General features: G+C 60.6%; 45 protein-coding genes and 1 pseudogene (1 of these 46 only partly in view). 22 read left to right on the forward strand and 24 right to left on the reverse strand.

The annotated features are described in order from the left end of the window. A protein-coding gene (locus tag FFS30_RS22730) for a tetratricopeptide repeat protein (RefSeq protein ID WP_137915493.1) crosses the window boundary here: on the reverse strand, positions 1–696 show its start. The gene continues 2,301 nt to the left of window position 1, outside the view; the window shows 696 of its 2,997 coding nt (coding positions 1–696); its start codon is at positions 694–696; its stop codon lies beyond the left edge, outside the window. Between the two features lie 125 nt (positions 697–821). Between FFS30_RS22730 and FFS30_RS24000 the strand changes: the two genes are divergently transcribed. The 5 genes and pseudogenes from FFS30_RS24000 (at position 822) to FFS30_RS22750 (ending at position 4,129) form a co-directional block, all read left to right on the forward strand. After that, positions 822–995 carry a hypothetical protein gene (locus FFS30_RS24000; protein ID WP_171014809.1) on the forward strand — a complete coding sequence of 58 codons (174 nt, stop codon included), beginning with the start codon at positions 822–824 and terminating at the stop codon, positions 993–995. Between the two features lie 25 nt (positions 996–1,020). Next, positions 1,021–1,392 carry a glycine-rich domain-containing protein-like gene (locus FFS30_RS22735; RefSeq protein ID WP_137915494.1) on the forward strand — a complete coding sequence of 124 codons (372 nt, stop codon included), beginning with the start codon at positions 1,021–1,023 and terminating at the stop codon, positions 1,390–1,392. A gap of 377 nt (positions 1,393–1,769) precedes the next feature. After that, positions 1,770–2,789 (forward strand): J domain-containing protein, encoded by a 1,020-nt coding sequence (locus FFS30_RS22740; RefSeq protein WP_137915495.1) that lies wholly within the window; start codon positions 1,770–1,772, stop codon positions 2,787–2,789. A gap of 392 nt (positions 2,790–3,181) precedes the next feature. Then, a pseudogene (locus FFS30_RS22745) lies at positions 3,182–3,325 on the forward strand (integrase core domain-containing protein); the annotation flags it as partial. A gap of 258 nt (positions 3,326–3,583) precedes the next feature. Further along, on the forward strand, positions 3,584–4,129 hold the full coding sequence (locus FFS30_RS22750; RefSeq protein ID WP_137915496.1) for a hypothetical protein: 546 nt from the start codon (positions 3,584–3,586) through the stop codon (positions 4,127–4,129). 135 nt (positions 4,130–4,264) lie between these two features. Here the strand turns inward: FFS30_RS22750 and FFS30_RS22755 are convergent, their stop codons facing one another. The 7 genes from FFS30_RS22755 to FFS30_RS22785 all read right to left on the reverse strand — a co-directional run bounded on the left by FFS30_RS22755 (position 4,265) and on the right by FFS30_RS22785 (position 11,535). Further along, complete coding sequence (locus FFS30_RS22755; RefSeq protein WP_137915497.1) at positions 4,265–6,070, reverse strand: multicopper oxidase domain-containing protein; 1,806 nt, start codon at positions 6,068–6,070, stop codon at positions 4,265–4,267. A 190-nt stretch (positions 6,071–6,260) separates the two neighbouring features. Next, positions 6,261–7,136, reverse strand: a complete 876-nt coding sequence (locus FFS30_RS22760) for a hypothetical protein (RefSeq protein WP_137915498.1) — start codon at positions 7,134–7,136, stop codon at positions 6,261–6,263. 317 nt (positions 7,137–7,453) lie between these two features. Continuing rightward, complete coding sequence (locus tag FFS30_RS22765; RefSeq protein ID WP_171014820.1) at positions 7,454–8,803, reverse strand: alkaline phosphatase family protein; 1,350 nt, start codon at positions 8,801–8,803, stop codon at positions 7,454–7,456. 338 nt (positions 8,804–9,141) lie between these two features. Next, the gene (locus FFS30_RS22770; RefSeq protein WP_137915499.1) at positions 9,142–9,738 is read right to left on the reverse strand and encodes an NAD(P)-binding domain-containing protein; all 597 of its coding nucleotides are present in this window, start codon (positions 9,736–9,738) and stop codon (positions 9,142–9,144) included. 171 nt (positions 9,739–9,909) lie between these two features. Continuing rightward, positions 9,910–10,035, reverse strand: a complete 126-nt coding sequence (locus FFS30_RS24490) for an SDR family oxidoreductase (protein WP_137915500.1) — start codon at positions 10,033–10,035, stop codon at positions 9,910–9,912. A 53-nt stretch (positions 10,036–10,088) separates the two neighbouring features. Next, complete coding sequence (locus tag FFS30_RS24125; RefSeq protein ID WP_137915501.1) at positions 10,089–10,517, reverse strand: SDR family oxidoreductase; 429 nt, start codon at positions 10,515–10,517, stop codon at positions 10,089–10,091. 217 nt (positions 10,518–10,734) lie between these two features. Continuing rightward, on the reverse strand, positions 10,735–11,535 hold the full coding sequence (locus tag FFS30_RS22785; RefSeq protein WP_137915502.1) for a CerR family C-terminal domain-containing protein: 801 nt from the start codon (positions 11,533–11,535) through the stop codon (positions 10,735–10,737). A 77-nt stretch (positions 11,536–11,612) separates the two neighbouring features. Here FFS30_RS22785 and FFS30_RS22790 point away from each other — a divergent pair, with 77 nt between their 5' ends. Genes FFS30_RS22790 through FFS30_RS22800 form a run of 3 tightly spaced genes read left to right on the forward strand, consistent with a single transcriptional unit; the run spans position 11,613 to position 15,862 of the window. After that, positions 11,613–12,800, forward strand: coding sequence for an HlyD family secretion protein (locus FFS30_RS22790; RefSeq protein WP_137915503.1), 1,188 nt, complete (start codon positions 11,613–11,615; stop codon positions 12,798–12,800). Next, positions 12,793–14,385, forward strand: a complete 1,593-nt coding sequence (locus FFS30_RS22795; protein ID WP_137915504.1) for an MDR family MFS transporter — start codon at positions 12,793–12,795, stop codon at positions 14,383–14,385. The genes FFS30_RS22790 and FFS30_RS22795 overlap by 8 nt, the downstream gene beginning before the upstream one ends. 7 nt (positions 14,386–14,392) lie before the next feature. Further along, positions 14,393–15,862 carry an efflux transporter outer membrane subunit gene (locus FFS30_RS22800; protein ID WP_137915505.1) on the forward strand — a complete coding sequence of 490 codons (1,470 nt, stop codon included), beginning with the start codon at positions 14,393–14,395 and terminating at the stop codon, positions 15,860–15,862. A gap of 147 nt (positions 15,863–16,009) precedes the next feature. On the opposite strand, the gene FFS30_RS22805 is transcribed toward FFS30_RS22800, so the two are convergent. From FFS30_RS22805 to msrB, 5 genes are all read right to left on the reverse strand, one after another. Then, positions 16,010–17,083: a serine hydrolase domain-containing protein gene (locus FFS30_RS22805; RefSeq protein ID WP_171014810.1), complete on the reverse strand. Its 1,074-nt coding sequence runs from the start codon at positions 17,081–17,083 to the stop codon at positions 16,010–16,012. Between the two features lie 241 nt (positions 17,084–17,324). After that, positions 17,325–18,692 (reverse strand): alpha/beta fold hydrolase, encoded by a 1,368-nt coding sequence (locus FFS30_RS22810; protein WP_343182337.1) that lies wholly within the window; start codon positions 18,690–18,692, stop codon positions 17,325–17,327. Between the two features lie 87 nt (positions 18,693–18,779). After that, positions 18,780–19,622: an AraC family transcriptional regulator gene (locus tag FFS30_RS22815; RefSeq protein ID WP_212742564.1), complete on the reverse strand. Its 843-nt coding sequence runs from the start codon at positions 19,620–19,622 to the stop codon at positions 18,780–18,782. 343 nt (positions 19,623–19,965) lie between these two features. Next, positions 19,966–20,487 (reverse strand): peptide-methionine (S)-S-oxide reductase MsrA, encoded by a 522-nt coding sequence (msrA, locus tag FFS30_RS22820; RefSeq protein ID WP_137915509.1) that lies wholly within the window; start codon positions 20,485–20,487, stop codon positions 19,966–19,968. Then, the gene (msrB, locus tag FFS30_RS22825) at positions 20,484–20,930 is read right to left on the reverse strand and encodes a peptide-methionine (R)-S-oxide reductase MsrB (protein ID WP_137915546.1); all 447 of its coding nucleotides are present in this window, start codon (positions 20,928–20,930) and stop codon (positions 20,484–20,486) included. The genes msrA and msrB overlap by 4 nt, the downstream gene beginning before the upstream one ends. Positions 20,931–21,118: 188 nt before the next feature. Between msrB and FFS30_RS22830 the strand changes: the two genes are divergently transcribed. Beyond that, complete coding sequence (locus FFS30_RS22830) at positions 21,119–21,412, forward strand: DUF1330 domain-containing protein (RefSeq protein WP_137915510.1); 294 nt, start codon at positions 21,119–21,121, stop codon at positions 21,410–21,412. 435 nt (positions 21,413–21,847) lie between these two features. On the opposite strand, the gene FFS30_RS22835 is transcribed toward FFS30_RS22830, so the two are convergent. Further along, positions 21,848–25,594 carry an Ig-like domain-containing protein gene (locus FFS30_RS22835; RefSeq protein WP_137915511.1) on the reverse strand — a complete coding sequence of 1,249 codons (3,747 nt, stop codon included), beginning with the start codon at positions 25,592–25,594 and terminating at the stop codon, positions 21,848–21,850. Between the two features lie 205 nt (positions 25,595–25,799). Here FFS30_RS22835 and FFS30_RS22840 point away from each other — a divergent pair, with 205 nt between their 5' ends. The 7 genes from FFS30_RS22840 (at position 25,800) to FFS30_RS22870 (ending at position 34,493) form a co-directional block, all read left to right on the forward strand. Next, complete coding sequence (locus FFS30_RS22840; protein WP_137915512.1) at positions 25,800–26,654, forward strand: hypothetical protein; 855 nt, start codon at positions 25,800–25,802, stop codon at positions 26,652–26,654. 59 nt (positions 26,655–26,713) lie between these two features. Then, the gene (locus tag FFS30_RS22845; protein WP_171014813.1) at positions 26,714–27,379 is read left to right on the forward strand and encodes a Fe2+-dependent dioxygenase; all 666 of its coding nucleotides are present in this window, start codon (positions 26,714–26,716) and stop codon (positions 27,377–27,379) included. Beyond that, a complete protein-coding gene (locus FFS30_RS22850; protein WP_137915514.1) occupies positions 27,363–28,673 on the forward strand; it encodes a trigger factor in 1,311 nt (436 codons plus the stop codon). Before FFS30_RS22845 ends, FFS30_RS22850 begins: the two co-directional genes overlap by 17 nt. 12 nt (positions 28,674–28,685) lie before the next feature. Further along, on the forward strand, positions 28,686–29,639 hold the full coding sequence (locus tag FFS30_RS22855) for a cupin domain-containing protein (protein ID WP_137915515.1): 954 nt from the start codon (positions 28,686–28,688) through the stop codon (positions 29,637–29,639). A gap of 1 nt (position 29,640) precedes the next feature. Continuing rightward, positions 29,641–30,645, forward strand: coding sequence for a hypothetical protein (locus FFS30_RS22860; RefSeq protein WP_137915516.1), 1,005 nt, complete (start codon positions 29,641–29,643; stop codon positions 30,643–30,645). A 496-nt stretch (positions 30,646–31,141) separates the two neighbouring features. Continuing rightward, the gene (locus FFS30_RS22865; RefSeq protein ID WP_137915517.1) at positions 31,142–31,837 is read left to right on the forward strand and encodes a DUF4386 family protein; all 696 of its coding nucleotides are present in this window, start codon (positions 31,142–31,144) and stop codon (positions 31,835–31,837) included. 349 nt (positions 31,838–32,186) lie between these two features. Next, complete coding sequence (locus FFS30_RS22870; RefSeq protein ID WP_137915518.1) at positions 32,187–34,493, forward strand: FdhF/YdeP family oxidoreductase; 2,307 nt, start codon at positions 32,187–32,189, stop codon at positions 34,491–34,493. Between the two features lie 2 nt (positions 34,494–34,495). Here the strand turns inward: FFS30_RS22870 and FFS30_RS24010 are convergent, their stop codons facing one another. The 4 genes from FFS30_RS24010 to FFS30_RS22885 form a co-directional block, all read right to left on the reverse strand. After that, positions 34,496–34,660, reverse strand: coding sequence for a hypothetical protein (locus tag FFS30_RS24010; protein ID WP_171014815.1), 165 nt, complete (start codon positions 34,658–34,660; stop codon positions 34,496–34,498). A gap of 74 nt (positions 34,661–34,734) precedes the next feature. Continuing rightward, positions 34,735–35,655 carry an alpha/beta hydrolase gene (locus FFS30_RS22875; protein WP_137915519.1) on the reverse strand — a complete coding sequence of 307 codons (921 nt, stop codon included), beginning with the start codon at positions 35,653–35,655 and terminating at the stop codon, positions 34,735–34,737. Positions 35,656–35,689: 34 nt separating this feature from the next. Next, the gene (locus FFS30_RS22880) at positions 35,690–36,331 is read right to left on the reverse strand and encodes an SDR family oxidoreductase (protein ID WP_137915520.1); all 642 of its coding nucleotides are present in this window, start codon (positions 36,329–36,331) and stop codon (positions 35,690–35,692) included. Between the two features lie 21 nt (positions 36,332–36,352). Then, positions 36,353–37,282 (reverse strand): alpha/beta hydrolase, encoded by a 930-nt coding sequence (locus tag FFS30_RS22885; protein ID WP_137915521.1) that lies wholly within the window; start codon positions 37,280–37,282, stop codon positions 36,353–36,355. A 134-nt stretch (positions 37,283–37,416) separates the two neighbouring features. Between FFS30_RS22885 and FFS30_RS22890 the strand changes: the two genes are divergently transcribed. Next, positions 37,417–38,331 (forward strand): LysR family transcriptional regulator, encoded by a 915-nt coding sequence (locus FFS30_RS22890; protein WP_137915522.1) that lies wholly within the window; start codon positions 37,417–37,419, stop codon positions 38,329–38,331. A 292-nt stretch (positions 38,332–38,623) separates the two neighbouring features. Here FFS30_RS22890 and FFS30_RS22895 read toward each other — a convergent pair whose 3' ends face one another. Then, the gene (locus FFS30_RS22895) at positions 38,624–41,359 is read right to left on the reverse strand and encodes a TonB-dependent receptor (protein WP_171014816.1); all 2,736 of its coding nucleotides are present in this window, start codon (positions 41,357–41,359) and stop codon (positions 38,624–38,626) included. Positions 41,360–41,723: 364 nt separating this feature from the next. Here FFS30_RS22895 and FFS30_RS22900 point away from each other — a divergent pair, with 364 nt between their 5' ends. Then, positions 41,724–44,186, forward strand: a complete 2,463-nt coding sequence (locus tag FFS30_RS22900; protein WP_137915524.1) for a glycoside hydrolase family 31 protein — start codon at positions 41,724–41,726, stop codon at positions 44,184–44,186. Between the two features lie 309 nt (positions 44,187–44,495). Then, positions 44,496–45,944, forward strand: a complete 1,449-nt coding sequence (locus FFS30_RS22905) for an MFS transporter (protein ID WP_137915525.1) — start codon at positions 44,496–44,498, stop codon at positions 45,942–45,944. A 20-nt stretch (positions 45,945–45,964) separates the two neighbouring features. Here FFS30_RS22905 and FFS30_RS22910 read toward each other — a convergent pair whose 3' ends face one another. From FFS30_RS22910 to FFS30_RS22930, 5 genes are all read right to left on the reverse strand, one after another. Further along, positions 45,965–47,041: a LacI family DNA-binding transcriptional regulator gene (locus FFS30_RS22910; protein ID WP_249352595.1), complete on the reverse strand. Its 1,077-nt coding sequence runs from the start codon at positions 47,039–47,041 to the stop codon at positions 45,965–45,967. A 340-nt stretch (positions 47,042–47,381) separates the two neighbouring features. Next, on the reverse strand, positions 47,382–48,326 hold the full coding sequence (locus FFS30_RS22915) for an MBL fold metallo-hydrolase (protein ID WP_137915526.1): 945 nt from the start codon (positions 48,324–48,326) through the stop codon (positions 47,382–47,384). Positions 48,327–48,629: 303 nt separating this feature from the next. Next, positions 48,630–49,097 carry an ester cyclase gene (locus FFS30_RS22920; protein ID WP_137915527.1) on the reverse strand — a complete coding sequence of 156 codons (468 nt, stop codon included), beginning with the start codon at positions 49,095–49,097 and terminating at the stop codon, positions 48,630–48,632. Positions 49,098–49,402: 305 nt separating this feature from the next. Further along, the gene (locus tag FFS30_RS22925; RefSeq protein ID WP_137915528.1) at positions 49,403–51,415 is read right to left on the reverse strand and encodes a tetratricopeptide repeat-containing sulfotransferase family protein; all 2,013 of its coding nucleotides are present in this window, start codon (positions 51,413–51,415) and stop codon (positions 49,403–49,405) included. Between the two features lie 77 nt (positions 51,416–51,492). Next, a complete protein-coding gene (locus tag FFS30_RS22930; RefSeq protein ID WP_171014818.1) occupies positions 51,493–54,150 on the reverse strand; it encodes a TonB-dependent receptor in 2,658 nt (885 codons plus the stop codon). A 326-nt stretch (positions 54,151–54,476) separates the two neighbouring features. Between FFS30_RS22930 and FFS30_RS22935 the strand changes: the two genes are divergently transcribed. From FFS30_RS22935 to FFS30_RS22945, 3 genes are read left to right on the forward strand one after another with little or no spacing between them, the layout of a single operon-like run. Then, positions 54,477–55,166 carry an HAD family hydrolase gene (locus tag FFS30_RS22935; RefSeq protein WP_137915529.1) on the forward strand — a complete coding sequence of 230 codons (690 nt, stop codon included), beginning with the start codon at positions 54,477–54,479 and terminating at the stop codon, positions 55,164–55,166. Next, positions 55,163–56,467 carry a DUF5690 family protein gene (locus tag FFS30_RS22940; RefSeq protein WP_137915530.1) on the forward strand — a complete coding sequence of 435 codons (1,305 nt, stop codon included), beginning with the start codon at positions 55,163–55,165 and terminating at the stop codon, positions 56,465–56,467. The genes FFS30_RS22935 and FFS30_RS22940 overlap by 4 nt, the downstream gene beginning before the upstream one ends. Further along, positions 56,464–57,648, forward strand: a complete 1,185-nt coding sequence (locus FFS30_RS22945) for a TIGR03364 family FAD-dependent oxidoreductase (protein WP_249352596.1) — start codon at positions 56,464–56,466, stop codon at positions 57,646–57,648. Before FFS30_RS22940 ends, FFS30_RS22945 begins: the two co-directional genes overlap by 4 nt. Positions 57,649–57,671 lie beyond the last annotated feature (23 nt).

The following is a 57,671-nucleotide window of genomic DNA, read 5'->3' on the forward strand; positions in this document are numbered from 1 at the left end:
GGCGAGATTGGACTGCGCAACAAGCTGCGCCAACTCCGGTTGCGAGGATTCACTTCGAAGACCGGATTCGGCAGCCACAGCATGCGCCATGGCGAATTGGGTATCGCCCAAATGAAGGGTCGGTGTGACAAGATCACTGCGAATTGACAAGGTGAAGGGCGCGTCAGCACCCAGGTGAAGGATCGCCTCCTTAAGTACGGCCTCAAGCAATGCTCGCGCCGGGGCTGGTTGATTTGCATCAAGCAGCATATGTGCTAGGGTCGCGCGCGCCATCATGTTTCCCAATGGATCTCGAGGGCGCCAGCGATTGTCCTCGACAATCGCCCTTTGTAGCGCAAGCGCTTCACTCAGATCGCCACAATACCTGAGGCTGGTCGCAACCCAACTTATCAACGTCGCCGTGTTCGGATGAGCGAGCCCGAAACCTGAGATATGCGCACGCAACGCCAAACCGTAGCCACCGAGCGCCCGCAAGAAATCGTTGGTAGAGAGCGCTGCCTTGCCGATCCCAAAGAACGTACCGATCGCAGTGTGGACGTCTGACGTGCGTATGCGCAAGTAAGCAAGTTGTTCGCGGTGTTCGACATCGAAACCGCGAGTCGCAGACGCGATTGACGGATCCGAAAGCAGGTAGAACTCCGCTTTTGTGAGCGGCGCTCCCATGTCCCAACGCTGTATGACTTCGGGATCGGTCATGTCGGATCGCAATGTTCAGATCGTGTCGGATCGTGACCTATTGTGCAAGTGCAGGCATCGCTAAAGTGGCTCTGCGTTCGAAAGCATTTCGGACGCGACTAACCTTATCTAGAGCGGAGATTGTCATGTCTAACACGTCAAACAACGACAACAAACCTAACACGGCTCCGGACCCCGGCAGACTGGTCATCCGCGGCCTGCTTTGGGGAATTGCCATGGGCATCGGCCTTGCCATTGGTGGTCCGATCGGTGCCGTGATCGTCGCAGGCGCATCGGCGAGCACTGGCGGCGACAGCTAATTGCTCAGCTAAATCGAGGGTCAACATGAAGATCGATGACGACATTCTTTATCTGGACCTCGAATGCGTGGCGTACAAAGCGTGCCGCGACGAGAACTGGAGTATCGCCAAAGTCGATGAGACCGAACGAGAATACCGCGCATTTTTGCAATTGGTGAGAAGTTTTCCAAATAAATCTGACATCGCTCCGACACGCGACGTCGACCGCCTGTGGCATCACCACATTCTCGACACCGAGAAGTACGCAGCGGACTGTCAGCGATTGTTCGGTGTGTTCCTGCACCACTATCCGTACTCAGGAATCTTTTCTGAGCAGGATGCCGAAACACAGCGAGATCGTGTTGACCGGTCGCGCATGTTGATCCATCAAATCCTCAACCAAGGAGAAAGCACATGATTACGTCTTCCCATCACGCCCATCGCGGCAACGAAACGGCGTCGAGTTGCACCTCGCACTGCAGAGGCCAATGCGTGCCCGCATGTACGGGCGGGGGTCACTGCGTCCCCAACATCTGTTCATCGTTGAGCCAGAGGCCTTCGCGTGCCGACATGCTGGCCTGGGCTCTCCGGCGGTCCGTCGTCGAAAGACAACCCGTTTGAGCAGGCCAAAGGAATCGCCACGCAGGGGTGGTACAACTCTGCGTGGCGCGGAGGTCACAAAAGTGATAAATCACAAGAATACGCTGGTATTCGCGTAGGTAAGGCAGGCGTCTCGCAATCAAGCTGAAAAACACACGCAACTAGGCCGCACGTCCATTTGGGGAGGACACGACAATGGCTATCAATCTACTGGTTCCGCTCGCGGTAGCCCTCGGTGGCGCCGTATGGAGGGCATTTCGCACCGACCAGTCCTTTCCGTCGGCGGGATTGCAGGGGCGCTACTCGCAAGACGACGTTGGTCTGCGGCTATCTCTTACGGGGTTTCGCCCACAAGCCAATGCGATCCTGCAAATTCACGCCAGAAATTCAAATGGCGGCTTCTTAAAGGCCGCTCACCGCATATTTGCCGACAATGATGGCGATTTTTCTCTCGGAAGCGACCTTGAAGGGGATTCTTGTCATTTCTACGTGCCCCACGGAGCTATTCTCGGCGCAGAGGGCGACTCGCTGATTATCAGCGCGCGCATTGCTAATGGATCCGCGGCTGTCACAGAAGACATCTTCCACGTGGAGTTGATAAAACGACCGTTCTCGATTGTTCGCTACCTTGAGCCTTTGCTCATGCTCGGCAAGATCCTGGCGCAGTCCGACGGTCCACTGGTTCGGGAAGAGGTTCGCTACCTCCGCGAGCTCATACGCGATAAGTTCGGCGGTTCCGAAACGGAGTTAGAAGAACTGCGCCTACTACTGAAGCCCGCCCAGGATATGGCCACCAGTGATGTAGCCGAGGTACTCAGGTATCGGATGCCGCATCTCGACCTCGATGAAGTCGCCAAGTTCTTCATTAATGTCGCTGCTGCCGATGCGCTGGTGAACCCTGCCGAAGCCAATTGCATGAAAGACATGCTGAGGCTGCTCGGCGCAAGAGAAGTAGACCTCCACGAGTTCATCTCTAGTCTCGGCCTGTCGAATCCCGCACCTGAGCTCGAAGCCTGTTTGACCGTTTTGAGTCTGACTGGAAAGCCTACTCAAGAAGAACTACTGAAAGCGTGGCGACGTGCAGTGCGCGATTTCCATCCGGACCGGTATCAATCCAGGGATTTGCCAGATGCCGTCAAATCGGTGCTTGCGCAGCGCACTCTCGAGATCAACTCGGCCTATGAAACGCTGGCGAAGGCCTACGGCTATAAATAGCAAGAACAAATGTCGAAAGGCATCGCGAGAAACTCAATTGCTGTCTGCCATACGCAACAGTGATGCGCAGCGCGAGCGCCTCGGGAGGATGTTCAATGGGCGTCGGTACTGCGCCTCCCGCAGTTTGCCTAACGCCTGAGTTAAGCGGCGCTCGGCTTTTCGCGCCTCCGCTTGAACGAATTATTGGCACTCACAGCGAGACCACCGGAGGCGCAGCATGCCCTTGTAACGACTGGCACACGCGGAGCCTGATCCATACGTTTGTTGTTAGCGATGGTTGATTCACCTGACTAGCCCACTGTGCTGCAGGTGAGATAGGTGGATTTAGGAGCGTAACTGTGCTCGCTGCCGCCAACTTGGCGAGGAACAACTGAGCAAGCTGATCAGACGTGTTACGCGAAGCCAGAACCATCATCGAGCAGTGGCGCCATCACTACAACACCACTCGGCCACACAGTGCGTTGAACTACCGACCACCTGCATCAGGGACCATCCTGTCCAGAACCCTTTTACACATCCTGCCTATTGCCGCTTAAACTAACTTTCGCTCTGGACCAATCCAGTCAGGCCGGTCATGATTCCCTGGCGATTGCCGTGCGCATCGAGCGCCGCTCTTTGCTCTACGCGGCGGCTGGGCGCAGGCCGAACGCGAGGCGAACATCGCCTGCGCCGAAAAGGAGCGGATCGACTTATCCCACAGCGCAATCGCGAACTATGAAATTGGCCTAGTACGATTGCGGTGCGGCGACATCGAATTGGCGGCCAACCGATTTCAGCGTGCTCACGAACTCGGAATGAGCCTGCAGCCGGGACTCGCATTCCTTCATTTGGAACGCGGTGATACAGACGTTGCAGCAGCATCGATTCGTACTGCAGTTCAAGAAGTCCCACCTCAAAGCTTGCGCCGTGCTCGCCTGCTTCAAGCGCAAGCAGGGATAGCAGCCAATGGACGTGACGCGGCTACAGCGAGAGCAGCAGCGATTGAACTGACAAATATCGCCGCGTTACATGCAAGTACTGCGCTCAAGGCCTTTGCTACCAGCGCAGTCGGAATTGCGTCACTCGCCGAGGGCAATGCGTCGGCCGCGCTTGGCCAGCTTTGCGAAGCATGTCAGCTATGGCTTAGAGTGCAAGCACCATATGATGCTGCCCGGATCCGCGTTTATATGGCGTCTTCATTGCGTGATCTCGATGACAAGGTATCGGCGATCATAGAACTACGGGCGGCGCACGCAGTGTTCGATCGACTTGGGGCGTGCCCGGATGCCGCACAAGCGATTGCGTCGATCGAAACACTCAGTGAGAGCCTCCCGGCGCAATATCATCTGTCGAATATGTAGGGCTCCGATTGCGTCGACTCGAGAATAAGATGTCAGATTTGCGTCTCTCACGCTCACGCTTGGGAGCGTCAGCTTAGCGTAGTTACTGCCCTTCCCTACCCGCTAAAGCCTTCTTAATCTCAGTCGCCGGTGCAGTCACCCATGGTGGGCACGATGAGCTGAACCGTGCGCAGGTGGATCTACCCGCACCGTTCCCATCATTCCGCCGTCTTCGTGCTCGAGCAAGTGACAGTGGTACACAAATGTGCCGATCGTTTCCGGGTCCCTGAAGTCCATGCGCAAGCGAACGCTGGGGTACTTCGCTGTGCGTCCAGTAAAGTAAGGAACGTTCACAATATCGCGCAGAAACGGCTCATTCACGAGTGAGCCTGACCATTCCATCAACTGAAAGTGGATTTGATGGATGTGAAACGCATGCAGTTCCGGCGTGCGATTTTCGATGATCCAGTCCTCGACATCGCCTTGTTGCACAACGATGTCTGGCGTCTTTGCCATCGGATCGAATACTTTTGGCTTCTTGCCCTCCTCCGTAATAAAGAACGCCGTTGGACTGTTCGGATCGTTGGGATCCTGCGGCGTTTCGGAAAAGTAGAATTTTCGCTCGCGCACAGACTGAACAGAGCCGAGCCAAGGGACTTTCGAGTCTGGTAACGGTTCATGCGAAACCGGCAATTTCGAGTTCGGTTCCGGCGCATCCGCGGCCGCTATGACGGAGGCAAGCGGTCGGTTGGGATCGTTCTCGCCGGCCTGCCCGGTGTCGACCGCACTCGTAATTAGAACGCCCTTCATGCCGTACTGTGGACCGGTCACGATGAACTCTGCGCGTGCACCAGGTGGTAGAGCGATGTGTGTGAACCCGCTGACACGCGGTTTACCTGGATCGGTGCCATTGATTGCAGCGCCATCGATCGCGACGACGTTGAGCTGTTGTGGAGTGCCGTTGTAGAGCAGCGCGAGATCGAGGTACGTGATCGCAGAAGCATTGAGGACGCGCCATAGCTGCCGCGCCCCCGGTTTCATGACGATCGACGCCGGCGGATAGTCCGGATACGGCACGGGAACGAAGTTGACCGATAGATCGCGGGCAGGACGGCCCGTGCCCGTCCCGCTGTTCATCGTATCTCCGTCACGGTCGAGGATTAGTCGCGGAACCGGCGCACTCGTCGAGGGCTGCGCAGTGGGATTCATGAGGTCCTGATCGCGAATGACGAGAACCCGTTCCGGCAAACCCGCAACAACGGGATTGGTTCGTTCCAGGCCTTCGACAATGAGCGCGCCGGATGCACCGCCGGACACCTGCTTCGAGCTGAAGCCGTGAATGTGCGGATGATACCAATACAAGCCCGGAGGCTGACTGTCCGGAATGCGGAACCGGTACTCGAAAACGGGATCCGTAGGCTGTACCGACGTGTGCAGCACATCGTCCTTGTGGCATACCGGAGGAAGCGTTAGACCGTGAAAATGGACATTGGTAGAAATGGCCGTCATTGCACTGCTCGTGCAGGGATCCGACGATGGCTTCGGTTTAGTCGTACACATCGGTCCGCCACCGAAATCCACGTCGGCAAGCGACGGCAAAACCGTCAGGTCGTTCTTGAGGCGGAGGATCAGTTCGTCACCGGGATGCAACCGCAACGTCGGCGCTTCATGTTTATCCGGTAAAACATAACAGTAGCGTGCGGATCCATCGGGCTCGCGATAGTTGTGAATCGCGAGATCTAGCGTCAGAACTCCGTTTTGGCTCCGCAGATCTTCCGGTTCCTGGACGGTCTCGCCAGACGCCGGGCGCGGACACTGATCAATCGCTATTTCCGGCAGCCCACTCTCTGCCGATGCGGCCCCCAACAGCGCGCCGACGAGCAAGATGCCGCACATCCCCAGAAGAAGACAGGTAACGTTGCGCTTACTAGAGTGTAAATACCACGGCAACGATTCGGGCATGGTATGAACTTGCTGGCCATCGCGGGATAGCCCATCAGCATGGAGGGGAATTTTGACGAAATGATGACTCCCATCCGGAAGGTAGTACTTCCGGTACTGAATCGAATTTGGCCGGGTGTTCCCGCCCATAAATTAGCGAAGGAGTTATGAAGTGGAAAATATCCGCCTAGGCATTGAACAGGGAGACTAACTACCGTTCGACGTAGAACTGAGGTGGCGGTCCGGGAAGGTATTCGACCCGCCGAATACCGGCTTGCTTGAGTGGACGTAAAAGTGGGAGCAAGTCTAGGTTGCGCTGCGAAACGAACAGCCTTAGCTGACAGATAAGAGAGTCGACCTCCTGAGGCAACGCTTCCAATCGTCTTCTTAGCGCAGCGAGTTCCCCTGCGCTTAGTGATACGTTTTCCAGTGCCCTGCGTGCTTCATTCAGCAGTGCGGGAATTCTCCGGTCCAGCAATATATCTACCCGCCGATCGGGTCGAATACCTGAGAGGCAGCCTGGCATGAAAGCACGGTTTTTCATTGCCCCGCTCTCAAGAGCCACTCGCATACTAGCGGGCAATTCATCAAAGCTGTTCAGCGTAACGCGTGCCCAAGCGGTGTCTTCATGCTCCAGATCCGGCCATTCGGTGATCAATTTTTCCAACAGGGCGCGCTGCTCGTGAACCGCCACAACTCGCCTGCATTTGCGCTTCTCGATACCAAAAGCGAATTTGGCCTTCGCCCATTTGGTTCCAAGGAGAATTCTTCCGCACGGTCCTCCAATGTGGCTGATTCGGCCGTCCGGGAGGGCTACGACATACCCGCACCCATGGTCAGTCAAACATTCCACAATACCGCAGGGTCGAAGCCCGGCCCTTTGGTCCATTTCGTAGAAACGGAGAAGCTTCCCCTCCGTCATCAGCTCCGTCGGCACTCGGTCAACAAATCCAGGAAGTTGAAACAATTCTTCCCACGTTTTCAGGAAATTAATTGTTTCTCGAGTTGGAACAGTCGTTGTCTGCTCTCGCAGGATGTACTGATGAACTGAAAGACGCGCACCTCGTACCGTCGTGCCGTAGGACATCGAGTACTCCTTCACCATCTGACCTAGTGCCGATTAAGCCATCGCCGATGCCTTCGATTTGGCGCAAATCGCCCGATTCAGCGCGATTGCCAGCGTGGACATCGTCGGCGCCAAAATATCTACTATCGTTGTTCGCATGTGCGAGGCTGTGTCATCCAGCGCGGCGAAGATTTTCGATCTGGGAAAACTTCGCGGAGAACAGCAGAGCGAACCTATTTGCGAGAAGGCAGCGCAAGAGTAGCACCCCGACTTATCGATGACTGACGAATTGAAGCAGGCCTGCAGGCAGGCCTGCTTCAATCAAACTTCTTCTATTTTTACAGTTCGCGGCTCAATTTGGCCGCCACATCCGGAGTTGCCCCCGGAACCGACGGGATTCCGACGGAGGGCTTGGTGTTCTGGCCGGTCGGCTTGGGGCCGCTGCCCATGAACAGATCACTCATCGTCACCGCATCCGAGTCGCAAGCATGGTTGAGGCACGGCAGTCCGAAACCGCCTTCGAGCGACTTCAGCAACGAGAAGTGCGAATAAAACACGGTGCTCTGCACGCCGCCCGCAGCATAGTTGGTATCCACAATCACCGGAACTTGGTTGGCGTTCGGAGCTAGGCTGTAGTCGTTTTCGTCCCACAAGATGACCAGCGCGTTGTTGCCCTTGGTCCACGCCGGCGAACTCTTGATTGCGCTGACCAGCGTGCGGATGGTCAGGTCGCCGCGCAGAATCAGTGCCGGATTCAAACCCGCTTGCGTGCCGTTGTCATTTGGGTCGTAGGCGCAACTTTGGTCAGAATTGCCGCGGCCGTGCTGATCGTTGCACTGGTTTGGCGCAATGAACGAAAACGTTGGCACATTGCCCGATGCAAGATCGGCGTAGAGACCTTTTGCGCCTTCAAAGCCCACAACGTTGTCGAGGCTATTGTTCGGATCCCAGCCTTCCTGGACGTTCTGGAAATAGACAAACGGGTTGTGCTTGGAAGCATACAGCGCGACCACGCCAGCCTGCGCCAGCGCCGGCTTCAGCGGCGGAAGGATCGCGCTGAAATTCGTATTATTGGTGAAGACGTTGTCGCTGTAGTTCACGTTGTCGGCGCCTTCCAGTGGCAAGCTTTCCTGATAGCTCTTCCAAGTCTTGCCTGCGGCGACGAGTTGGTCGGCGATCGTTTTGCCCGACGTGCCCTTGGTAGCCGGGTACGACTTGGCGCCGTCGATGTTCATCATCCCCGGCGCCCCCTGCGTTTCGTTGGTCGTGTCGATCGCGGGAATAGCGGCATCGGTGCCCACACCAGCAATCGGACAAACGTTCGAGCTCGCCGGCGTATCGGTGTTGACCGTGCCGGAAGCGAGGTTCGTGGTGCAGTAGAAGTTGTGCCAGTCCGGGGTATTGTCACTCTGCACGCCGAAATTCGAGCCGCCGACAACTTCGAGATAGTTGTTGAGGCTCGGATGGGCGATGGCGAAATAGTTCGTCGCCAGATTGGCGTTGCGCGCGTAATAGTTGGTGAACGGCGCGTTCGGGTTACCCATGATCTGACCGTAAATGTGATTCTCCATCATGATCACAAACACATGATCCAGATGAGGAATGCCTGTCGGCACAGGGCCTTCAGCAGCAAATGCGCTGGTTACGGCACAGGACAACGCTCCCAGAACAGGAAGGATTTTTTTCATCACGGCAGCACACCTCGTGTGGATTGAAGGAATTTAGTCGAACCCCATACCCCGACGGCGCGCAGCAAACCGGCACCTACCCCAAATCACCATGAGAGTGTGGGATTGCTAGGTGTCAGAATGATGACGTTCAATATCCCGAGTCTCCTCAATTGTCGTTGTGACTCACATGCCGCCGTTGCCGCCAGGCCGGAATCGTTGGCTGAGAAATTCCGTGTTTACGGTGAGGTGCGTCACACGACGAGCACACCAGCGCGCGCCAGAAATTGTGGCCTACAGCTCAGAACTTGGGAATCCTATGAGTGAAAAGCGAATGTTGGACGCGCGCCTCGCGCCACTCAGTCTTGTCGCAGAAAAATTTCGAGCATCAGTGGGCCGCCGAACTGCTGAAGCCGACCACCTTGCGTCAGTTTGCCGAGGTAGACGGGAGAAAATCCGAGCTGATCTACCAACTCAGATACCTCGTTACTCGCCCTCTCGCTATCGCCAGACAAGAACAACACACGGCGTAAGCCAATTTCTTCAGGTGAATCTTCAAGAACTTGCGCGGGGAGCGTGTTGAACGCCTTCTTGATAATCGAACCGTCAAACGCATCCGCAACTACAGAACTGGAATCACAGTTACCGAGTTCCGTCGGTGTAAATGAAGGGAAGTCGATCGCATTTGTGGCGTCGACCACGATGCGAGGTCGCGACTTACCAAATGCTTTCGCGACATTGGAAACCGCTCCAAACGGCACAGCCAGAATTGCGAGTTCAGCTTTCGATGCTTCTCTGATCGTCGTGGGTTCGATCGATGGTCCAAGTCGTTCTACCAAGTTACCTAGAGACTCAGGGCCGCGTGTATTGGCGATCGCTACATTGATGTCTTTGCGCGAGAACTGGGTGGCCAAAGCCGTTCCGATAGCGCCCGAACCTATGATTGCATATCGCATGGTGCACCTCTCAGTTATCCTGTGAGAACACTTCGCCGTATGGGTTCTTCTGCGTCAAAGATAAAGAAGACCTGCAGCGATTCAATGTTGTGATATGAAACCGATCAACGTTACAGATTCGATTTCGATGCGCAGGAGCGGTTCGTCGGCTTGAGATGGATCACCAGACCTTCACGCCCCGTCGACCGCGATATCGATCCCAGTTACATAAGAACTGTCATCAGAGGCCAGGAAGAGAGCGACCCTGGCTACCTCTTCGAGTGGGCCAAGACGCCCGAGAAGCGTCTTGCCAAGCACGTAGTCGGCCTATTCCGGAATCTTGAGCTGCTCCCGCGTCTGATTGGTTTCGATCACACCCGGTGAAATCGAGTTGGCTCGAATCCCGTGGCTGCGACCTTCATCGCCAACTTGCGTGTCATGCCGATGATTCCCGCCTTTGCCGTGGTTTGGGCCAACGAAGCATGGCCTTTGAAACTCATGAGGGCATTCAGCGATGCTATGTTCACGACCACGCCGTGGCTGCGCTTCAGATGCGGCCACACAGCCCGAGTGAGGAAGAACACCAAATTGACCTCCTCCCGACGATTGCGATCCCACTCCTCGTCCGAGATATCCTCGATCCAGTTGAAGTACGCCATCGCGGCATTGTTGAAAAGAACATCGATCCCTCCGAAGGTCTTTACGGCAAGATCGACGAGCGATTGGCAGTTGGAAGGCTGGGTTAGATCGCACAGATGCAAGGGCACCATCATCGATTTGTCGGCAGACCGCCGAACCATATCCAGAGTGGCTTGAACGTCCTCGTACGCAGACCACAACCGATGACGAAGGCACCTTCGTGTGCAAACGTCAAAGCGGCTTCCCGCCCCATGCTTCACCGGCGATCGCGAGGACTACGACTCAACAAACTTAGACACGCTGTGCGGGCAACGAGATAGCCGCCCTTCTCTATCCGCGACAAGCCTCTCCAACTAAGGCCATTTCTGCTTGGACGTCCTACTCGACGATTCCAAGCGATGCGCCGATCTCGCTACTGCCAAGACCCTCTTGCGCCCAAATCCCCAGTAGGCCACGCACCTGGTCGAGCAAGGTTGCCTTGACGAGTGCAATCTTCGTCGCGTCGAGCTTGGTCCAGCCAAGTGCTTCGAGCGCGAGGCCGGGTGCGTGGTACAGCGGCAGAATTTGGCCCTTCAGACTCATCATGCGGATGCGCGTGACAGGACTGTTCGCCGGCACGCCCGAAATGCGAGAGAGCAGCTCAAGGCTGATCTTGGCGAACGGTCGACGCAATTTCTTCTCGAGCAAAATGCGTGCGACGGTCGGCTCTTCGGTATTGAATTCGCGCGTCAGAAACAGGCGCCGACGTGCTGCTTGAGGCTGGGCAAAGGCACAGTCGATGATGACGCCGTAGATAGCGATGAAAGAGTCGATCAATTCGCCGACCGGCACCTTGGTGCGCAGCGCAGCATCTGCTCGTTGCATCACAGGGTCGAATACTGCGCGCATGTCATCGATGATGTGCTCGACGCAAGCGAGATAGACGCCTTCTTTGTTGTCGAAATAGTACTGCAGCGCCGGCGCGTTGACCCCTGCGACTGCGGCGATCTCGCGCGTCGACGCGCCGTCGAACCCGCGTTCGCCGAACAATTGCATCGCCACGTCGATGATGCGCCGGCGCGTTTCGTCGCCGCGCGCATAACCGCCTTCGCTCGAACGACGCAGCCGCTTGCGCACGCTCGTTGCCGCACTGCCCTTCGGTGCCGCGGCGCTTGTCGTTTTTTTGCTGCCGGATTTCATGCCGCCAATTGTAGCGCATTGACAAAATTATTCCGATTGATACAATTTTTCCAGATGGAATAATTTAAAGAAATCCCATGACCGCCGACAGTCCGGAATCCTCGCAACAAAATTCCCAGCCCGCTGCCCCGGCGACCTCCGCGCCCGCCAAGCCGCGGCGCGCACGCCTCGTCATGCTGGTCCTCGCAGCGCTCGCACTCGTCGTCGGCATCGGCTGGTCCGGCGAATGGTGGTTCGTCGGCCGCTACTTCCAGAACACCGACGATGCGTATCTCGCGGCCGACAGCGTAACGATCGCATCCAAGGTCTCGGGTTACGTCGCGGAGGTCTATGTCGGCGACAACGCCAGCGTAAAACCTGGCGATCCGCTGGTGCGGTTGGAAAGCCATCAATACCAAGCCGTGCTCGACCAGGCGCAGGCAACCATCGATTCGCGCCAGGCCGATATCCGGCGCGCCGAAGCCGGGTCGCGCACCCAACAGGCCGCGGTCGAACAAGCCCAAGCGCAGTTGCAGATCGCCAAGCTGGCCCTGCGCCACGCTGAGGACGAGGTGAAGCGCTACGGCCCGCTCGCCGAAACGGGCGCGGAGAGCCACGATCAGATTTCCGTGCTGCTCAACAACCGCGACCAGGCGCGCGCGACGGTCGCCGCCGACTCGGCCGCACTCGATCAGGCCCAGGCCAGGACTGCCGATCTCGATGCGCAGATCGCCCAGGCCAAAGCGCAGCTCGAGGCGGCGCAGGCCAGCGCACGGCAATCCCATCTGGATTTCGACGATACGGTCATCCGCAGCACGCTGGCCGGCCGCGTCGGCGACCGCACGGTGCGCGTCGGCCAGTACGCGCAGCCCGGCACGCGCCTGATGAGCGTGGTGCCGGTGCAAAACATCTACCTCACCGCGAATTTCAAGGAAACCCAGGTCGGCCGCATGCGCGCCGGTCAGCCCGTGAGCGTTCGCGTCGATGCGCTACCCGACGTCGAATTGCACGGTGTCGTCGACAGTTTTGCTCCGGGCACGGGCTCTCAATTTGCCCTCTTGCCACCTGAGAACGCGACCGGCAACTTCACCAAGATCGTGCAACGCGTGCCTGTGCGCATCCGCCTCGAAACCAGTGACGTGGTCCGTGCACAGCTTGTACCCGGTCTGTCGGTCACGGCCGAAGTCGATACACGCAATACCGATGTGAAGACGCCGCGCGGCGACACCAAGCATGCCGCGGACAGCGCCGGCGCGAAGGGCGCGGGCGCCGACGCCAATGGCTGAAGCCGCCCTGCCCGCTTCGGCAGCGCCGGCAGGCCACGGCGAGCGCGCGAGCGTCGCCGATTGGATCGCCGTCGCTGCGGGTTCGCTCGGCGCGCTGATGGCCGTGCTCGACATCTCGATCACGAACTCCGCGCTGCCGCAGATCCAGGGGGAGATCGGCGCGACCGGCACCGAAGGCACGTGGATCTCGACCGGCTACCTGATGTCGGAAATCGTCATGATCCCGCTCGCCGCGTGGCTCACGCGCGTGTTCGGCCTGCGCAACTTCCTGCTCGGCGCGGCGATCCTGTTCATCGCGTTCTCTACCGTCTGCGGCATTTCCGACACGCTGTTCCTCATGATCGCCGGCCGCATCGGCCAGGGTTTCACGGGCGGCGCGATGATCCCGACCGCACAGACGATCATCCGCTCGCGCCTACCGCCAGCGCAGATGCCGGTGGGAATGACCGTGTTCGGCCTCATCGTCCTGCTCGGCCCGCTGTTCGGCCCGGTACTCGGCGGCTGGCTGACGGAAAACATCAGTTGGCGCTGGTGCTTCTTCATCAACCTGCCGGTCTGCATCGGCTTGATCGCGCTGCTGATCGCCGGCCTGCCGCACGACAAACCGCATTGGGAGGCGCTGTTCAAAGCCGACTGGCTCGGCGTCATCGGCCTCGCCGCGGGCTTGAGTTCGCTCACCGTCGTACTCGAAGAAGGTCAGCGCGAGCGTTGGTTCGAGTCGAGCATGATCGTCTGGCTGAGCGTGCTCACTGCCATCGGCATGGTGCTGATCGCGGTCTCGCAATTTACGGCGCAAAAGCCGGTGATGCGTCTATCTCTGCTGCGTCACCCGCGCTACGCCAGCGTGATCTTCATCGTCTTCGTCGTCGGCGCGATGCTCTACGGCGTGATCTATTTGATCCCGCAATTCCTCGGCACCATCGCCGGCTACAACGCCGAACAGGCGGGCTGGGTAATGCTGATCTCCGGCATCCCGGCTTTCCTGATGATGCCACTGCTGCCGCAACTTCTCGGCAAGTTCGACTATCGCGTACTCGTGATCGCCGGACTCATCTGCCTCGTCGTCAGCTGCATGCTCGACACCCATCTGACCGCACAGAGTGTCGGCGACGATTTCTTCTGGTCGCAGCTCGTGCGCGGTGCCGGCCAGATCCTCGCGATGATGCCGCTGAACCAAGCCTCGATGGCCGCGGTCTCGCGCGAGGAGTCGGGCGACGCGGCCGGCATCTACAACATGGCGCGCAATCTCGGCGGTTCCGTCGGCCTGGCGATCATCGGCACGGTGATCGACCGGCGCAACACGTTCCACACCGCGATGATCCGCGAATCCTTGACCGCCAACTCGGTGCAGGGGCAGGACTCAGTCGCCGCGATTGCCGCAGGCTGGTTCGCGCGCACCGGCGACATGGCGTATTCGCAAATGCGAGCCCTCAAGCAGATCGCCTTGCAAATCGCCCAGCAGGCATCAGTGATGACCTATTCGGAGGTCTTCTGGATGCTCGGCGTCACGCTGGTCTGCTGCATTCCGCTCGCGTTGCTGTTGAAGACACCGCGCGCTCCGACGCCACTCGGCGAGGCACATTGACATGAACATGCACCAATCCATCGGCAAGACCTGCGGCGCTGCCGCGCGCCTCGTTCCGCTGACTGTCGCCGCCATGCTTACGGCATGCACCGTCGGCCCGAACTATCGCGGCGCACCCGACATCGCGCTCGGCAACGGCCATGACGGCCGATTCGTGCGCGCGCCGGACAAGGACATCTCGACCGGGCCCGCGCCGAACGAATGGTGGCATGCACTCGGCGATGCCCAACTCGACGCGTTGATCGGCGACGCGCTCGCGCACAACCCAAACTTGGCCGCGGCACAGGCGCGGCTGCAACAGGCACGGGCGCAATGGCAGCAGCAGCGAGCCGCCAAATTGCCGACGGTTGCCGGCAATGCCGCGGCGATTCGTTCCCGGCAGCCGAACCTTCCTGCCTCCAGCGACGGCAGCAAGCCCTCGTCGGGCTTGCTCGGCAGCGGCCCCGTGCAGTTGTATAGCGCCGGCTTCGACGCATCGTGGGAGCTCGATCTTTTCGGCGGCAAGCGCCGCGCCACCGAGGCAGCGGCGGCGCAAACCGAATCCGTCGAGGCCAGCCTCGCCGACGCGCAAGTCTCGCTCGCCGCCGAAGTCGCCGCCGCCTATGTCGGCCTGCGCGATGAACAGCAACGACTGGCCTTGGCGAAACAGTCGGCGGACGCCGACGAGAAACTGCTCGAATTGGTCCGCCAGCGCCGCGCGCGTGGCGTTGCGGCGGATGTCGACGTCGAGCGGCAGAACACGCAGGTGCAGAGCGCCAAGTCGGCACTGATCCCGCTCGACGAACAGATCATCGAATCGCTCGACCGGCTCGCCGTGCTGACCGGCAAAGCGCCGGGCGATCTCGATCGCGAACTTGCTGCGCCCGCGCCGCTGCCGGCCTTGCCCGAGAATATCGCCATCGGCGATCCGGCGGCATTGTTGCGGCAACGGCCCGACATTCGTGCTGCCGAACGCCAGCTCGCCGCAAACACGGCGCAGATCGGTGAACACACGGCGGATTTATTCCCGAAGGTGTCGATGCTCGGCTATATAGGCAGCGCGGCGGGCGACCCGGCCCACCTCGCGCGCCGGCATAACATGACCTGGGTCGGTGTGCCGTACCTGCAATGGAACCTGTTCGACTTCGGCCGCACGCGCGCGGCGATCCGCGGCGCCGAAGCGGCGCGCGACGAGGCCGCGGCGAAGTATACAAATTCCGTATTGACCGCCTTGCAGGACGCGAACGGCGCGCTGTCGCGCTACGGCCATCAGCGTGACAGCGTCGAACGCCTGGCACTGCTACGCGCTTCGGCCGATCGCTCGGCAGCGCTCACCAGCCAGCGCTACGCGGCAGGCGCCTCATCGCTGATCGACCTGCTCGACACCCAGCGCACGCAGTTCAGCGCGCAGCAGAACCTGGCTCAAGGACAGGCGGAGTTACTCAGGAATTTCATTTCTCTGCAGAAGAATCTGGGCCTTGGCTGGAAGTCAGGTTGATTCTCATTCATCGCCACGTCTATCACTCCGGTTCTCTTGCTGAATGCGGATCGCCGCGCAGCAGGTGCGTGATCAAACGTGGCTCAATATTCGATGAAGTACCCACTGAAACCGGCTCAGGTTTGGATGAAAACCAACACCGTGCCTTCAATCAACAACGTTCTTGGCTATTTCAGCGACAAATACATCCGTGTCGAGCGTTCCTGTATTTCCGAGCAAGATGATCGTGATGTCTTGATCGAGAACGTGGAACAACTGGGTTTGCGCGCCCATGATCGAGCCGGGCCTCTTTACCACCGGATGCTTCTTTCCTTTGATCTTTGTTTCGTACGACCACAACCCGTAGCCATAGTCATCCAGGCCGGATTTGATCATATGGTCGAGTGTGGCCCGCCGAATCAACTTCAGCCCGAACAGGGCGTTGGAAAACTTCAGCAGATCGCCGGTCGTTGAATACATGGCTCCGGCGGCGTACCAGTTTTCCGGATACACAGGCAGGTCGGCGGACAGAATCTTGCGATCGTCTCGATAGAAGTACGTATCCGCCAGGCCATCGATGACCTCGCCCTGATGCAGCATCCCCGTGTTGTTCAACTGCAAGGGCTGGAGAATTTTCTCCTTGAGCACCTGCTCATACGATTTTCCATATAGACGTTCGATGATTTTTCCCAGCACGACATAGTCGGCATTGTTGTAGTTGAACACCTTGCCCGGGGCGTTGATGAGATTGCCACTGCAGTACTTCGTCAGAAGCTGATCGCTGGTGTAGGGCGTCTGATAGACGGGGATGCCATCCCGGATGGCGGCTGCGGCACTGCTAACCCCGTCATAACTCGGAAGACCTGAGGTGTGATTGAGCAACTGGTGGATCGATACCCTCGCCCCAGCTTCGCCGGCGTAGTCAGGCAGGTATGTCTTGATCGACTGGCTGAGATCGATCTTGCCCTGCTCGTAAAGTTGGAGAACCAAAACGGACGTGAAGAGCTTTGTGATGGAAGCGATCTTGTATGCAGTCTGCTGGGTATTGGGAACTTTGAACGCGATATTGGCCTGCCCAAAGCTCTCGGCAAAAATGGGCTCGCCGCGCTTTTGTATCAAGATCGAACCGTTGAAATGGTGCTCTTTTGCGTACGTGGTAATGAAAGTGCCTGGTTCTTGGGATTGGGCCAGCGCTCCATGGCATGCCAGCAATGCGGCGACGATCAGAACGAGGTATCTCATGAATGGCTCCGAATGGAATGGCAGTCCCATAGAGCACTGGAGTGACAGCGGCCGGAGGCGCTATCACACCCGACGGCGCGCTATGCTCGCTGCGATAGATACGCGCGCTGCGCATTCGGTTGCACGCCCATTCGAACTCGTGATGCAAAGCTGCTGCAGCCGATCGTCAATCGTTGGTCCCTAACCTCGTCGAATTCTTCAACACGATAGGCCGACTCATTGGCGACACCGCAGCCTACGCCTACTTCCGCTTCGGCGCGTCATCCGGCGCCACGTATGTCGTATCGGTCGGGCCCTGTCCGGTAATGTAGACGACAGTCGCCTGATCACCGGTGAAAGCAAAATGAGGTTGGCCTGCGGGCTCGGTGTAGAAACCGCCGGGTCCGAGCGTGCGGGTCGCTGCCTCATCCGCCCGTGGGCCATATCCGAAATGCCATTCGCCGGACACGACGAGCGCAGTGCGATTGTCGCGATGGCGATGTGCAGCGATCTGCATGTGGGCCGGGACACGAATTTCGATCGCGTACGGCCCGGGCATGTTGGGATCCCCGGACAAGACGGTCGTTTGGATGCCGCTCAGCCCGGAGGTTCCTGCACCCGCTCCGCTGCGCGCATGCGTTTCGACTTCGGCGGGCGTCAAGCGGAGTTGCGCGAGCGCATTGTCGGCGTTGAGAAACGCACGAATGGCGGCAATCGTCGCTCGCGGTTGTTCTTCCATGAGCCAGTGGCCCGAATCGGCGATGACCACCTCGTGCACGTCGTCGGCGGCAAAACGCATCACGAACGCCATGGTCGATCCGAACGAGTGATCGCCGCCGATGGCCAGCACTGGCATCTGCAGGCGGCCGAGTGCGGATGACGCGCGATTGTCGATTGCGTCCTGATCGAAGGCGGCGAACTGCTGGAAGCCCGCATGCATGCGGCCGGCCTGTGCATACAGCGCAGCGTAGTGACGCCGCGAACTTTCTGGGAAATGCTCGGGTTTGGCTGAAAACTCGTTCCAGAATCGATCGAGATAAATGCGCTCGCGGCCGGCGACGAGGCGCTCCATATCCGGGCCGCCGAAACGGAAATGCCAGAGCAAGGGGTTCTTGAGAATCTCGTCCCACGGACCGATGCCGGGAACCGGCGCATCCATCATCACCAGTCGCGTCGTGCGGTCTTGATGGGACTGCGCAAACGCGAACGCGACCATGTTTCCGATATCGTGGCCGACGACGTCGGCGCGTTCGATATGCAACGCGTCCAACACGCCGGCGATGTCCGCGGCCTGGTTCTTCTTGGTGAAGCCATCCGCAGCGACCGCCGAGAGTCCCATGCCGCGCAGGTCGGGCGCGATGACGGTGTGGTCGCGCATAAGCTCTGCGGCCAGCGGCGCCCACATGTCGCCGGTATCGCCGTAGCCGTGGATCAATACGACAGCCGGACCGGTTCCGCCGATGCGAACGTGCAGCGTGGTCCCGTTGCTGGCGATTTCCTGCGTATGGAAACCCGCGGGAAAATCGAACGTGTCGGCCAACGCCGGTGACATGCACGGCAGCGAGGCTGCCATAAGCCACGCGGCTATTCGGAAAGGACGGCGCATTCCCATAGACATTCCTTCTGGCATGCGAAACTGTGCGAACAAGATTGGACGTCCAACTCGGCGAGGTCTTGCAAATTTCCGCCGCCTTTTTTACGAAAGCTACCGCGGCGTCTATTGAACCTGCTTGCGCCAAGCGCCAGGGGTGGTCCCGGCGATCCGGGTGAAGACACGCGTGAAATGACTCTGGTCGGCGAAGCCGCACGCGGTGGCGATGTCGCTGAGCGCCCGGGTCGTCTCGCGCAGCAGCGACTTGGCGCGCAACACGCGTTGCAGCATCAGCCAGCGATGTGGCGGCATTCCTACACTACGCCGGAAAGCCCGCGCAAAATAACCCGGCGAAAGTCCGCAAGCGACAGCGGGTTCGGCGAGCGACATGTCGTGGCCCAACTGCTCGGTCATGAGATCGGTGGCACAGCGGATCTGCCAAGGCGCCAGGCAGCCTCGCCGGTTCGATCCTGGCAAGCGCATGCCGCCAAAAGTAGCGGCGAAATAGGTGTGTGTCGCAAGCAGCAGATAGTCCGCGTACATCGCGCCGATTTCATCGGGACGTTCCAATGCCGGCAACAACGCCTGACCGAGATGCCAGACCGTAGGGTCGAAGGCGCCGCGCTCACAAGTGAGCGTACCGATTCGCGTTGCGCCCCGATCGTCGGCGATTTCGTCGAGCGCGGCGCGCGACACGTAGAAGTGCAACACGTCGAACGGACTCTGTAAATCGGCGGTCGGTTCTTCTTGCAGATCGACGATGCTGGTGGTTCGCGCGCCGTAGCCTCCGCGATACACGGAACGCCCACCGATGAACAACTCGCGTTTAGGCGAGTCTCTCAATTGGAGCAGAACGGAAAACGCGGCCTCCACCGGCAGAGGCGACGTCAGTCCGTGGCCGGGGGTATCGCGTCGGATGCGCGTTACCGCGAGCTTCGATTTTCTCAACGAACTCGTGACGACATGCAAGCTCGCATCGGCACGGAAATATTTTGCGAGCCCTTGGCCGTAAGCGCCTGTCACCTGCTGCATTCGATCTCCCCTGCGGCAGTGGATTGCAGATATGACGCCTTACGAGTTTATCTCAGATGCGATCGGCCGAATGCAGCTGATCCCGGGGGATTACGGCGCATCGCAGCGCCGTAAACAGGCTGGGATGTTTACGGCAATGTGAGCGATCTCTCATTTCCGTGCGCAATCAGATATCGCAGCGCCAGGACCGAACGCGATAACTTGCTAAAGGCCGTGGCGCAAACGCCATCTGGTCGCGTGCGATACGGCCCGGCCTGCTGCGGCAGGCCATAGTCCACAATCAAATTGAAGCCGCACGGTTCGCCCGCTTCGGCAGCCGCCAATTCGGGCGCGGGAAATGACAGGTATATCCGTTTGGATAATGCTGAAGATAATCCTGGTGGTCCGGTTCTGCCTCCCAGAAATCGCCGGCTGGCTCGACTTCGGTGACCGCTTTGCCGGGCCACAGCCCCGAGGCATTGACGTCGTCGATGGTATCTTCGGCAATCTGTTCCTGCTCCGGCGTGGTGTAGTAGATCGCCGAGCGATAGCTTGCGCCGATGTCATTGCCCTGCCGGTTCTTCGTCGTCGGATCGTGAATCTGGAAGAAAAACTCAAGCAGTTCGCGATAGCTCAACTCGGCGGGATCGAAAACGATTTCAATCGCCTCGGCATGCGTGCCGTGGTTGCGGTACGTTGCATGAGCGACGTCCCCGCCCGAATAGCCGACGCGCGTGCTGACCACGCCCTTCATGTGCCGAATCAGTTCCTGCATGCCCCAGAAGCAGCCGCCCGCAAGAATCGCGCGCTCCGTCGTCGTCATATGTCCTCCACTTGATCGAGATACGCGCCATAGCCTTGAGCCTCCATCTGTTCGCGCGGCACGAACCGCAACGACGCCGAATTGATGCAGTAGCGCAAACCGCCGCGATCGCGGGGACCATCTTCGAAGACATGACCGAGATGACTGTCGCCATTGGCCGACCGCACCTCGGTGCGGAGCATGCCGTGGCTCGAGTCGCGCAGTTCGCGGATATGGGCCGGCTCGATTGGTTTGGTGAAACTCGGCCAGCCGCAGCCCGATTCGTATTTGTCCGACGAAGCAAACAGCGGCTCGCCCGAAACGATATCGACGTAAATACCCGCGGCTTTGTTGTGCAACAACGAACCCGTGCCGGGGCGTTCCGTCGCATTCTCCTGGGTGACGCGATACTGCTCAGGCGTCAATGCCGCCACCGCTTCGGCGGTCTTGCGATACTCGGTCATAACCTGATCTCCCGAATGACGGACGTTTGAAGTGGGGACGCAGGCCAGTTCCACAAGATCATCGTGGACCGGAGTCGCCATCACGATGCCCTCAAAAGCATCGTTTTGCTCGGCGAAAGCCTGCTTTCTTAACGTGGTAGCCACCGATAATATTGCAATCTCATTTTCGCTTGTCTACGGACGTAACCATGGCCAAAGCCTACTGGATCGCTGCATATCATTCGGTCAGAGATGCCAATGCCTTCGCTGAATATTCAAAGCTCGCCGCTCCAGCACTAATCAAATCCGGCGCGCGCATTCTGGCTCGCGGGAATCCTGCTCAGGTCTACGACGAGGGGCTTGCTCAACGCGTGGTGCTCATCGAGTTCGACAGCGTTGCGCAGGCAATCGCCGCACACGATAGCCCCGACTATCAAGCAGCGCTTCGTGTACTTGGCGATGCCGTCGAAAGAGACTTACGTATTGTCGAAGGTGTCGGATAAGGCGAGCGATCTGCAACGCCACCGAAACTGCCGCATCTGCTTAGTCGTCAAATTCGAAAATCAGCTCTGGCCCGATTGGCATGCTGAATGGGAGGGATGTCAGCACCATAGATGCGCCGACTCTGGCTGCCTAGCCGCAGGCAGAGACAGAACACGAAGTCGTTCAATTTCTTCGGCGCACTCGCGATGCTTGTCCGGCAATCTTCTTCGACAATCGAAGCGCGCTCCGACTCGTGATAACGCGCCCTGATCACTCTCCCCCGCTAAGCCATCGGCTGAAAGCGGCGAAGAGTAGATGCAGGGAAGGCTATGCAAGGAAGGCAATCCCGAAGCCTTCAACCACCCAAGAGCGTACAGCTCGCGGACACGAGTATCGAACTGTGTCCTCGACTGGCTACCAAGGCCTTCCGCGTCAGACGCGCGGAAGGCCTTTCGTCATCGATGACGCGGCAGAAGAACGCAAGCACCTGCGGCAATCGATGCGCATAGCAGCAGCAACGCCCACGCGGAGAGAGCCGGAGCTGCCACCGGCGGCGGCGTTACCGCGACGACGACCACAGCGCTGGCGCTGGCGCTGTTGTTCGCATCACCTGCGAACGTCGCGCTGAGATTGTGCGTGCCGATACCGAGCGAGCTGGTCTGGAACGTGGCCACGCTCGACGTGGTGCTCGTCGCCGTCAGCGCACTGCTACCCAAGCTCGTGGCACCGTCGAGGAACGTGACTAAACCCGTCGGCGGATCGCCGAATACGGTAGCGCTCAGAGTGATTGTCTGGCCCGGATTGGCATTGCTCGGGTTGACCGTGAGCGTCATTGTGGTGCCGCCCTTGTTCACCGTTTGAGTCAATGCCCCCTTCGAAGCCAGGCTGTTGGCGTCGCCCGAATAGCTCGCTTGCACCACGTCGTTGCCGACTGCAAGCGTCGACGCAGTGCAGGTCGCACTGCCGGCCGCGAGCGTCGCGCCGGTGCACAACGTCGCCCCCGAGGTGGTATTGGTGAAGGTCACGGTGCCGGTGGGCGCCGGCGCCCCTGAGGCAGGGCTGACCGCGGCCGTGAACGTCACCGCCTGGCCGAATATACTGGGATTCGTCGAGCTCGTGACCACCGTCGTCGTCGCAGCAGCATTGATCGTCACGCTGGCGCTGCCGGTGCTGTTCGCGAAATTCGTCGATCCCGCATAGTTGGCGTTGAGTGTCTGGCTGCCCGCAGGCGCAGGTGGAGTGAGGCTGCAACTGCCGGAACCGCCGCTCAGAGTAACCACGCAATTGGCGGCACCGTCACTCACCGTCACGCTGCCGTCCGGCGTACCGGCACCGGGCGCGTTCGTCGCCACGTGCACGGTCACCGTCACCGACTGGCCGATCGACGTAGCCGCAGGCGGATCGACAGTCAGCGTCGTTGCCGCGGTATTCACGGTCTGCCCGCCAGTCAACGTGCTCGAAGACGCCTTGTTGTTCGCATCGCCGTCGTAGTTGAACTGCACGCTATGGTTGCCGATCGTCAGGCTCGCCTGCGGGATCGCGCAGGTGGCGCTGGCGGATTTGCCCGAGCCCGCGGTCAAAGGCGAGCCGGCGCAAATCTCGCTGCCGCCGACGAGGAAATGCACGTTGCTGCCGTTGCTGGTCGGTGTCACGCCGCCGCTCGGAGCGGTCACCGTCGCAGTCACCGTCACCGGCTGGCCGAATACGGAAGGATTGACGCTGCTCGACACCGTGCTGCCGGGTTGCGCCGCGTTGACCGTCAAGCTGCCGGGGACAGTGCTGCTGCTCGTGAGGAAATTCGTATCGCCGGCATAGCTGGCCGACAACGACTTCGTTCCGGTCGACGTGGGCGTCAGCGAACAGCCCGGCGTCGGTGCGGATAGAGCGTAGCTGCAGCTCAGAGAGTCGGTGGTATCGGTGATCGTCACGTTGCCCGTGGGAGTGCCTCCCGTCGAAGTTACCGTCGCCGTGACGGTGACCGACGCCCCCAGTGAGATCGCCGACGGTGAGGCCACGGTCGTCGTCGTCGTTGCCTTGCTGACCGTGATGTTGTTGGACGTGCCCGTCACGCCCGGAGTAGCACTGTCGGTCACCGTGATCGTCTGCGTACCGGCGGTGCGCAGCGTCGCGGGGAACGAGCCGACGCCGTTGGTCAACCCCGAATTCGCGGGCAGCGTGGCTGTTCCATCGCTGCTGGAGAAATGCGCCGAGCCCGTGTAGCCCGTGGCGATATTGTTGAACGCGTCGAATGCGGTGACGCTGAAGCTGATGCTGCTTCCGACCGTCGCCGTCAACGGCGCTTTCACGCTGAAATGAGTCGCTGCCGCTGCGGTCACGTTGATCGCGCCGCTGGTTCCGGTCGTCGACGGCGAAGCGGAGTCAGCAGCCGTGATCGTCTGCGTGCCCGCAGTAACCAGTGTCGCGGTGAAACTGCCCGCGCCCTGGGTCAAGGTGGAATTCGCAGGCAGCGTAGCGGAGCCGTCGCTGCTCGAGAAATGCACGCTGCCATCGTAGCCGAGCACGGTGTTGTTGCCGCTGTCCAGCGCGGTGACCGTGTAGGTAAAGCTCGAGCCTGCGGTTGCCGTTCCCGGGACGGCCACGCTGAAGTGCAGCGTCGAGTTCTGCACGAACGTGACGTTGACGGTGCAGTTCGCGGAAAGCGCCGACGTGACATAAGTCGTCCCGCCGGTGTAGCTGCCGCCGCAACCACTCGCCGATTCCACGCTCCAGCCGGCGGCGGGCGTCAGCGTCAAGGTCACCGCCGGCGCAGAGCCGCCTTCGACATCGTAGTAGCTCGAGCAAGTGCCCGCCGTGCCCGCACTCGAACAGTTGTTCACGGAGCCGCCGCCGGCAATCTTCGCGCTGGTCGCGCCTGCGCTGACGACATTGCCGCCGTTGCCGCTGTCGGCGACGGCCACGCTGAGCAGCGCGCGCTGCACTTGCACGGCGCCGCTGTCGAGGGCACCGGCAAGACGCGCGTCACCGCGTTGGTCGGTCGTCGGCGCACCGGCCACGACACCCGCGAGCCCCAGCACCGCGGACGCCGCCTGCGGCAGCATGGTGGCAGTCGGCCCCCCGTTGTTCGCCAACGCCCCAAGCAGCGGATTACCGCCGATCATATTGCCGCCGGTGTTCGTATAAGCGCCTACGGCGCTGGCGAGATCCGCATTGCTCGTCGCCGTATTGCCGGCGACGATGCTGTTGGCCAGCGCGATGTTGCGTCCGGTCGAGTCGGTGCCGACTTCATTATTGAATCCGCCACCGTTGCCGGCAATGTTCGCGGAGATCGTCGCGTAGACAATCTGGACCGTGGTGCCCCAATTGTCGATACCGCCGCCCGCGCCACCAGTCGCCGTGTTGCCGGATATCGTTACGTTGGTCAGCGTCATCGTCGAACCGTAGTTCTGCAAGCCGCCGCCGTTGCCGCTCGTCACCGTGTTGCCGGAGAGCGTGCTGCTCGTCGCCGTAAGGCTGTTGTTGTTGACGATGCCACCGCCCGCCGAAGCAGCCGTATTGTTCGACACCGTCGAGGTGGTCAGGGTAAGCGTACTGCCGTTCATGATGCCGGCGGCCGTGCCGGCAGAGTTTCCCGATATCGTCGATCCGGTCACATTGGCGCTGCCTGCGGACAAGTACAACCCGCCGCCTGCCCCGCCCGCCGCTTGATTGCCGGAGATCGTGCAGCCGGTGAGGGTCAAACTGCCGGCATCGCTGTTGATGCCGCCGCCAAGCGTCGCCGTATTGTTGGTCACGCTGACGCCGTTCAATGTGAGCGTACCCCGGTTGAAGATGCCGCCGCCGGAGCCGGCGCCCGCATTGCCGTGGGTGATTGTGAGGCCCGAGATGGATACCGTGGTGCCGGCCGCAACGCTCAGGACACCCACGCTATTGCCGCCGTCGATCGCGAGCGCGGCCGCTCCAGGCCCGGTGATCGTCACATTCTTCGTCACCGGCAACGTGCTCAGCACACTGATGGTGCCGGTCAGCCCTGAGGTAAACGTGATGACGTCGCCGTTGTTGGCGTTCGTCACCGCATTGCGCAGCGAACCCGCGCCGTTGTCGCTCAAGCTGGTCACGACGACGGTGGCTGCGGACGCCGCAGTGGCGAGCAGTCCTTGCAACAGAAGCAAGGCGATAACGACAAGAATGCGATACACGCGCGCATGCTGCGCGCCGCTATTGGCGAAATGTATGGCTCGCACGACTTCCCCCTAGAAGATTCCGCGAAGCGCACCTTGCCGGGTTTGAGTGGCGAAGGTTTTGGCTGCGCCATCGTAACAAACTGCGCGGCATCTGAGTATGACGACGTGCGCGAAATTTTTCGGCTTGACGCGGTCGCCTCGCAAAACTTAAAGTGGCGCCCACACCGCACAGAGCGATCTCTGTGCCATCGTCAGCGGGGGGGCCATGCTGAAATCGCATTCCGAGCACATACGCCTGTTGCTCGCCACGAGTTGCTTCACTCTGGTCTCGAGCCAAGCTGGGGCCAACACCGTACTTATCGTCGAAGGCACGGCCCCTGCGCCGGCGGACTTTCCAAACGTCGCGCCCGGCTATTTGCTGCCCTTGGGCACCAATACGGTGGACGGTCAATTGAACGCGTCGTCGGACCAAATCGACTTTTTCGAGTTTCAGGGTCTCGCGCCAGGCCACAATTTTTCCATTCACAGCCAATACAATCCGCTGAACCAAGAAAAGAGCATGAAGATGTTCGTGTTCACCAGTACGGGGACACTGCTTGGGTCTGCGACACTCGAGGGTTCGGGAGCCACCGTGTCCGGCACCATACCGGGCGACGGCAAGCTGGTCGTCGAAGAGACGTTCGGTCCGCGGCTGGGTCCGATCGGCAGTCCGACCTATCAGGCGGCACTGACGGCCGAAATGGGCCTCACCATCACTGAGAAAACCGCGCCGGCTCCGTATGATTTCCCCGGCGTGCTGCCGGGTTACGTGCTGCCGAACGCCACGATGTTCGTGTCGGGCACGATCTCCAGCAACGCCGACGTCGACTGCTTCGAATTCCAAGGGCTGAGCGCGGGAACGACCTTTACCCTCAGCAATTCTCAGGCCATCACGCAGGGCTTGAAGGTAACTGCGTACGACAGCAGCAACAATCAGCTCGCGAGCGGCTCGCTCGAGGGTGCCGGCAGCACCTTGACCGGAACCACGCCGACCGACGGCCTGCTCGTCGTCAAGGTGGCGCACGATCCTGCCAGCGCGAATGCGTTGAAGACGGGCAATTATCTGATCCTTCGCCAGTGACTTGATGGCGGCCCGATCAGTAGTGCAGGATGCCGGGTCCGAGGCTCGCCGCTGACCCGATGCAGTACGAAGTCTTTCGCATTCTCGACCACGCCGGCGTCGACGAGCTCGTCCGTGACTTGGCCTCGCGCCAATTCATCGACGGCAAGGCAACGGCCGGCGGCGGCGCACGAGACATCAAACACAACCTGCAGACGTCCTCCGACGGAGCCGAAGCGCAGAGTGCCGAGAAAAAAGCACTGGCGGCGCTGACCGCCCATGCGGATTTCTGCGCGGTCGCCATGCCGCAACGCATCGCGCAGCCGTTCTTCAGCCGTTACGAACCCGGCATGTACTACGGCCCGCATATCGACAGCTCGTTCATGGGCGGATTCAACGGCGTGCGCACCGACCTCGCGCTGACTTTGTTCCTGAGCCCGCCGTCGAGCTACGACGGCGGCGAACTCGTGATCCATCGGCAGCGCGGCGAAGAGCCGATCAAGCTCGATGCCGGCGAGGCCATCGTTTACTCCGCCGGCACCCTGCACCGCGTGGCGCCCGTCACCCGCGGCGTGCGGCTTGCGATGGTGACCTGGATCCAGTCCGCTATCGGTGACGCCGATCTGCGCGAAACGCTCCTCGACCTCGGGCGGATCGCACGCCAAGCCGAGGACGAGAACTGCAGTTTTGCGCTGGCTCTAAACCGATCGCTGCACAACCTCATTCGTTATGCCACCCGCCGTTGAGCCCGGCGCTGACGAAGCGCTCATCGAAATCCTCGACGACTGCCTTCCTGCGTCGCTGCATCTGGCGGCGTGGCAGGCATGTCAGGAAAGCCGCTGGCAATTCGGCCACGGCTCTGCCCGGACATCGCCGGCACGTTTCTGGAAGATGGACCTGGACGGCCATCCGGTGTTCGACGAGATCTGGCGACAACTGCGCGCGCGCTGCGAGGCATTGGCCGGCCACAAATTGCGTGTCGTGCGCCAGTACGCGAATGGACACACCTTCGGCCTCGGCGGCGCGCTGCATCGAGACGACGGCCGCTCCGGCACATTCACCCTGCTCTTCTATCCGCATCCCGAGTGGAAGCTCGAGTGGGAAGGCGAAACGGTGTTCCACCGCGCCGATGGGGAAATTGCGCTGGCCTCGCGCGTGGTGCCCAATCGCGCGGTGTTCTTCGATTCGCGCATTTTCCATGCGGGCCGTGCGCCGTCGCGCCATTGCCCTGAACTGCGCGTCACCGTTGCGTTCAAGCTCGAACGCGAAGCGGCGACGCCCAACACCGCCGCAGCGCCTGCGCTGCGCGAACTGCGCAGCGACGGCATCCATCGCGTCTACGCCGCGAGCGTGCCCGCTTCCGCGATCGCACCGGTGATCGCCGAACGCCTTGCTGCGATCGGCGCTACGGTGCGCCTGCCGGGTTTCGCGCCGGGACAGATTCCGCCTGCCCTGCTCGAAGAACGCTACGGGCGGCAGGCGCGCGCCGATGCGCTGAAATCGCTCGCCGCGGCGCTCACGCGCACCGCGCTTCCGGACGGCAGCGTCGCATCGGCGTGCCGACTGATCGCCGGCGCGGACGAAGGCGACATGGAAGTCGAAATCGACGCCAATCATCTGCCGTCGCTGCCGATGCCCGACTTCGCGGCATCGCCGATTATCCGGCTACAACCGTCGGCGGAAGCCCGCGAGCAAGTGCCCGCTGCCGGTGACTTCGTGCGCCAGCATCTGCGCACGCAAGTCCTCGATCGTCTCGACGGCTATGCGATCGCCCTGTTCCCGCTCCAGGTTGACCACGAGATCAATATCATCCGCGCATCGCTGCCGGCGGCGGCGGACATTGCCGACGCAACGCTCAGAGAGATCGCCGAACGGCGTCTGCGTCTCGGTCTGGTGATCGGCGAAATGGCCAGGCGTCTCGGCATTCGCGCCGCAGACACCGCCGCGCTGGAGAATGCGGTGATCGACCACTTTCTCTCCGCGGCGCGCACCGAAGACCGGCCGGTGGACGCGGCGGTGCTGCGCGCAATGATGGCCTGAGGCCGGCAACGCGTGAATCTCGCCGAGCTCCTGCATCCCGTACCGACCTCGCAGTTCCTGCACGAGTTTTTCGGTGTGCAGCCGATCCTGCTGCGTGGCACAGCGACGAAGATCGTTGCATCGTTGGCAGACGGGGATGCCGCCATCGCCTCCCTTTGCCTCAACCTTGCCTATGACCTCGATGTACCGGTCTCGCCGCATGTGCCGACCACACCGTGGCCCTGGCGCGAACCGGTCCGCTGCCGCAAAGATCTGTTCGTGCTCGGTTGCGCGGGCGACGTGCAATGGCGCGTGCATGGCAGCGACTCCAAGACCAGCGACTCGCCCACCTGGGAAGCGACGCTATCCGTCGGCGACGCTCTTTATCTGCCGCGCGGCTCTTGGTGTTCCGCCGAATCGGCAGATGCCACACCGGCACCACGGCTTCTCGAGATTCACAATCCGACCGGCACCGAGCTGTTGCACTGGCTCGTCGAGGAACTCGCGGCACAAGAACTTGTGACCGCGGATGTGCCGCGCTTCGGCGATCCCGCTGCGAAGGCAGACTATCTCATCGACCTGCGCCGCAAGGTGGCGGAGGCGTTTCGCGTTGCCAGCCTGCTCGAGCGCTTTGCCGTATGGCAAAACCAGCGCGCATTACTGGCGACGTCGTCGCCAGAGGCCATCGTCGATCTCGATACTTTGCCGACGCCCGCCCATCGCATCGAGATCGCGTTGCCGCGAAAGCCGCGCATCTATCGCCGTCTCGACGGCAAGATCGCCTTTAAGTCACAGGCACGCGAATATTCGTTCTTGGCCTCGGCAATGCCCGTGCTGCGCTATTTGCTCGACCACGCGCCACTGACCGTTGCGGAGGCTATCCGCGGTCTCAGCGCCGATTTCGATTCGGATGAGATTCTGGCATTCCTGTCGACGCTGCAGCGCAACGGCGTGATCCGGCTGATTGCCGCCGAACAGGAATCCTGAAATGGCGTTTTCCGGTAAAGGCTGGCTGCCTGTCGACTTCTCGTTTCAGGCTATGCCGTCTTTGCTGGCGGAGGCGACGGTGCGTTGGCTGCACGTCGGCGACCGCGCACTCTCCGAACCGTTCATGGAGCACACCATCGACAGCGTGCGCAAGGCGAATCCTGCCGCGCGCCTGATCGACACGAGCCTGGACACCCTGCTCTGGCTAGGCGAAAAGCTCGAACGGGTACAACCGAGCGGTTTCATATTCCACGTATCCCACTGCGGCTCGACCTTGGTCGCCAACGCGATGCGCCATGCGCCGGGAACGATCGTCGTCTCCGAGTCGCGCGCGATCACCAGACTGATGCGGCCTTATTTCGATCCGGGCAGCGTCTATCTCCGTCAGCGCTGGCATGATCTGCGCCGCAAGCTAATCGAGGCACTTTTCAGAGCGTTCTCCCACTACCTCTCCGGCACGCCGGCGCCGCTGATCGTGAAGTTCACCAGCGTCGATATTCTTGCGCTGTCGCTGATCCGTGCCTGGTGGCCGCAGGTTCCCTGTGTTGTGGTCGTGCGCAATCCGGTCGAAGTCATGGTGGCCAATCTCGCCGGCGGCTGGTGGATGGAACTCAAGGGGAAGCCGGCGCTCGCGCGCGAAATCCTCGGCTGGCCGACGCTGTCCTCCGTCGACCTCGGCGACGAAGAATTTTGCGCACGCATGTACGCGACCTTCATCGACGCGGCGCGCGCCGGTCTCGATTCGAACTGCCGAGTCGTCGACTACGATTCGCTGGACGCGGCCGGTCTGCGACGTGTCGCTCACTACTTCGGCCTGCCGCTGCCCGACGATTCTGCCCTTACGCAGACGTTCGCCTGGTACTCGAAGGACGCAGATCGCCAGATCGCCTTCGCCGACGATCGGCAGCGCAAACGCGCCATGGCTAGCATGGCGGTGGTCGACGCCGCCGAACGCTGGGCACAGCCCGCGTACAACGCATTGCGGTCTTCGCTCCACGAGCCATGAGGCATCTCTGAGCGGCACGCTCCGATAATGTTCGTCCGGTGCGCGATGCGATGATGTACCGGTTCGTCATTTGCAGCGTTTGCCCGGTCCCCGATAGGCAACGCGATCCCGGCCACAGTCTATTTGCCAGGGTGGCAGTGACCGCCACATCGGTGCATCTGCTTATTCGAGACCTGGCCTTCGACGATATGCGGCGGCAGCATAACCGCGCGACGATTACTGCCCCGTCCGTCGTGCGATAACGCGGCACATACCGCGAATCCCGCCGCCGGTCGGCTTGTCTCTTCCGCATGCCCGCTGATGTGACGAGATTACCTCTCGCCGAATTTCCGAGAGGCAAATCATGAACGCATCGGCCTAGGACACGCGCGTCCCCAGGCATTTCCGCGCCATATCGTTGCTACCCACTTATCCGCCGCGCACGGCAACGGACCTTCACGGGCGGTTTAGCGCCACGGTGTGACGTGAATAATTTTCCTTAATCCGAGGACTCAGGATGATATTCAGCACGAGCTTACCCCACACACAGGCGCGACTTCTTGAACCCAAAACACTGGGACGACTGTTGGGCCTTTCGATGTTGCTGGAATACGTCTTTGAGATGGCTTCCAATTTCTCGTGGCAGGAAAAACTACTGACCGGGCCCGACTTATTGGCGCGCGCGGCGACGATGCGGCCGCTGCTCGGCTCTTCCGCCATGGTGGACATGGTCGGCGCGGTGATCGGCATTGCGCTGGGCGTTGCGCTCATGTTGCGTTATCAAGCGCAGCAACCGCTGCTCACGCGAATTTATGTCGGGCTGCTGGTGGCCCTGCTTGCCGCGAGCATGACCGAAGACGCCGTACTGATGGCCATGGGCCGGCTCGGAGCCGATCTGCAGAGCCTTGGCAAGCCCGACGCCGTAGATAGCGTACTGGCGGAACATTTGCTGCGTGCGCTGCGTGTCGGCATCCACCTGCCCACCAAGTTGCTCGGCGGCTTTACCCTCACGCTCTTTTTCGTCCTGCTAGGCCGCGCCCGTGCCATCCCCCGAGCACTGACCATCGCCGGCATCGTGACGGCGCTGATTCAAATGGTCGCCGTGGGCATGGGCGTTTTCGGATTCCCGGTCCAATTGCTGCTGTTGGTGCCGATCGGACTTTTCTATCCAGCGCTAGGGTTGTGGCTAACATGGCGCGGTCTGGACCGCTGAAAATGCGCTCGCAAAGCTGATTGATCGCGTTCTGAACAACTCGTTGCCGTCGTGGCATCGCCTCTTTGCGAAGTTCATTTTTGCGGGAGCCCGCGCCTTGTTGATAGGGGACTTCGGCGCGAAGTTGTAGATGATGATCTGGTCGAGGCCTTGCGTGGTCACGTGGCTCGGTGCGTTCGGATAACGCTGCGCAATCACAATGGTTGCAGGTGACATCGACCCACTTCAGACCGGCAAAAGTATGGTGCAGGGTAAAGCGGAGTGCGACACTATCTGAAAAGCGCGTCATCCCATTTTGACTGTCCGCCGACAAGCACGGGTAACCCAAGCGTCGTAGCACGAGGGTGTCATGGCCGATAAAGAGATTCCCGGCATTCGTCCCTATAACGCGCCTGCCGGTGGCTGGGGAGCGTTGCGCGCAACGGCCAAGGCCGTCCAGGAGCAGATGAACGCTCCGGAAGCGGCCGTCACGCTGCTACGAACCAATCAACCCGAAGGGTTCGACTGCCCGGGCTGCGCGTGGCCCGACAAAGAGCACAAATCCACCTTCCGTTTCTGCGAAAACGGCGCCAAGGCGGTCACCTGGGAGGCGACGAACAAGCGCGTCCCTCCCGCATTTTTTGCCGAGCATACGGTCACCTCGCTACGCGAATGGAGCGACTATCAGTTGGAAGACCAGGGCCGGCTGACGCATCCGATGGTCTACAACGCAGACAAGGACCTCTACGAAGCGGTCAGCTGGGAGGAGGCTTTTGCGCGCATCGGCGCGCTGCTGCGCAAGCAGGCCAACCCGAACGCGGTGGAGTTCTACACCTCGGGGCGCGCTTCCAACGAAGCGGCCTTCCTCTATCAAATCTTCGCTCGCGAATACGGCACCAACCATTTCCCGGACTGCTCGAACATGTGCCACGAGGCCACGAGCGTGGGCCTTCCGCAGTCCATCGGCATCGGCAAGGGCACCGTTTCGCTCGATGATTTCGATCATTGCGAACTGATCATCGCGATGGGACACAACCCGGGCACGAATCATCCGCGCATGATGGGCACGCTCCATGAGGTGGCGCGCCGCAACGCGCCGATCATAGTGTTCAATCCGTTGCGTGAGCGCGCCCTCGAGCGCTTCGCCGATCCGCAAGACCCGCTCGAGATGGCGACCTTCGGCGCCACCGAGATTGCGTCGACCTATCTTCAGCCGCGCGTCGGCGGCGACGCCGCGGCTCTCAAAGGCATCATGAAAGCGCTGCTCGAAATGGATGCAGCACAAGGATCGCAGTCCTCCGTTCTCGACCGCGCCTTCATCGCCGAACACACGAACGGGTTCGAGGATCTCGCCGCCGATCTTCGCGCGACTTCCTGGCAGGACATCGAGACGGTTTCCGGCTTGTCCGAGGACGAGTTGTACAAGGTCGCGGAAGCCTATGCCAAGTCGAACGCGACCATCATCACCTACGGCATGGGAATGACCCAGCACAGCATGGGCACGCAGAATGTCCAGCAGATTGCCAATTTGCTGTTGCTGCGCGGCAACTTCGGCAAGCCCGGTGCGGGAATCTGTCCGCTGCGCGGGCATTCCAACGTACAGGGCGACCGGACCGTCGGCATTACCGAAAAGCCAAGCGCCGCCATGCTCGGTCGCATCGGACAAACCTTCGGTTTCAACCCACCGGCCGCGCACGGCCATGACGCCGTGGCGGGCATGCAGGCCATCGCCGCAGGCGAATCAAAAGCGCTGATATGTCTCGGCGGCAATCTGGCGGTGGCGCTGCCCGATCCGCAAGCGTGTTTCGCGGCCATGCGGCGGCTCGACCTCTCGGTGCATATCGCCACCAAGCTCAATCGCTCGCATCTGCTTACCTGCGAGAACTCCTTCATCCTGCCGTGCCTGGGCCGCACCGAACGCGATATACAGGCCACGGGGCCACAGTCGATCACCGTGGAAGATTCCATGTCGATGGTGCACGCATCGCGCGGCAAGCTGAAGCCGGCTTCGGAAACGCTGAAATCGGAACCTGCAATCGTTGCGGGCATCGCCGCTGCGACGCTCCCCGAGAGCAAAGTGCCGTGGACGCATCTGATCGAAGACTACGACCGCATCCGCGATGCCATCGAAGCGGTTTTTCCGGACTTCGAGCGATACAACGAGCGCATCCGCATTCCCGGAGGTTTTCGCTTGCCGTTGCCGCCCACGCAGCGTGTCTGGAACACAGCGTCAGGCAAGGCGGAATTTCTTCTCTTCACCGGGCTGCAGGAAGATCCGGCTTTTACCGATCGCACGATCCTCAAACTGACCACGCTGCGCAGCCACGACCAATACAACACGACCATCTATGGTTTGAACGATCGCTACCGCGGCGTTTTCGGGCGGCGCGACGTGCTCTTCATGAATGAAGAGGACCTCGCCGAGCGCGGCATCGCGGAAGGCGATGAACTCCTCGTGGAAACCGCGTTCGGCAAAGGCGACGAACGCCGCATGACAAAAGTGATCGCGGTGATCTACAAAATCGCCCGCGGCTCGGTCGCCACCTACTACCCCGAAGGCAACTGTCTCGTGCCGCTCGACTATATCGACAAGGCCAGCGGCACGCCGTCCTATAAATCGGTACCTGTCCGCGTGACGCAAGCTCAACCGGGCGCTGCGCGCGCGATGCGTCAATAAGGTTATCGCGCCCGATAAGTCATCAATGTTCTAACCACTATCAAGGCATCGATTGCAGCGACAACAATCGACAAGACAGCTTTCACGTCGCTGCGATCTCCTTGCCATGCGGCATGCACAAAACCGATTGCGAAACTGGCGGCGCGCGACCAGGTAATGCTCACCATGATCCGTACCGCCGACAACGTGGTCGCATCGACAACAGCCAACAGGCATCAACATCGACGCGGCTCTTTCTGCGTCACATCTTGCTCTTGAAGAACGGCGCGAGTTGTCCGATCGCTTCGTTGACATAGCCCTCGCCGTCGTACATCGACATGTGGTTGGCGCCTTCAACAATATACTGCCGCTTGTCCGCGGTACCGGCGCGCCGCATCAGGTCGTCGCTCATCCACTTGCTGCCGGCCTCGCTACCCACCACCGTCAGCAACGGCTGGGTCAGGAACGCCTCGGCCTTGTTGTAGGCGTCGTAAGTAATGATCTGGTCGAGGCTGCGCGCGGTCATGTAGCCCGGCGCAGTAGGATATTGCGCACGCGGGGTGTGGTAGTACTCCCAGGCTTCGCGCAACTCGGCATTGGGCGCATCTTGTTCGCGCATCGGCGCCAGCGGGAAAATGCCGTCCTTGCTGCCGTCGGCCGCCGCGCGGCGCGCATCGGCACCCATGTCCCGCACCGGAATGGCATCGGCGTCCTTGATATTGTTCTCCCAACCGTTGCGGAACATCTGGCCGATGTTGACCATGCTGACCGTACCCACGGCCTTGATTCGATGATCATTGATCGCTGCATTGGCGGTGTAACCGGCGCCGGCACAAATGCCCATCGCGCCGATCTTGTTCTGGTCCACGTAAGACTGGGTGTCCAGATAATCGATCACGGCGCTGACGTCTTCCGTGCGCACGTAAGGATTTTCGAGTTGGCGCGGCTCACCGGTGCTCTCGCCTTGATAAGAAGCGTCATAGGCGATGGTGACGAAGCCTTGCTCGGCCAACTTCTTCGCATAGGTGCCGGCGGTCTGTTCCTTGACGCCGCCGCCCGGGTGCGAAACGACCACGGCCGGATAGCGCTTGCCCGCATCGAAGCCTTCGGGATAGTTGATGACGGCCGACAGCGTGACGCCGTTGCCATTGCGATTGATGATGCTGATCTTCTTGGATTCCATGATGCGTCTCCTGTACGCGTTGAAAAAATAGGATTCAGTAGAACGAAGGCTTGTCGCCATCAGTGCCGGGCTTGTCGATGCCGAGGTTGCTACGCACGTGTAATGACGGATTGACGATGATCTTGGCGACAAGATCGGCCACGCTGCGACGTGAAACCTCGGTGCCCTTGAAGGTCTCGCCCTTGACGGTAATCTCGTAGTCCACCTCATCCTCATCGGTAAGCCATGCCGGGCGCAGAATCGTGTAGTCCAGGCCTGAGGCCTCAATGGCCTCGGCGGCACGGCGGAATGGTTTGAGGTCTTCGCCAATCATCGACTTGTTCCACTTCTGGAACCTGCCCGGCAGTTCGTCGTAGATACCGAGCGAAGTAACGAAGACAAGACGCTTCACGCCGGCGGCCTGCATTGCCGCAATGACGGCCTTGGCTTGCTCGTCGATGTCAGCGCCGGTGAGGTTGGCGTAGACCATGTCCTGCCCCGTCATCGCATTGGCCAGCGCAGACGTGTTCAATACATCGCCTTCCACTACCTGCGCGTTTGTTGGGGTCTTGCCCTGCAGCTTGCGTGCGTGCCGCAGGAACAGCGTCTGGTGGACATGGGCATCACTGGCCAAGTCGGCGATCACGTGGCGGGCAATCTGTCCGCCGGCGCCCAGGATCAGTACGTGCTTGTTCATCGCGATGTCTCCGATGTCGGATCAGGCAGCGAGGTGCTGCTTGAAGAACGGCACCACGCGCTCCAATGTCTTGCCCACCGGGCCCGCTTGGTCGTAAAGCTCGTAGTGCGAAGTGTTTTCCACCAACACTAGCTCCTTGTGTTTCGATGCCGCACGGCCATAAATCTCTTGGCCATCGCGATAGGCGCCGAAACCGCCGGGCTTGTCGCCTATCACCACGATCATCGGCGTGGTCAGCAGGGACTCGGCCAGGTGGAACGCGTCCCAACCGATCGAAGCGGCGCGATGCGAGAACAGCGCGCGAGTGCCGGCGCCGTCTTTCACGCAGCGATTGCGGTAGTAGTCAGTGGCACCCAACACGTCGACGTCAGTGATGCCGGCCTGGGCAGCGGCTTCGAGCGATAGCGGTACAAACACGTCCACCTTTCGATCGGCGCCGCGCGCTTCGGCCGTGCGCTGCTGGCCCATCGCTTCCAATGCTCCGATCGGGTCGTAGCCACTGAAGCCTTCGCGGCACAGGCGGCCGAAATTCACGCCGGTAATGCTGGCCAGCGCCTTGATGCGGCGCTCGGTCATGGTGATATTGATGGCATAGCCACCACCACCACAGATGCCGAGCACACCGATCCGGTCTTCATCCACATAAGGCAAGGTGACGAGGTAGTCGACAACGTGGCGGAAATCCTCCACAGCCAGGGTGGGATCCTCGATGTAGCGCGGCTCACCGCCGCTGGCGCCCTGGGTGCTGCGATCGAAGGCAATTACCACGAAACCTGCCTCGGCCAGCGCCTTGCCGTACACGTTGCCGGAGGTCTGTTCCTTGCAACTGCCGATCGGGTGCGCGCTGATGATCGTCGGATATTTCTTGTTTTTGTCGAATCCCGGGGGGAATTGCAGGGTCGCTGCGATATCCCAGTACATGTCGGCGTTGCGGAATTTGATGATTTCCATGACGGTTCTCCTTGAGACGAGGCCCTTGCGGGCTACGGTGCCGCATTAGCGTGAAGAGACGATACGCCAGCAATTTGGATATCGGAAGACCATAATCTGAACGTTAGACGTAAGTTCTGATTTACAATGAAGGCATGAATCCCAGTCTGCTCCCCTCACTGGCATGGTTTGCCCTTGTGGCGCGACACGGCAGCTTCACCAAGGCTGCCACCGAGATGGGCGTGTCGCGGGCGGCACTGTCGCAAAACCTTAAGGCGCTGGAGAAACAGCTCGGCACGCGCCTGTTGTACCGAACCACCCGCGACATGTCGCTGACGGAAGCCGGACAGCACCTGCTGGATTCGCTGCAGCCATCACTGGCGACGATCGAGTCGGCCCTGCGCGACCTGGGCGAAGCCAGTGGCGAACCATCGGGTCTGTTGCGGGTCAACATGGCGCGTATGGCCGCGCGGCATTTCATCGAACCGCATCTGTCCGAATTCCTAGATCGTTATCCGCGCGTCACGTTGGAGTTGATGCTGGACGACGGTCTATCCAACATCATCGCCGAAGGGTGCGATGCCGGTATTCGCCTCGGCGAAAGTCTGGCCGAGCATATGATCGCCGTACCGATCACCCAGACGCTGGAAATGGCGGTAGTAGGCACGCCTGACTACTTCAAGCGCCACGGCAAACCGGATGCGCCCGCCGATCTGGTGCATCACAATTGCATCAATTACCGCTACCGCGGCGGTGGCCTGCACGACTGGGAATTCACCATGCCCGGCAGCGGTCACGAATTCACTGTCGAAGTGAAGGGGCGTTACGTGGTCAATGACGACGATGGGATGCTGCGCGCTGCGCTGCAAGGCATTGGCCTGATCCAGCACATCAACGTCGCGGTGCAGACTGCAATCAATGAGAGCAGGCTGATACGCGTACTGCGCGAATGGTGCCCACCGTTTCCGGGTTTCTATCTGTATGCGCCCTCGCGCGAGCAGATGCCACTGAAGCTGCGCGCCTTGCTGGATTTTCTAGTCGAGAAACGAGAAGCGATAGCTCGCGTGTAAATGCTGCGGTTAAGCTGAACCCTCACCGCGGCGCCGGGCGCCGGCGTCGGTGTGGCAGTCACCGTCGTCGAAGTCAGATTGCCGCCAGGCGTCGGCGTTACCTCACACTCGACGGCGTGGTCGTCATCACGATCGGCGCCGTGCAGTCGGTCGGCGCCGTGAACGTCGTCGTGCAGGTGATCGCCGCACCTGCACAGCAAGACTGGCCTGCCCAGCTAGACCATGGCTTCCGCTCGATTGGAGCTATTGGTGCGAGCAGGAGTCGACGGAACTTGAATGGACCGACAATTTTCTACCAAGATCCGCGAATTCCTACGGTCAACGTCATGCCATCGGCTTCGGCGTATTGCGGGCGGTTCGGATACGCCTGATACCAGAATGTCGTGCTGCGCGTCAGGTTCGTGCCTTCGACGAACAGCGCGATATTGTTGCGGAATTTGTAGCTGGCGCTGGCATCCAGCTGACTGTAGGGTTTGACCGTCGTCGGCGAACCCGAGGCACCGGAAAGCGTCAGCAGATATTTGTCGCGCCAGTTTATGGCGGCACGCGCTTCCCACGGGCCCTTTTCGTAGTACAGACTGAAATTGGCGCTGTCGCCTATGCCCGGAATGGCGAATGCCCCGCTGCCGGAGGTGAGCGTCGCAGGATCGCTTGAGCCGCTACTGGTTACGTGCGTGTAATTGCTGAGTATGCCCAATCCATCGAACGGGCTCGGCAGATTGGTGAATCGATAGTTGAAGGTCAGCTCGGCGCCTTTGATCGTTCCGCTGTTCAAATTAGCCGGATAGAAATGTTGGAACGTATACCCGAGAATGACTTCCGGCGAGGACAGTGTGGCGATGAAATCGCTGACCTTTTTGTAGAAGAACGTGCCGGCAAGGTAGCTGCCTTCATCGAAGTACCACTCGAGGCCGGTGTCGAAATTCTTGGAAGCGTAGGGTTTGAGCGCCGTATTCCCCGTAAAGACCTGCAGACTCTGAATGAAAAAGCTGCCGAAGGTGGTTTGTGTCCCCAGCGCGGTGGGGTCCGGCCGGGTCAAGGTTTTGGATGCGCCGAGGCGGAACACCAGGTCATCGCGCAGGTTGAGTTTGAAGTTGGCCGCCGGCAACCAAGCGGCGTTGCTGGCATCTTTGGAAATCGCGGTGATACCGCCGAATGTGGAGTTGATCGTCGTCGTGCCGACCAAAGGACTGAGGGCGATCAGAGGGCTCACATAACCGGAGGCCGTATCGGTGGCGTACTCGTAACGCGTACCGGCTTGCAGGGTCCATGGCATGTCATGGATGCTGCCGCGGAAGTCGGCGTTGACGTAGAAAGAATAGATTTTTTCGCGAATGCCGCTGCCCGCTCCCGGCGTCGGCGACAGCGCCAGACCGCCGCCGTTCGCCTTGAGCGCGGCAGCATAGGCCGCCGCGACAGCCGGAGGAAGCTCGTTGTAGGCCGCCGGGGTTGTGATCCAGTTCAAATACTGGTTCGCATTGAACACGACCCACGACGTCGGCATACCTGGCGATACACCGCCCACGACGCTCGATCCAAAATTTCTCAAATAAGCGCCGATCGCGTCTGGCGGAATGTAGGCGGATTGCCCGCAAAACGCCGTGCACGCGATGTTGTTGCCGCCGGGGCCCGGCGTGTAGCTGCTGACTTTCTTGTCCCGATCAGACCCCTCAAAGCCGAAGTCCAGCTTCGACAGGACTCCGTCGGTGAAGTTGGTGACCATGTGCAGGCGACTGTCGAGCAGCGAGTCGCTGATGTTCTGCTGACCGGTACCGTTCTGTTCGTACCACGTGTGCAGCTGGCCGAGATTGTTCAGCGGCGCGAAGGAACTCGGCTGGTAATACGGTATCTGGTCGATGCTGGGGTTGACCCATTGCAGTTGGCTGCCGTTGAGCGACGGGCCTGAAATCAGCGTGAAGTTGCCGACCTTGCCGATCTTGTCCCACGCACGCGAGACGGATGTATCCGACTCGATCGTGGTCGAATCGTTGACCACCAGCGACAGGTTCAGACCATGCTGGTAGAGATAGGAATTGCGCGGGTAGTACCCCTGAATGGCGACTATCGGATTGGTCGGATTCGCCGCGCTGACTGTGCGGGTAAAGCTCAACGGCGTGCCATTGGCATCGACCGTCATCGCCGTGACGTCGCGCGTGTCGCTCGCCAAGTTCCAGAAATATTGGTTCTGAGAGTTTTTATAGTTCGATATGACCGTATCCCATTTCACCTTGAAGTGATCGTTCGGACTCCAATCGGCGGCGAAACTGAAACCGCGCCGTTCGCGGCGATCGAATGTATAGATCGCGTCCATCGCATGCGGAAAGGCCACGTCCTTCAACGCCGGATTGCTCGGATCCAAGTAGGAAAAATTATTGTGCAAGGACCAGCCTTCCGTGTCCGCGATCTGGCGCTGGTCATCGCGTTTGTACAACATCAGCGAGGCGTACCAGGCAAACGTGCTGTCTTCGTTCTTCCAACCCACCAGGCCATAGGCGCGCGGGGTGGTTTTGCTCCAATCGCTGCCGTCGAGGGAGCTCGCGGTACCTGCGATCGAAGCGGAGGCGTGCCAGCCTACCTTGGCATCCAATGGCCGTGCCAGGATGACGTTGACGGTACCGCCGAGATTGGCTTCACTCAGATCGGCCGAATAGGTCTTGTGCACCTCCACCAAGCTGATCAGTTCAGGCGGCAGCATGTCGAAATTGAACGAACGGTCCGTGGTGTCGCTCGCGATGGGTCTGCCGTTGAGCAGGACGCCGACGAAGGTCGGCCCCAAGCCGCGAATGCTGACCTGAGAGGATTCCCCGCCTACCGCGGAAAGCGTTCCACCGTTTCCGCCGCGACCGGCCGTCGAGCCGCGGTCGACGGAGACGCCTGGCACGCGCTGCAGTGCGTCGGCGACATTGGAATCGGGAAACTTGCCCGCCTCTTCGGCGGAAACCGAATCGACCACGCCAATCGCATCGCGCTTGATCGACTCGGCGCGCATGATGGCGGCGAGCTGCCCGGTTACGGAGATCTCCCCCATTTGCGTCGGTGCCGGCTGGTCGCCTGCCGATGGGGCCGCAGGTGCCGCGCCGTTCGCGGGGGCGGCTTGGGCGTCATTCGGCGAAGGAATGACGGCAGCGTCCTTTGCCGAAGATTGGGCAAAGGATGGAGCAAATTGAATCAGCGATGCGATACCAATCGATACGGCAACCGCAAGCCGCGTTGTTGCAACGGTCATGATACCCCTCCCGGTATTTTTGGACTTCTAGTGGCCGAGGAGTCTATTTGCTTTTTTTCGTAGCCGCAGTGCGCATACGTATACGCAGCTTTGCATAGCCAAAGCCGGCTGCATTCTCGTTCGCACGCTGTCACCCTCGCCGGCCAGAACCACGAGGGAGGGCACCATGTATCGCAAGACAATGTTCACGCTGGGCCTGGGCGTGTTGTCGCTGGTCGGCACACCGATGGCGGCATACGCCCTTGAGCAGACCATCGGCGCAGTCACCGCCGTTGCCAAAGACGGCCAGTCGGCCAGCTTCAAGACTGCGAGCGGTGCGCAGGTAAACATAAGCTTTGTTGCATCTGACGTAGTGCGCGTACGCGTGAGCCCGCGAGGAAATTTCAATGCCGATTTTTCCTATGCGGTACAAACCACCGTTCCCGCGGCGATCGCATTGCAACTTGACGAAAACACCGACCGTATCGAACTGCGCGCCGCCTCCGGGAGAAGCGCGCGCGTAGTAGTCATCAGACAACCCAACTTACTGATCACGATCTACGACGCGCAAGGCCGCCTTGTGGTCAGCGATGATCCGGCCGAGCCGCTTTCATTCGATCCGCAAACCGGCGCGATCGAAACAAGCAAACTGCGCGATGAATTCGAGCTCTATTACGGGCTCGGAGAGCAAGCGCTGCCGTTTTCACGCGACCATCAATTCATGACCATGTGGAACACCGATACCTTCGCCTATCGGCCTGGAACCAATCCTATTTATCAGAGCATTCCCTTTTTCATCGCGATGGAAAAGGGTCGCAGCTACGGCGTGTTTTTCGACAACACTTGGCGCAGCCGTTTCGATATGGGCAAGACCTCGCCCAAGCGTTATACGTTCGGTGCCGAAGGCGGCGAGATGAATTACTACGTGTTCACCGGCGGCACCGAACGCACGCCGGCCAATGTGCTGCGCGAGTACACCGCGCTGGTGGGACGCGGCCCCTTGCCGGCGTTATGGACACTCGGCTACCAGCAGAGCCGCTACTCCTACGAGTCGCAGGAGAAGGTAGAGCAAATCGCGCAGACATTTCGCGACAAACATATTCCGGCCGACGCCATCTATCTCGATATCGACCATATGGACGGTTATCGCATCTTCACCTGGTCGCCGCAGGCGTTTCCACAACCCAAGAAGATGCTCGCCAAGCTGCATGATCAGGGCTTCCATGCGGTGACCATCGTCGACCCGGGAATCAAGACCGACGAAAACTTTGCGATCTATCGCAGCGGCCGCGATCGCGGCGCATACGTGCGCGACGCAGCCGGCAATGAACTGCATGAAACCGTGTGGCCCGGTGTGTGTGCATTTCCCGATTTCACCGATCCTGCGGCACGCGCGTGGTGGGGCGAGCTGTACCGAAGCGCGCTTGACGACGGCGTCGACGGATTCTGGAACGACATGGACGAGCCGGGCGTGTTTGCCTCCAGTGGGCTGCCAATTCTTTTCAGCCCGAACAAGACCTTTCCTCTCGACGCGCGCCACGTCGGCGATGGTCAAGCGGACACGCATGCGCGCTATCACAACGTCTACGGATTGTTGATGGCGCGCTCCAGTTTCGAAGGCTTGAAAAAATTGCGCCCGGATCGCCGCCCGTTCGTCATCACGCGCGCAGGCTATGCGGGTGTGCAGCGTTACGCGCTCGTATGGAGCGGCGACAACGATGCGACGTGGGACCACCTGGCGCTGACCATTCCGCTGCTGACCAATCTGTCGGTCTCCGGCGTGGCATTCGTCGGCGCTGATGTTGGTGGATTCGCGCGCACCGCAACCGCGGAATTGTATACACGCTGGCTGCAGGCTGCGGCGCTTATGCCGTTCTATCGCACCCACTCGATGACCGGAACCGAGCAACGCGAGCCGTGGACGCACGGCGGCGACTACGAACGCATCAACCGCGCGTCGATCGAATTGCGCTATCGCCTGTTGCCGTATCTGTATAGCGTGTTCGCCGAAAATGAGCGCAGCGGCCTCGGTGTGATCCGCCCGCTTTGGCTCGAACATGCGGACGATGCGAAAACCTATCTCGTCGATGACGAGTTCCTCGTCGGCCGTGACCTGCTCGTCGCTCCGATCGTGGAAGAAAGTGCAGTCCGCAGAAAAGTATACTTCCCCCAGGGCGCGGACTGGATCGATTGGTGGGACGGAAGCCGCCACAGCGGCGGCACCGAGGCTTACGTCGATGCGCCGCTGGATCGTTTGCCACTGTATGCGCGTGCCGGCGCAGCGATACCGGTTCAGCCGATCGTCCAGCATACCGGCGAGATGAAGAGTGCGTCGTTGACCCTGGTCATCGCGGGCTTGGGCAGCGCTTCAAGCGAGATATACCAGGATGCGGGCGACGGCTACGGTTATCGCCAAGGCGAGTCGCGCACGATAAAAATTGCCACCTCGGGCACTACCGTGAACTTGGATATTCCGAAATCGCCGGCGTATCAACCCATCACCGCGATCGAGTGGCTCGGCGTCGAGGCTGCACCTTCCGCAATAGTCGATGGCAAGGCTCGGCGCAATGTCACCTACGATGCGGCAACGCACCGTCTGCATATGCCGTTGGCGAAAGAAAGCATCAAAAGGATTTCTTTGTCGCGTTGAATGCGCCATCCGGCCGAGCAGAGCGCCGACATGGCCTAGAATCTATCTCAAAACTCCGTTCGTTCTGAGCCCTTCGGCTTCACTCGGACAAGCTGCGGCGCGAAGTGCCGAAGTCGAAAGGGCTGCAGGCCACTTCCGCTACGGTGCTTCGACTTCGCGGAATTGCGCTCAACACGAACGGCGTCAATTTTGAGATAGTTCTATATACGCGGACGCTCGCTGCCGAGAACTTTCTTGACGAATACCTCCTGCTCGCAGACACCTGATCATTCCTGCCAGTCCGGCTCGAGTTTCCGGCAGATTTGGAGCATGAGCTTCGGATTCGTCGGCATTCAGGTCTTTTTTGCTTTGCAGAACGCGAATACGAGCCGTATTTTTCAGATCCTCGGCGTAAGCATGGATGACATCCCCGCGCTTTGGATGGCAGCGCCGCTCAGCGGACTGATCGTGCAGCCCATCGTCGGCTATCTGTCCGACCGCACCTGGACCCGGCTCGGCCGACGCCGGCCCTATATTCTGGTCGGCGCCATCCTCACCGCGCTGTCGTTGGTCGCCATGTCGAACGCACGGACACCGTGGATGGCTGCGGCTTTGTTCTGGGTCGCGTACATCGCGATCAATATTACGATGGAGCCGTTTCGCGCCTTGGTCGGTGATCAGGTCGCGCCGGCGCAGAGGTCTCTCGGCTTTGTCATGCAGAGCTTCTTCGCCGGGATCGGCGCGATCATCGCCAGCGCATTGCCTTGGTTGTTCGCCCACGCCGGCATCGCCAATACGGCCGCAACGCACGTGGTACCCGACACCGTCAAGTATTCGTTTTACGCGGGAACGGTTCTGCTGTGCGGTTCCATCGGATGGACCGTATTGTTCACGCGCGAATATCCTTCTGAGACTGCGTATGCGTCGCTCCAGCCAACGTCGCTTGAAGCCGTTTCAGCAGCGGCCGATCACGAACGCCGGACAGGCTTGATATGGATGTTTGCCGGGCTCTCGATGGCTACTGCGATTTGGCATTTTGGCATCGACCGGCAACTCTGCCTGCTCGCCGGCATGGCAGCGGGTTATGGGCTGGCAAGGTTCCTCGCCACTGCCCTGCCCGCAAACCATCTCGTCAACCAACTCCTGAGCGACGTGCGCGATATGCCCGTGATGATGCGCAAGCTGGCCGTCGTACAGTTCTTTACATGGTTCGCCATGTTCGCGACGGGAGTCTACATGACCGCCGCTGTTACCCAGACGTACTTCGCGGCCACAGATTCCGCCAGTGCTGCCTACGGCGACGGGGCCAACTGGGCCGGCATATTATTCGCCGCAGAGAGCGGCTTCTCGGTACTGGCGACGCTGATTCTTCCCATGATGGTGCGCCGCTTGGGACTGCGCTCGACGCATTTCGTCAATCTCTGCCTCGGTGGACTCGGCCTACTCACATTCCTGATCGTGCGCGATTCGCACTGGCTGCTCGCCTCGATGGCCGGTGTCGGCTTCACAGTCGCCTCGACCGCGATTCCGTACACTCTGCTCGCGATCAGCGTTCCGTCCGAAAAAATGGGCGCCTATATGGGCATCTTCAACATCTTCATCGTCATTCCGCAAATATTCGCGTCAAGCACACTGGGCTTCCTGCTCAGAACGTTCTTCGCAAGTGCGCCATTGGCTGCACTTGCCATCAGCGGCGTGAGCCTGTTGGTCGCAGCCTTGTTTACCCTGCGTATACGCGTTGCGGACGAAGTGCCCTATGCCACACCGGCGCGAGCATGACGAGGTATCGAAGCACAGCGCTATAGGCGCGACTGCCGCTCAGTGGACTTGCGCAAAACGAGCCGGGCCGGAATCACTTGATTGTGTACCGGTTCGCCGCGAATCAAACTGAGCAATGTTTCGACCAGAAACTCTGCTGCGCTATTGGTGTCCTGGTGCACTGTAGTCAGAGGCGGATCGAAGAAGCCGCCGAACAGAATGTCGTCGAACCCCGCCACGAGCACGTCCGTGGGCACACGCAACCCTTGTTCGCGCAGGCTTCTGATTGCGCCGATAGCGATCAGATCGCTCGCGGCGAATATCGCATCGAATCTCGTCCCGCTCTTCATCAATGCTTTTACCGCGGCGTGACCGGACTGCTCGGAAGACATTGCCTCGATTTGCAGTTCCGTACAAACCGCTTCGCCGCATTCCGCCAGGGCCGCGCAATAGCCGCGATAACGTTCCGAAAATTCGCGCGGAGAATCCCCTACTTTTCCGAGGAAGGCGATGCGGCGGGCGCCGCGTTCGAGCAAATGCCGCGTGATGTCGCGGCCACCCTGGAAATTGTCGTACCCCACCGAGACCTCGAGCTGTGCAGGCACGGCCGCCCCCCAACGCACAATGTGCACTCCGCGCTCGACCATCGACTTGAGCTGTCCGCGAAAGGGAGATTCGTCGCACAGGCCCAGCAAAATAATGCCGTCTACGCCCTTGGAGTCCTCGTAGTCGGACTGCCAATCTTGTTGCTCGCTTCGCAGGAACGAAATCACCAAATCGTTGCGGTAGCGCGTGCAGATGCGCGTGACCGATGCGAGCAGCTCGGCAAAAAACGGATTGATCGGAGTGTCGTCGAGCGTCCCTTCTTCGAAAATCAGCAGCGCGAGCGTGCCATTGCGGTGGCTGCGCATACTCGACGCGTGTTTGTCGACCTTGTAGTTGAGCTCATTGGCAATCTGCAAGACACGCTGACGCGTCGACTCGCTGATCCGTTTGCTGCCGCGCAACGCGCGCGACACCGTCGGCTGCGACACGCCGGCCAGATGAGCGATGATGAGCGAATTGACCTTCCGCTTGTTGTGAATGGCCGGTCCCTCCCGCCGAGCATATTGACGCAACCGTGCGGTGCAGACAAGGAGCCCGGCTTTGCGGTTTTTTCAGCGGGCGGGCACTGCTGAGCCGGTCACAAATCGCGGCACCTTAGCCAACAAGCCAATTTCGTCGACGACCGCCTCGGTGGCCGACGAAGCTGGGCTCAGCGACACGTCTTCGCCCTACATTTCCTGCAAATATGCAAGCATCTCACGCACGATTATGCCCCGCGTGTACAGCGACAGGATACGTTCGTCGAACCCGCTTCATCGGGTCTGCTGCCTGACGATGAGAGCGCACATCGTGACGATCCGCACGGATCCCCTTGCCGCGCAGGCATGCTAAACATAGCAACGGGCAACTAATTCACGGAGCCGGCACCGGATAACAGGCAAGATCCGTTGCGATATCCAGCTTCCCGGTATACGACTTGCGGATCAACGCGATGTTGGCGTCGAGCGTCCTCAGGCTGCGTGCCATCAGATGGGTCAGTATCATGTGCTTTACACGCGACTGACCGGCGCCCAATCCAATAGCGCTTGGAGTCGCGTGCAATTTGCGCGCGACGGGATCCGCGTCTTCAGGTACGGCATGGGCCATGATCAGAAGATCGGCATTCGTTGCCAGCCGCCAGAAGCTATCCGCACTGCCGTTCTGGTCGCCGCTGAAAACCAAGTGCATCCCCCGCACATCGACGCGGTAAGCGAGGGCCGGCACGGGCCCATGTGGAACGCTAACGGCGGTAACGGTCAGATCCGCGTCCCTGAAAACCTCAAAAGGCTTCTTCGTGTTCGCCGGAACCTGCCGCGGTTCGAGTTTGAAAAATCCGTCGCTGCCATCCAAAGAGCCGGAGAGATAGCGGAATGCGCCGCGAGGCTCGCTGAATTCGGCGTTGAGGAATTCGCTCAATGAAGGGAAGTCGTTGCCACCGCTCGGGCCACTAATCGGCAACACGCGCGTCCGATCTGAAAAATAACCACTCTTCACGAGTGCGGGTAGATCGGCCACATGATCCGCGTGGAGATGAGTGATCGCTATCAGCGACAGATCTTCGATTTTCGCGCTCGATTCTGCAAAACGCAGAAATGCTCCGCCTCCTGCGTCAACAAGCACTCGCGCGCGGCCGTCGACCCAAACGATATTGCTGGCGCTTGCGCGTTGGTCGACCACCGACGGTCCGCCAGACCCGAGAATCTGTACAGCAACCCCATCGGTGCCACACGCATTCGTTGCCGACGAAGCGGCCAGTACTGCCAAGGTGGCAGCCAGTTTTCCAAGACGGACCATAATGTGTTGTTGGTTTCGGACCATGAGCGCAATGGTGGCCTCCTCTCTTCTTCCGTCGAGCACTCTCCAAACGAGACGGCAAGGCTACCGGGCCAGCCGAAGTATAGGACAAGCGCCGATGCCCTCAGAAAGGTGATCGATGTCGCCGTCCAAAGAAAATTTCTGCTTCACCTGCCCCGGCGCACCCCGCTTTTTGCTCACTAATTCTGAAACTGGATGACGCGAGTAAGGGAGAGGACCGCATCAGAAATGCCGCCCTCCCACACCAACTTGGGAGATGGCACCACGCCAAAAAGACGTGGTGCGATTTCTCCTCTGGCTGCAGGATCAGGCGTTTCCGTTGACCGCAGTCGCCTTGATCAGGCCGAGCTGGGTCAGTGCAGTTACGCCGTCATCCAAGCCAACTTCTTCCACGATCTTGCCGTCGATCACCTTCAGCACCGTGGTGCCGGTGAAATGCATCTTGCGGCCGGTTGCTGCAGGCAGACCACCGATCAGAAAGTCATCGTGCGCCGGGCCCGTATGAGTGCCACCACCTTCCCATTGACCAACGACATAATCGCCTTCGGCAATCAGATCGGCCGTACCCCAGAAGTTCAGATCGGGGAACGCCGCGCGAAAGTCCGTCATGAAAGCCTTGATGTCCTCGCGACCGCGGCGGGGCTCATGCAACGAATACTTGAGTAGCATGTTCGGCGCGGCAATTTCATCGACCACCGCGAGATTGACCTTCTCGCCCCAGAACTCCGTGAACCAACGGCCAACGACGGCCTTGTTTTCTGCCTCTTTGCTCATTTGAAAAACCCTCACCAGTAGTTTCGGAAAGGATCATCGAAACCACGCGACGATCCGATCGGCAGATTAGGCACCCATGTGCCGTCCGAAACTCCGATTCTTGCTGTTCAAATCAACTTGGTGTCATAGCGCTGGCGACGATCGAAGACGATCCGGTCGTGCTGCCGCTTCACAGGCAGCGTTTCCGAGCCGCACCGGCATCGGACAAACGCGCATCCGGGTGGGGAAACATTTCTGCCAAGACTTAACGGAGTCAGGAGTTTTTGAAGCCGCCGAGAATTAATGCCACCGAATCATCGCGCATCTCAGCCGAGATAGTTCGATACCGCATCGCCCAATGCCTCTTTGAGCGGCCCGAGCCAAGGCTCATAGTTCGTCCACTGATCGAGGCCGTCACGAAAAATCGGTCGGCGCACCTGCTCGGAACTTGCGGTACGGACGCCGCGTTGTGTCTCGTGAAATTCGAGACAACCCGGTTCGAACTCCAGTCCGCAGAAATTCAACAGGCGTCTCACACTGCCCTCCAGATCCTGCACCACGTCTTCGTGATGCACTCGCAGTACTTGCCCTGGCAATGCCTCGTCCCAATGGCGCATCAGCTCAAGGTAAGTGCGGTAATAGCGGGCGATATCGTCGACGCTGTAGGCGAATTCCTGGCCGGTCGCGTAAAGCTGCTTAAGATTGCTGAAACAGCAGGCCATCGGTTCGCGCCGTGCGTCTATGATCTTTGCATTCGGCAGCATCAGATGGATCAGGCCGAGATGACGGAAGTTGTTCGGCATCTTGTCGATGAAGTACGGCCGGCCGCTGCGATAGACGCGGGTTTCGTCCAAGTACTTCGCGCCGAGCCGGCGAAAGTCCTCGGCCGACATCTCGGCCAGCACGCCGGGATAGCGCGGATCGTCGAAGTTGGGCTGCCGCCCCTGCAGGTCAAGCACGATGCGCGGAATCTCGGCGAGCTCCTGGGTGCCCTCCACCTGCGTGTGCGACGCCAGTATCTGCTCGAGCAGGGTCGAGCCGGCGCGCGGCAGGCCGACGATGAAGATCGCATCGGGCCGCTCGTCGCCGCTGCGGGCGCGGGCGGCGAAAAACTCACGCGTGCACACGTCGATCTGTTTGCGTGTGTTCGTTTCAACGATCTCGGGACGATAACGGCTCTCGACGCGCTTCTGCGCATTGCCGCGTTCGTAGCAACTCCACGATGCGGCGAAGTCGCCGCGATCCTCGAATGCTTTGCCGAGCGCGAAGCACAGGTGATAGCGATCAACGGCCGGCGTATCCGGCGCAGACTCTTCGGTGCGCATGCGCTCGATTTCGTCGTCGGTGAACCGGTAGGTCTTGAGGTTCGCCAGACTCCAATACGCATCGCCGAAATTGGGGCGTGTCGCCGCGGACGCTCGATACGCATCGATGGCTTCGGCTTGTCGCCCCTGCGTCTTCAGCGAATGCGCAAGCGACAGATGCAGACCGGCGTCGGCGGGCGCTTCGCGCAGCAGCTCCCGATACAGATCGATGGCTTTATCGTGTTTGCCGATGCCCACGCTGGCGATGGCGTGGAGCGTGCGGTAGTCGGGATTGTGCGGCTCGATGCCGAGCAGCCTCTCCGTCTCCGCGAAGGCCTGCGCATACTTATGCCGCTCGACCAGCACGCGCGCGTAGTCGTGGCGGGCTGCCTGATAGTCCGGCGCGAAGGTAAGCACCGCGTCGAGCAGCAGTTCGGCATCGTCGAATACCTCGCGCGCCATGCCGATGCGTGCGAGCAGACGCATGGCCTCGACGTCACTGCCGGCGCGCAGCAGATAGGCGCGAACGACATTTTCGGCGACTTGCAGGTCGCCATCGGAGAACAGGCTCGTCGCACGCACCACTTCACCGGAGAGATTCTTCAGCGTGGCGACGTGGGCTGCGGCCGTGGCCGCGTTCGCGTCGTCGCCGGTCATTCGATAAAGACCTTCGAGCAGGTTCCAGCTCGACGGCAGCGCCGGGTTGATATTGACTGCGCGCAGCAGCGACTTGATGGCGTTCTGGGCGTCGCGAAGTACGACGAAACAGTGGCCGCGCTCCTCGTGCAGCAAGCTGAAGTTCGGATGCGATTCTTCGAGCCGCTCGAGAGTCCGCAGGGCCTCGTCGGTACGGCCCAGCAGACGTTGGCTGCGTGCGACGAAGTACAACACGTCGCGGTTCTCCGGCACCGTGGCCGACAGAGTGAGCGCGGCGGGAAGCGCTTCGGCGTAACGGCCGTCCTTCGCCAGCTCGCGGAGCTGGTGGACCTGCTGTTCCACCGTGGTCAGGACGACATCGGCCGCCAAGGCATTCATCGTAATGAAGTTCGCGAGGACATGAATGGGCGGGCATCGCTGCCCGCCCGCATGCTATTACAATATTGTTACCGTTCTCAGAACTTGATGCCGAAGTTCACGCCGATCACGCGCGGACGGATCGGCACTTCCGACTTGATGAACTCCGCCGAGGACGTGAACACGCTTGCGTGGCTGTTGGAAAGGTTGCTGCCGTAGAGCGTCGCGTTCCAATTGTCGCGAGCGATGTTGATCGAAGCGTCGTAGGTCGTGTAGCTCGGCTGCAGGTAACGCAGTCCGACCGTGGTCGGGTAGACCACGCCATCGCCGCTCGGGTAGGTCGCCGGCTGGTTGTACATCGAGCCGGTGTAGTTGGCGCCGACCATCGCATAGGCCTTGTAACCGTTGAACGCCCAGTCGTAGCGCGCGCGCAGGTTGTATTCGGCTTTCGGCGAGAACGCCGGCGGCGTGCCCTTTGCGCCGAACGGGTTCACGAACGGCTGCAGTTGGCCGAGGATGACCACCTGGGTGATGCACTTGCCGAATGCCGCCGTGCCGGCAATGTTGTCGATCAGGCACGGCGAGTTGATCTGCGAGGCGTGGTTCCAGGAACCCGCACCCTGCAGCGAAAAGGCGTCGGTGACGCGCCAACTGCCCTGCAGTTCCAGGCCGTTGACCTTGTAGTTCGGGCCGTTCACGCCGAAGGTCGTGTTGCCGAGATAGAGCGGGTTGAAGAACTGCATCTGCACATTGTTCCAGTGCATGTGGTACAGCGAGGCGTTGAGCATGAGGCGGTTGTCGAGAAACTCGCCTTTGTAGCCAATCTCGTTGTTGGTCAGCGAGTCCGGCGCATAGCCGTGCGGCTTCATGTACTGCTTGCCATCCGGACCGGGTGCCACGGCCTTGACCGTGCGGTTGAACGCGCCCGGGCGAAAGCCCTGCGAGAACGTGTAGTAGAGCATCTGGTCGGCGTCGATGTGCCAGACCAGATTGGCCCGGCTCTTGAAGCCGTGATAGGTGTTGTGCAGGTTCTCTGCGTCCATGTTGGTCGCGCCGTTGCACGCGCCGTTGGCCACGTTCAGGCAGTTGGTGCCGGTGCCGTACTGCGAGCCGACCTGGAAATTCGAGTAGTGGTAGTAACGCGTGCCCACCGTCGCCGTCAACACGTTCTCGATGATGTCGTACGACGCGGAGCCGAACGCCGCGATTTGCTTGTAACCCCGCTGCGCGTCCTCGCCGAATGCCGTCGAGTCGCTGCGCGTTCCAGGTTGCCAGACGGTCGAGTTCGGGTCCGGACCAATGTTGCCCACGCACGGCGCGCCGCCGGCGAGCGCCGCCGCCAGATTGGCCGGCGTACAAGACGGAATCGTCTTGTAGTTGAAGTTCATGTTGTCGTAGATATGGAAGTTTTCGTAGTACACGCCGCCGATGCCGCGCAGGCGCCAGTCGTCGGGCGTGCTCAGCCGGATTTCGTGGCTCCAGTGCGTGTTCTTGACCTGGTCGTGCCAGTAGCCGATCGGCGAATAGCAGGACAGCGGCCGGCTGGAGCTGCCCCAACCGGTGTTGCCGCCAACGCAGCTGTAGTAGATGCCACCCGGGCTGCGCGAATAGTTCGTGTAATCCTGCTGCTGCTCGATATGGCGGTCGGTGAAGCCGCCGGTGTAGACCGCATTGAGAACGCCGAGCTTGCCGTTGAGCGTCCACGATGTGTTTGAGTAGCGATCCTTGTCGAAGGACGGCACGAAGGACGTGATCTGCAGGGCCTTCATCGGCTGGCCGTCGGGGCTGATCGGATACGTGGTGGCCTGCCCTTCCGAATCCATGTTCTGGTAACTCTGCGCAATCAGCAGGTCCCAGTCGTCGTTGATTTTCCACAAAGCCGAGGCGCGCGCGCCGTTGTAGTCGGTCGGGTTCCAGTTCTTGCGCGCCACACTGTTGTTGTTGGCGGACTGGCCGTTCGGCGGCGTGCAATAACCGGTGTTGCTCGGCAGGCCGTTCGGGCACAGGCCGTTGGCGCCGGGCTTGAAGTTGGAATACGCGATGTTGCCGATGTCGTTGTTGTTGCGCGTGTAGGTGCCCGGCACATTGTCGATGTAGCCGCCGCGGTGATCGTTATAGATCACGCCACGCAGGGCAACGGAGTCCGTCAGCGGCAGGTTGAGCACGGCGTTGAGCGAGTTGTTCGGATCGCCGCCGGCCGTCACGCCGTAACCGGCGTTGACGCCGCCGCTGGCCTTGTCGAGCTGCGGCTTGTTGGTGATGTAGCGGATCGCGCCGGCCTCGGCGCCGCCGCCGAACAACGTGCCTTGAGGGCCTTCAAGCACCTCAAGGCGTTCCATGTCGACCATGTAGATGTCGAGGTTGCGCGCCGGGAACTGCATCGACTGATCGTCGAGGTAGACCGCGACGTTCGGGAAAGGAGCGATCGTCGCGCTGGACTGATTGCCGAGCATGCCGGTGCTGAGGCCGCGCATATAGATGTTGCCCTGGCCCGGACCATTGGTCGCGAACTGCACGTTGGGCAGGTACTTGACGACATCGTCCATCGTCGAGACGTGAAGTTCCTTCAAGGTTTCGCCGGTGAAGGCCTGGATGGTGATCGGCACATCCTGCATGTTCTCGCTGCTGCGCTGTGCGGTGACGGTGACCGTTTCCAGCGAAGAAGTGCTTGCCGGGGCGGCATCGTCGGCTGCATGAGACATGCGGGTTACGGCAAGCGCGGCGAGCACCGCGCAGGTGATTTTATTGATTTTCAAGAATTTCTCCCGAGTGGGCAGTGACGGGTGAAAGAACGGACAGCGGGCGAAGACCCCTCTTGCGTCGCTGTTGCGGCGCGCAGACTAGGAACGGGCAGTGAAGCGGTGATGACGCGGACTAGCCTGCTCGCAGAGCTGTCTAGTGCCACCTGCAGGGAGCCCCTCAGTCGTGGGCGCATTTCCTCGGCGCAGCGCGGGCTCCGACGCGAAGTAACGCCCATTCTTTCTTTTTCGTGGCACTAGACCGGTGCTCGCGCCAGTCCGGCCGCTGTCATTTACGCGACCTGCCCGCGCGGCATATTGGCCTGCCACACAGTGAAACCACGATGAAATATCAATTGGTCGTTTTCGACATGGCGGGCACCACGGTGCGCGACGAGGGCCTGGTCGCACGAGCACTGATCGATGCGCTCGCTGGCGACGGCTGCACCGCGAGCTTCGACGCCGCGCAGGCATTGATGGGCTATGCCAAACCCGAAGCGATCGCTCGCCTGTTGCGCGATGCCGGCCTGGAATCCGACTCGACGCGCATCGCCCGCATTCATGCCGACTTCGTCGCCCGCATGCTCGACGCCTATCGGCACGATCCGCGCGTCGAGCCGATGCCGGGTAGCGAGGCCTTGTTCGCCGCCCTGCACGCCGCCGGCATCCAGGTCGCACTCGATACCGCGTTCTCGCGCGCGATCGCCGATGCCATCGTCACGCGCTTTCAATGGTGCGAGCGCGGGCTGATCGATGCTCTGATCGCCACGGACGAAGTAGCCGAAGGCCGTCCTGCTGCCTACATGATCCGCGCCCTGATGGCGCAGTGCGGAGTCGGCGACGCGCGCGCCGTGGTCAAGGTCGGCGATACCGAGGTCGACGTCCGCGAGGGACGCAATGCCAACTGCGGACTGGTTGTCGCGGTGACGACCGGAGCGTATACACGCGACGCGCTCGCTGCCCACGCCCCGGATCGGATCATCGACCGGCTCGACGATCTGCTGCCGCTGATGCAAGCAGGCGACGGCGCATGAACGCAGCGCGCACACTTTGGCGCAGCCCACACACTGCCAGCGTGCTTGCCGGCTGCGCGGCGATGTCGGCGTACCTGTGCATGTATGCGTTCCGCCGTCCGTTCACCGCGGCGACCTTCAGCGGCGAGCAGTTCTTTGGCCTCGACTACAAGGCCTTGCTGGTCATGGCGCAGATCGTCGGCTATCTGGTCAGCAAGCTCGCCGGCATCAAACTGATCTCCGAACTGCGCCGCGTCGGGCGCGGGCGTTTCCTGCTGATCCTGATTTCCTTCGCCGCGGCGGCCTTGCTCGGCTTTGCCGTGGTACCCGCACCGTGGAACCTCGTCTTTTTATTCCTCAATGGCTTGCCGCTGGGTCTCGTCTGGGGCGTGCTTTTCAGCTACCTCGAAGGCCGACGCGCGACCGAGCTGATGGGCGCGATCATGGCGAGCAGCCTGATCTTCGCCTCCGGATTTACCAAGACCGCCGGCCGCTTTTTCCTCTCGCTCGGCGTCAGCGAATACTGGATGCCGCTCGTCACCGGCCTCGCTTTCGCGCCGCTGCTCGTCGCCAGCATCGTCTTGCTCGAGCGCCTGCCCGCCCCCGATGAAACCGATCGCGCCCTGCGCGGCGCGCGCGTGCCGATGTCGGCGGACGTGCGCCGGCGCTTTGCCCGCCACTTTCTGCCCGGCATCGCAATGATGGTGCTGTGCTACACCGCGCTGACGGTCGTGCGCGACTTTCGCGACAGTTTCGAAGTCGAGGTATTCACCGAGCTCGGCTACGGCAATCGCGTCGGCCTGTTCACCCAGATCGAAACACCGATCGCCTTTGCGCTGCTGCTGTGCACGGCAGCACTGATGCTGGTGCGCGACAATCTGCGCGCGCTGATGACCGTGCACGCGATGATGTTCACCGGCGTCGTCGTTGCCGGCGTGGCGACGCTCGCATTCGAAATGCATTGGCTGCCCGCCCTGTGGTGGCTCGGGCTGATCGGCTTCGGTCTCTACCTCGCCTACGTGCCGTTCACCTGCGCCTTCGAAGAGCGCCTTATGGCCACGTTTCAAGGCTCCGGCAACGTCGGCTTCATGATGTATCTGTGCGACGCCAGCGGCTACCTGGGCAGCATCGGCGTCATCATGCTGCGCGAGAGCGGCGTGCTGCACGTGTCCTGGACCGGCTTTCTCGCCGCCTGCGTGCTCGTTCTTTCCGTTCTCGGCGCGATCTGCGTCGCCGCGTCTGCGGTCTACTTCAGCTACAAAGCACGCCGCGCAGCTGCCGCTGCTTTTTCCGTTCCCGTACTTGCAGGTGTCCTCAAGTGAAACAACCCACTGCCATCGTGATCGGCGCCGGTATCATCGGGCTCGCCCTCGCTCGCGCACTCGCCGTGCGCGGCTACAAGGTCACCGTGTTCGAGCGCAACGAGCGCGCCGTGGGCGCCTCGATCCGCAACTTCGGCATGATCTGGCCGATCGGCGTGCCCAATGGCACCGCGTACGAGCGCGCCCTGCGCTCGCGTGCGATCTGGCGCGAATTCCTCGACACGACTGACGTCTGGTATTCGCCTTCCGGCTGTCTGCACGCGGCCTATGCCGCCGACGAGATGGACGTGATCGAAGAATACGTCGCCGCGAACGCGAAGCTGCGCCCGTGCTCCGTGCTAAACGCCGACGCGGCATTCGCGCGTTCGCCGGCGATCGTGCGCGAAGGTTTGCGCGGCGCGCTGTGGAGCGAGGACGAAATGGTTCTCGACCCGCGTGTCGCCCTGCGCACCCTGCCTGGCTGGCTGCACGAGCGCCACGGTGTCGAGTTCCGTTGGCGGCACGCCGTCAACCGCATCGAGTACCCGCACGTGTGGAGCGGTATGCGTCGCTACAGCGCAGATGCGATCTATGTTGCCGGCGGGGCCGATTTCGAGACGCTTTACCCAGAGTTGTACGACAGCGCGCCGATCACCAAGTGCAAGCTGCAGATGCTTCGACTCGTTGCGCAGCCCGCGGATTTCAAGCTCGGCCCCGCGTTGTGCGCTGGCTTGTCGATGGTGCACTACCCAGGCTTCCAAGTCGCGCCGGGCGTGGCCGCACTGCGCGCGCGCTATGCGCACGAACATGCGGACCTGCTGGCGCGCGGCATCCATGTAATGGCTGTGCAGAACGGTCTCGGCCAAATCACTACCGGCGACTCGCACGAGTACGCGCATACGCACGATCCGTTCGATGAAGCCTCAATCAATACGCAGATGCTCGACTACCTGCGCCGGTTCGCGAATTTTCCAGACTGGCGCATCGCGCAAAGCTGGCACGGCATCTATCCCAAACTCACCGACGGGCGCAGCGAACTCGTGCTCGAGGCGGAACCGGGCGTCACCATCGTCAACGCACCGGGCGGCGGCGGACTCGGCATGACCCTGTCGTTCGGCCTGTGCGAAGAACTCGTCGAGGGTCGCTACGCGTCTGCTCAATCGGACAACGGAACAGCCGTCAACGCGGATCGACACGGATAGAGCAAGAGCGATTCAGTCGTATC

The sequence above is a fragment of the Rudaea sp. 3F27F6 genome (genome assembly GCF_005503555.1).
Lineage (GTDB): Bacteria > Pseudomonadota > Gammaproteobacteria > Xanthomonadales > Rhodanobacteraceae > Rudaea.

Bases quoted from the DNA above. Each gene is read 5' to 3' on its own strand.
- FFS30_RS22900 (WP_137915524.1), top strand. From the start codon at position 41,724: ATGTATCGCAAGACAATGTTCACGCTGGGCCTGGGCGTGTTGTCGCTG.
- FFS30_RS22765 (WP_171014820.1), bottom strand. From the start codon at position 8,803: ATGAAAAAAATCCTTCCTGTTCTGGGAGCGTTGTCCTGTGCCGTAACC.
- FFS30_RS22845 (WP_171014813.1), top strand. From the start codon at position 26,714: ATGCAGTACGAAGTCTTTCGCATTCTCGACCACGCCGGCGTCGACGAG.
- FFS30_RS22875 (WP_137915519.1), bottom strand. From the start codon at position 35,655: ATGGAATCCAAGAAGATCAGCATCATCAATCGCAATGGCAACGGCGTC.
- FFS30_RS24000 (WP_171014809.1), top strand. From the start codon at position 822: ATGTCTAACACGTCAAACAACGACAACAAACCTAACACGGCTCCGGAC.
- FFS30_RS22860 (WP_137915516.1), top strand. From the start codon at position 29,641: ATGGCGTTTTCCGGTAAAGGCTGGCTGCCTGTCGACTTCTCGTTTCAG.
- FFS30_RS22805 (WP_171014810.1), bottom strand. From the start codon at position 17,083: ATGAGATACCTCGTTCTGATCGTCGCCGCATTGCTGGCATGCCATGGA.
- FFS30_RS22895 (WP_171014816.1), bottom strand. From the start codon at position 41,359: ATGGGGGAGATCTCCGTAACCGGGCAGCTCGCCGCCATCATGCGCGCC.
- FFS30_RS22905 (WP_137915525.1), top strand. From the start codon at position 44,496: ATGAGCTTCGGATTCGTCGGCATTCAGGTCTTTTTTGCTTTGCAGAAC.
- FFS30_RS22885 (WP_137915521.1), bottom strand. From the start codon at position 37,282: ATGGAAATCATCAAATTCCGCAACGCCGACATGTACTGGGATATCGCA.
- FFS30_RS22755 (WP_137915497.1), bottom strand. From the start codon at position 6,070: ATGCCCGAATCGTTGCCGTGGTATTTACACTCTAGTAAGCGCAACGTT.
- FFS30_RS22740 (WP_137915495.1), top strand. From the start codon at position 1,770: ATGGCTATCAATCTACTGGTTCCGCTCGCGGTAGCCCTCGGTGGCGCC.
- FFS30_RS22785 (WP_137915502.1), bottom strand. From the start codon at position 11,535: ATGAAATCCGGCAGCAAAAAAACGACAAGCGCCGCGGCACCGAAGGGC.
- msrA (WP_137915509.1), bottom strand. From the start codon at position 20,487: ATGACGACGACGGAGCGCGCGATTCTTGCGGGCGGCTGCTTCTGGGGC.
- FFS30_RS22865 (WP_137915517.1), top strand. From the start codon at position 31,142: ATGATATTCAGCACGAGCTTACCCCACACACAGGCGCGACTTCTTGAA.
- FFS30_RS22935 (WP_137915529.1), top strand. From the start codon at position 54,477: ATGAAATATCAATTGGTCGTTTTCGACATGGCGGGCACCACGGTGCGC.
- FFS30_RS22800 (WP_137915505.1), top strand. From the start codon at position 14,393: ATGCACCAATCCATCGGCAAGACCTGCGGCGCTGCCGCGCGCCTCGTT.
- FFS30_RS22840 (WP_137915512.1), top strand. From the start codon at position 25,800: ATGCTGAAATCGCATTCCGAGCACATACGCCTGTTGCTCGCCACGAGT.
- FFS30_RS22795 (WP_137915504.1), top strand. From the start codon at position 12,793: ATGGCTGAAGCCGCCCTGCCCGCTTCGGCAGCGCCGGCAGGCCACGGC.
- msrB (WP_137915546.1), bottom strand. From the start codon at position 20,930: ATGACCGAGTATCGCAAGACCGCCGAAGCGGTGGCGGCATTGACGCCT.
- FFS30_RS22880 (WP_137915520.1), bottom strand. From the start codon at position 36,331: ATGAACAAGCACGTACTGATCCTGGGCGCCGGCGGACAGATTGCCCGC.
- FFS30_RS22750 (WP_137915496.1), top strand. From the start codon at position 3,584: ATGAGCCTGCAGCCGGGACTCGCATTCCTTCATTTGGAACGCGGTGAT.
- FFS30_RS22940 (WP_137915530.1), top strand. From the start codon at position 55,163: ATGAACGCAGCGCGCACACTTTGGCGCAGCCCACACACTGCCAGCGTG.
- FFS30_RS22760 (WP_137915498.1), bottom strand. From the start codon at position 7,136: ATGTCCTACGGCACGACGGTACGAGGTGCGCGTCTTTCAGTTCATCAG.
- FFS30_RS22870 (WP_137915518.1), top strand. From the start codon at position 32,187: ATGGCCGATAAAGAGATTCCCGGCATTCGTCCCTATAACGCGCCTGCC.
- FFS30_RS22770 (WP_137915499.1), bottom strand. From the start codon at position 9,738: ATGCGATATGCAATCATAGGTTCGGGCGCTATCGGAACGGCTTTGGCC.
- FFS30_RS22925 (WP_137915528.1), bottom strand. From the start codon at position 51,415: ATGAATGCCTTGGCGGCCGATGTCGTCCTGACCACGGTGGAACAGCAG.
- FFS30_RS22735 (WP_137915494.1), top strand. From the start codon at position 1,021: ATGAAGATCGATGACGACATTCTTTATCTGGACCTCGAATGCGTGGCG.
- FFS30_RS22790 (WP_137915503.1), top strand. From the start codon at position 11,613: ATGACCGCCGACAGTCCGGAATCCTCGCAACAAAATTCCCAGCCCGCT.
- FFS30_RS24125 (WP_137915501.1), bottom strand. From the start codon at position 10,517: ATGGTTCGGCGGTCTGCCGACAAATCGATGATGGTGCCCTTGCATCTG.
- FFS30_RS22915 (WP_137915526.1), bottom strand. From the start codon at position 48,326: ATGGTCCGAAACCAACAACACATTATGGTCCGTCTTGGAAAACTGGCT.
- FFS30_RS22830 (WP_137915510.1), top strand. From the start codon at position 21,119: ATGGCCAAAGCCTACTGGATCGCTGCATATCATTCGGTCAGAGATGCC.
- FFS30_RS22810 (WP_343182337.1), bottom strand. From the start codon at position 18,692: ATGCCAGAAGGAATGTCTATGGGAATGCGCCGTCCTTTCCGAATAGCC.
- FFS30_RS22850 (WP_137915514.1), top strand. From the start codon at position 27,363: ATGCCACCCGCCGTTGAGCCCGGCGCTGACGAAGCGCTCATCGAAATC.
- FFS30_RS22920 (WP_137915527.1), bottom strand. From the start codon at position 49,097: ATGAGCAAAGAGGCAGAAAACAAGGCCGTCGTTGGCCGTTGGTTCACG.
- FFS30_RS24010 (WP_171014815.1), bottom strand. From the start codon at position 34,660: ATGGTGAGCATTACCTGGTCGCGCGCCGCCAGTTTCGCAATCGGTTTT.
- FFS30_RS22890 (WP_137915522.1), top strand. From the start codon at position 37,417: ATGAATCCCAGTCTGCTCCCCTCACTGGCATGGTTTGCCCTTGTGGCG.